We start from the raw sequence: 57,671 nt of genomic DNA on the forward strand, positions 1-57,671 counted from the left end.
GATCCCCAGAACATCAACCCGGGTATCGACACCGCGTAGAGCGAGGCCGGCTGTATTCTCTCCGGTCCGGGCATACTCCCAGATGAGTCTTTGCAACCGCTCAAACTTAGGTCCGGTAATAGCTTCTGCCGGTAGACCGTAGCCGGTACCGGAACGCGTCTTGACCTCGAGCGCCACGAGCTCGTGTGTGTTGAGGTCTAGCCCGACGATGTCCAGCTCACCGCGGGTCCCGCGCCAGTTCCGTTCAAGAACGAAGATCCCGTTGTTCTGACACCACCCCGCCGCGAATTCTTCGCCGCGTTGCCCCAGCTCTATTCGCCGCCGCACCTTCTCGGCTACGCGGTCTGTCCCGCTGTTCGTCGATGCCATGTTTCCTCCACTGGATGAGCTTGTGTACTCATCTCAGCGTGGAAAGCACTCCCGGTAGCCTCTGCGTAGAAAAATGTGGATAGAACCCGAGAATCAGAAGCTTGTGGAAAGGCGTTAAGGGCTCAGTTATGGACCCGGGACGTCATCGCCTTTGAAGAGGTCAGGCTTGGAAAGTTCTTCAATGTTGACGTCTTTGAACGTGATGACCTTCACGGATTTCACGAATCGTTGCGGCCTGTACACGTCCCACACCCACGCGTCACTCAGCGTGAGCGAGAAATAGATTTCCCCGTTGGACGTCAGGGTTTCCAATTCGACGTGGTTCGCTAGATAGAACCTACGTTCCGTCTCTACTACGTAGGAGAACAGCCCTACAACGTCACGGTATTCACGGTAGAGGTTCAGCTCCGCTTGGGTCTCGAAGCGTTCGATGTCCTCATCACTCATGGGCTTGGTCCCCCTTCCTTGTCACAGTAGCTTCCATGTGCGCCGGTGGGCCTCAGTTGCTCCGTGTTCGCGGATTGCGGCCCTGTGCTGTGCCGAGCCGTATCCTTTATTCGATTCCCACCCGTAGGCGGGGTGAGTTTGCGATAGTTCTACCATGACACTATCGCGGTGCGTCTTCGCCATGATGCTCGCGGCCGCGACGGATGCGCAGTCACGGTCGGCCTTGGGACGGGTTATCACACGCGGTAAGTCCACACTTGCTTCTGCTGGCGCGGCATCCGCTGCTTCCGCATCAAGCCCGAGGTCTGATCCGTCAGAATCTAATGCCCTGGACGCTAGAGCGCTGAACAGGTCTGGCTCCGGGGTGCTCAGCCAGTCATGCACCCCATCCAATAAGACCACGACGGGCGCCTTAGCCTCCGATGCTCGTTCGCTGAGTCTTTCGCTGGCTTCCCTATAGGCTCGCTGGCCGGCAAGCCTGAGTGCTGCCACGATCCCGAGCCGGTCGATCTCGCTAGGGCTTGCGCTGCCCACACCCCAGGATACGACCCAGTCCTGAATCAACGGCACAAGCGCTTGACGCAACGCGGGCGAGACGTCTTTGGAATCTCCGAGCCCTACCGGCTGGTCGCTACATTCGTGCGGGGCAACGAAACTCACCCCAACGGTAACGGGACCTGCAAGTGCCCCGCGGCCCACCTCGTCGACGGCTGCGATGATCTGGCCGGCACCCACCAAACCTTGTTCAACGGTGAGGTCCGGGACGTGTCCGCTCATTCGACCAGTCCTATCACTCGCCTTGAGGTTCGCGGTCCGGGACCGCATCGAACGCGCCTTCAGGGTTCGCTACACCACTCCAACGGTCTAGGGGCCACGCGATGAAGTCAGCGCGCCCCACCACGGACTCCATTGACACCATCCCGTTGTCCTTGTCCTGGTGGTAGCGGGAGTCCCCCGAATCGGAGCGGTGGTCCCCCATAACCCAGAGTTTGTCTTTCGGAACAGTGACTTTGAATTCCGTTGCCGAGGGGGCGTCACCCGGATACAGGTACGGCTCGCTGATCTCAACCCCGTTGACTGAGATCTTCCCGTTCGCTGTGCAGCATTCGACCGTGTCACCCGGGAGGCCGATGATGCGTTTAATCAGGTGCTGGGTGCTGTCATCTGGACGCAAACCCAAAAACGTCAGGGTTTTCTCGAAGCCGTTGGGCTGTGCGCTGTGGTCCAGTGGCGGCAACCAGTGCTCGTCATCCTTGAACACGATGACGTTGCCTCGTTCGAGTGTGAACAGCTTTGGGAACAGTTGATTCACGAACACACGGTCGTTGACCATCAGCGTGTTCTGCATCGAGGTTGAGGGGATGACGAACGCTCTGAACAGGAAGGTTTTGACCACAACAGAGACCGCTAGCGCGATCACAACGGTCAACAGGATCTCCTTGATGGAAGCCCAGGCGCCACGTTTCTTATGCTCAGCATGCTCGGACTTCTCGGTCTTCGCGTGGCTGTGCCCGTGGGCGTCGTCATTGTGTTTCTGCACAGGAATTTTCCTCAATACTGATGCGTATGACATGAAGCAGGCGCCACCCCCACAAAGCGTGCGGGGATAGCGCCTGCCGGGTGCTCCGAGAGGAGCACAGAAGTCAGTAAGCCGCGCTTACTTCGCGCCCTCGCGCTTCTCGCGGATGCGAGCAGCCTTACCGTGGCGGTCGCGCATGTAGTACAGCTTGGCGCGGCGGACGTCACCACGGGACACGACCTCGATCTTGTCGATGACCGGGGAGTGCACAGGGAAGGTACGCTCGACACCTACGCCGAAGGAAACCTTACGAACCTTGAAGGTTTCGCGAACGCCGCCACCCTGGCGTGCCAAGACGTAGCCCTGGAACACCTGAATACGGGAGTTCTTACCTTCAATAATGTTCACGTGAACCTTGACGGTGTCGCCCGGAGCGAAATCCGGGATGTCATCGCGAAGGCTCTTGGCGTCGACAGAATCAAGAAGATTCATTGTTTTCTCCACATGGAACCGGCCGCAGGTCCGTGAGCCATGATGCATATGGGCGTTACTCTCTGGTGGAGTTCGCCGATATTCCCGGTTCGCTCAACCGAACCGGACCCGACCGTGTTCACACATGACCCCTGCGGCAGTCATGCATGCGGTGGGTGACAACTTCCTTATTCTAACGTAGTTGCTACTCGATGTCAGGTTTCCTCAGCGTGAAGGATGCTCACCTTGGAGGTTCCACCCTAACGACGTGAGTGTCGCTACGTCATGCTTGCTGAGCCGTGCTGTGCGTAAGTTCTCGATGAGATCTGGCCGGCGTTGACTGGTGCGTTCCAGTTGCCAGTCGCGGCGGGCGCGAGCCACTTTGCCGTGGTCTCCCGAAAGCAGAACCGCAGGAGCTTCGCGGCCTTCCCATACGGCCGGTTTGGTGTAGACGGGATATTCAAGTAACGCATCGCCAGCGACTGAATGGCTTTCTTCCACGAGCGATTCCGGATTCCCCACCATGCCTGGGACCAAACGGACCACGGCTTCGATCACGGCCATCGTCGCCACTTCCCCGCCGTTGAGGACATAATCGCCGAGCGAGAACGGAACCACACGGAAACGCTCACGGGCCCATTCGATGACGCGCTCATCGATACCTTCGTAACGTCCGCACGCAAACACAATATGCTTCTCTTCGGCCCACTCATGAGCAACCGGCTGCCTGAATACAGTGCCCGCGGGCGAAGGCACCAACAGCAACGGCGCGCAGGTAGCGTCGGGTTCAGCGCCTGCTTCAACCTGGCTGAGGGCCGTGTCCTGTTCATGCACCGCATCGCTGTCTCTTAGTACTTCGCTGAGCGCTTCACCCCACGGCTCAGGTTTCATGACCATGCCCGCGCCCCCACCGTAGGGAGTATCGTCAACTGTCCTGTGGCGATCGTAAGTGTAGGTCCGCAAATCGTGGACGTGAACGTCGATCAGGCCGCGTTGTTTGGCTTTACCGATCAGGGAGATGTCAAGGGCATCAAAGAACTCGGGGAAAATCGTGATGATGTCGATGCGCATGAAAGCCTACGTCCTGTACGAATACGTCCTATTTGTTTGATGATCGCCGATGCCTCGGCGGCTTACTCGCGGTCCAAGTCGAGAAGCCCTGGCGGTGGTGTCGCGGTGACCACTCCGGCATCAAGGTCGATTTCGGGGACGATCTCCTCAACTAGCGGCAACAGCGTTTCGGAGCCATCGCTCAATTCAACCTCGAGAAGGTCCTGGGCGGGACCGGTATGGAGAGCCGAAACCTTGCCGATCACCTCACCGTCTACGTGAACTTCGAGCCCGAGAAGATCGTGTTCGAACCACGCATCATCTGTGGATTCTTCGGCCTCAACATAGAGCATGGTTCCGCGCAGCTCTTCAGCCCGGTTACGGTCGTTGACTTCATCAAAGCCGAGCAGAAGAATGTGCTTATTCCACCGCGCCGATTTCACGGTGAGCGGGCCGCGCGATGCGGGTTCGGTCAGCAAACGTGTTCCGCGCGCAAAACGCGTTTCCGGATCATCCGTTAGAACCTGAACCGTGACTTCGCCTCGGATCCCGTGGGGTTTACCGATGCGGGCTACTTTAACATCCATGTGAGGCCTCTCTAGGTGGAGAGAAGATTTTGAAGAGTTGAACAACGATTGAGGTTGACGCCCCGATATGCGAAAGCGACCCTAGCCTGCTTGGGGTTGGCTAGGGCCGCTTTCACAACGATGTGAGAGACGCCGATCTAACTGGGTTAGCGCTGACGGTCGGTGTCCACGACGTCCACACGGACGTCATCGCCACCAGGCAGAGCACCGATAACGGCACGCAACGCTTTAGCGGTGCGGCCTTGCCGGCCGATCACACGGCCGAGGTCCTCCGGGTTGACACGAACCTGCAACACGTCATGCCGGCGTCCGTTACGACGGCGAACATCAACATCGTCCGGGTTATCTACAATCCCGGAAACCAGATGATCCAGTGCGTCTTCAAGCATCAGGCTGGGCCTCAGGCTTCTTCAGTCTCTGCTGGCTCAGCAGCTTCCTCAGCGGCGCCTTCCGCTGGAGCTTCTTCTGCGTCAGCCTTCGACTTCTTAGGGGTAGTTGCCTCTGGCAGGATCACCGAACCCTTGTCTGGTGCAACGAACTCAGGCTTAGGCTCTGGGAGCTTAACCGAGCCTTCCTGACCCTCGATACCCTTGAACTTCTGCCAGTCACCGGTCAGCTTGAGGATCGAGAGAACACGATCCGAAGGCTGAGCGCCAACACCGAGCCAGTACTGTGCACGCTCGGACTCGACCTTGATGGTCGATGGGTTGGTCATCGGGTTATAGGTACCGATTTCCTCGATCGGACGGCCATCGCGCTTAGCGCGGCCATCGATGACGACGATACGGTAATGAGGCTGGCGGATTTTACCCATCCGCTTCAGGCGAATCTTAACGGCCACGTTAGTGGTCACTCCTGTTTCTGTTGAACGGGACGAATCCGCCAAGCTCTGGGGTAAAGCAGCAGTAAACGTCCCAAATGTCCGACGAACGCAGAGAGAGGGGGCCACGCACGCCGAGTACCCGGTCTATTATGCCATGCGTTGGCCTCCAACGCACGCCGTGTGCGCGTGTGCCGCCGCACACTCTGACGCCGCCGTTTGACGCTCAAGCACGGATCTATCCGCCGTGCATTCGCTTTTCGGCTACTTACATTTCTCGATTGCCGACTGGCTCTTCGCTTTACGGCTCACTTGCTTTTCGCTTTGCGACTCTTAGGCCACAAAGAGACGGACAGCAGTACGAGTGCCGCACCCACGAGGGCTGTGACTCCACCGATGATCGCAAGGGTTGACAGCGACTGGTACGGAACCGACGGAAAGCTCACGACTTCGATCCCCCTCAGAACCATCAGCCCGCCCGCTACCAAGACCACGACCCCAAGGACCAACCACACGATGTGGCCGATGCGTCGAGGCTGAGTTTTGAGCTGGGTCTCGGTTGCGACCGGGGTCGTTCCCGCCGGGGTCGGCTCCGGCAGACCGGAACGAGACGTTGCCCGGCGAGGCTCCTCCGCCGCGGCTGATGTCTCAGTTGCAGCCGGAGAGTCAGTTGTAGCCGGGGACTCAGTTGTGGCCGGGGCCTCCAAGATAGCGTTGAAGTCCTGTTCAGTTTCCTCCGGTTCGGAGTCCTTGACGTCCGATCCGGCCAACTGTGATTCGAAACCGCCCAGCGACTCGTCCTTGGACTCATCCTTAGAATCAGCCAACTCTGGCTGGGTTGGATCAGGCTCTGTTGCCCCAGCGTCCGTTACTTCAGGCTCCGTTAGTTCATGTTCCGTGGCGCGAGCCTCGCTTGGTTCAGGTTCCACAAGTTCAGAGTCCGTTACTTCAGGCTCCGCCGGTTCAGACCCATCCAGTTCATACCCCGCTAGTTCAAGCTGAGCAGGGTCTTCGTCCGGCTGATCGGACTCACGCTGTTCAGTCGCCTCGATCTCTCCGGCGGCCGTCTCCTCTGTGACTGTCTCTTCCGTGACTGCCTCTTCAGTGGCTGTCTCTTCAGCATCAGGCTCTGTTTCATCCCCGTCTTCCTCGGCAACGTGCGCCCAGGTAGATTCCGCATCTCGGCCGGAAACAGTTGCTCCCGCTGGTGAACCAACACTGCGTACAGAACCGCCATCCGGTGAGCCGCCGTCGAACAGCTCAACCCAATCCGGGTCTTCCCCTAATGCTTCAAGCATCGCGCGTGTCGCAGAATACGCTCCGTCTTCAACGGCGTGCTCGTCTTCCTCGCCAGGCATGAGCCCGTCTTCCAGAGGTGCCAACGCGCCACCTTCAGGGTCCACACCACGAACGGGCGCCTCGTTGATCGCGGTCACCAACGCATCGACACGCTTTGGCGGAAGCATCGATGCCAACGCCTTAATGTCGTCTTCGCTCAGCGGCGCAAAATCTTCCTCGAGCCTCAACAAGAGCGAAGCCGCCTCAGAGCCTGCCGGGCGATACATTTCTGGCAATACGATCGGGCGGCAACGAGCCCCCGCATACGTATTGATCAGCGGAGTGTTCCGGGCGGCACGGCGACGACGTGTCACGGGTTCGTTGCCTTCATCAGACGGGCCCCACAGCACGACATCAACGCGGCCAGCGTATTCCCTGATAGAGGAGGAAAGCTTGGAGGCCCCCGGCATGATCAACATCGTAGGGTCGGAAGGCGCGGAGTCCAACGCGACAACCGTGCGTTCCCCTTCCGACATCCAACCTGAAACGTCACTTCGGTCGAGTGCTTCTTCGACTGCATCCGGGCTGACGGTATCCACCAACAGAATCGAGGTGATCCGCTCTTCAAGCACGCCTGCGATCTGGCGGTCGCTGAACTCTTTCGGAGACGCCAAAACAGCGAAATCCCCCGATGCGGGGTCACCGTTGACGATAACGGCGCCGGTGCTCTCGTGAAGCTTCGCAGCGAACTCTTCGCCTCCAAGGCTGGGCTCAATAGCTCCGTCAGCTTGGGCGGTCAACACCCGTGTTTCGCGCATCGGCAAAACCAGTTCAACAGCCAAGCCGCGGCGTGTTGGGCGGCCAGGACCCATGAGGCCAATAATCTTGCGTTGCGTCAAGATCTGCGTGAGACCGTCAACGCGTTCTTGCTGGCCCACCGGGTCAGTCACCGGCCACGCAACAGTCACACGCCATACAGTCTGGCGCTCCGACTCCAAAGATGTGTTCGAGGCGATCACTGCTGATGATCCTTCCTTAGAGTTCCATCCTGCCCTTGATTACCCTGCGAGCCCCGTTGAGCCCTTTGTCTCTTAACTTTGATGCCAGACACGGCCGCAATCAAGCCTGCCACGGCATCCAGACCCAAAACGAAAGCAACAATGAAATTGGCTGCGCCAATTGAAAAAGGCCTCAGCACCAAACAGGCCACAGCCAGCACGACCCACAGGATCGAGAGCATGATGGCGGCAACCGGGTAGCGGCTGCGCCACGTCCCTGCACCGGGTGCCGTAACCGGCCGGTTGCGCCCCGTTGTGGCAACACTTGCGCGCGCCTGGCTGAGCGCTTCCCTGCTTGCGCGTTCGTGCTCGCTTTCATCTAGCGCCTCAACAACGCGCACACCGTCCACCTGAGTGAGTCCCAGAGCAATCGAAGCCCACTTAGGATCCTGTCCCAATAAAGTCAAGGCTTCTTCGAGCGGTTCACGCACCACGGTCGCTGCGCGCGCACTCGGCGTATCGATCGAAGCAGCAGCGAGTTCAGCCACTTCAGCCAGGTACTGAGCGGCTTGCGTCTGCGCTTGCTCACTCACCACACCGACAGACCCGAAGCGGTCTTTCACTCCGGCGTTGGAGCCGCTGTCCCATGCCAGATCTGGGGCCGATCCGGCGCGCGAATCAGCGCTCCACATCCGTAGAGAAACCACGATGCCCGTTTCAGCTCCGGGCTCCGTTGCCTCACCCAGGCCTGCGTCAGTGGCTGGTTCAGTTACAGAACGGGCACCGGCAGGATAAGCCGAAAGCAACATCATTGCGCGAGAGCCCGCCAACAGGCTACGAGACTGCACGGAGGGAGCATCAAGCAATACGGCATCTTCAACCCAACGAGTACCTGCCCCGCCGTTCTCTGGTGTGTCCACACCGGTCAACACGGCAGGCCCTAATAAAGACACGCCATACTGTGCAGCACCCGCCGCCTGGTGTGCGGAACGATCTGCGGAACCGTCAGCAGAATCCGAGAAGTGACGCTCACTCATCGCTTCACCGCAAGAACTTTTCAAAGCCCTTAGGAAGCTGCAAATCCTCAGGCTTGAGATCCTGTTTCTTAGCGAAGGACGAGCCCGCCTGCTTATGGCCTTGAACCTTCTCGCCCCGAGCCGCCGCTGCAGCGCGTGCCGGGTTGCCGTACTTCTTACCGCGCTTCTTATTCGCCCCGCCCTTACGGCGAGCAGCACGACCACCCGGAATACCAGGCATCGCACCCTGAGCGGCCATTCGTTTCATCATCTTCTGAGCCTGGGTGAAACGCTCAAGCAACTGGTTCACCTCAGACACCGAAACACCCGAACCACGAGCGATACGGGCACGGCGCGAACCGTTGATGATCTTAGGGGCGGCGCGCTCATGCGGAGTCATTGAACGCACAATCGCCTCAACACGGTCCGCCTGCGAATCATCAAACTGCTCAAGCTGACGCTTGTCGATACCCATGTTCGGCATCAATGCAAGCATCTTCTTCATGGAGCCCATCTTCTTGATCTGCTGCATCTGAGCCAAGAAGTCATCAAGGGTGAAGTCCTCCTGATCGGCGAACTTCTTAGCCATGCGCTCGGCCTCAGCCTTATCCCACGTGCGCTCAGCCTGCTCGATCAGGGTCATGACATCGCCCATATCCAGGATGCGCGAAGCCATACGGTCAGGGTGGAAAACCTCAAAATCGCCGACGTTCTCGCCCGTGGAGGCGAACATGATCGGCTTACCCGTCACCGAAGCGACAGACAACGCGGCGCCACCACGCGCGTCACCATCAAGCTTCGACAAGACAACACCCGTGAAATCAACACCCTCATTGAACGCCTGTGCCGTGGCGACCGCGTCCTGACCGATCATCGCGTCGATCACGAACAAGACCTCATTCGGGGAGATCGCGTCACGAATGTTGCGAGCCTGCTGCATCAACTCGGCGTCAACACCAAGACGACCAGCGGTGTCAACAATCACCACATCGTGCTGCTTCTGGCGAGCCTCAGAAACACCGTTACGCGCAACCACAACCGGGTCACCCGTAACTTCCTCGAACTCAGATTGCACACCAGGATGAGGCGCATAGACAGGGACACCTGCCCGCTGCCCAACAACCTGCAACTGAGTCACAGCGTTCGGGCGCTGCAAGTCAGCGGCAACCAGCAAAGGAGTGTGCCCCTCAGAAGAGAGCCACTTAGCCAACTTACCGGCCAACGTCGTCTTACCGGCACCCTGCAGACCAGCCAGCATGATGATGGTCGGGCCAGACTTCGCGAACTCAAGGCGGCGAGTCTGGCCACCCAGAACCTCAACGAGCTGCTCGTTGACGATCTTCACAACCTGCTGGGCAGGGTTCAGCGCTTCAGAGACCTCCGCCGAAAGAGCGCGCTCCTTGACGTTGGCCGCGAACTCGCGGGCAACAGAAACAGCAACGTCCGCATCCAGCAGCGCACGCCGGATCTCACGGACGGTACCGTCAACATCGGCTTCCGAAAGACGGCCCTTGCCGCGCAGATTCCGGAACGTCGAGGTGAGGCGCTCTGTTAAAGAATTGAACACGTTGTCCTGCTCACTTATCTGATTGAACTGATGTAGGTGAGGGCCTACATGTTTACGTATCGACGAATCATTTTAGCCCGTCCGCTACATTGCTTCCTGCTGGTGTAACGGACCGCGCACTCGAATCAGTCGAGAATAGCGTCCACGAACGCTTCCGGTTCGAAAGGAGCCAAATCATCTGGGCCTTCGCCTAAGCCGACCAACTTCACTGGAACGCCCAGCTGGCGTTGGATCGCAACCACGATGCCGCCCTTGGCCGTACCGTCAAGCTTCGTCAAAACGATGCCGGTGACATCCACGACTTCAGAGAACACCTTGGCCTGGCTCAAACCGTTTTGTCCCGTCGTTGCATCCAGAACCAACAGAACCTCGCGCACCTCGGCCCGTTTGTTGATCACGCGTTTGATCTTGCCGAGCTCATCCATGAGGTTAGAGCGGTTCTGTAGGCGCCCCGCGGTATCCACCAAGACCGTATCGACCTCAGCCTCAATACCCTTATCGACCGCATCGAAAGCAACCGATGCCGGATCAGCGCCTTCCCTATCCGAACGCACCGTAGGCACACCTACGCGCGAGCCCCAGGTCTGCAACTGATCAGCTGCAGCGGCACGGAACGTATCCGCAGCACCTAAGAGAACATCCTTATCTTCGGCGACCAATACGCGGGCGATCTTACCGATCGTGGTGGTCTTGCCAACACCGTTGACACCAACAACCAGGATGACGGACGGTTTGCCGTCCTTCCGCTCGGTATCCAGCGCGCGGTCCAGGCTCGGATCAACAACCTTGAGCAACTCTTCATGCAAGATCTCACGCACCCGCTCCGGGGTCCGGGATCCCTCGATCTTGACGCGTTCACGCAGATTAGAGATCAACTCGTCGGTGGCCTCAGTACCGAGGTCAGCGGCGAGCAACGTCATCTCAACTTCGTCCCACACGTCCTCATCGATCTTGTCGGAGGACAACAGAGCCAAAAGGCCCTTGCCGAAAACGTTGTTCGAACGGACCAGACGGGCACGCAAGCGCGCCAGACGGCCCTGCGCAGGAGCCGGAGTGTCGAAAGCCGGTGCGGCAGTTGCTTCACCAGTGCCAGCCTCATCGACCGCTACCCCACCAGCTGGCGCGCCGTTGGCAGGTGGTGAATGAGCTCTCGGTTCATCCACATCAGCTGAGCCCGCTGGCCCTGTTCTCGGGGCATGCGCGGTGGTCTGCGAGGTTCGAGGTGCATGAGGCACCCGCGGCCGGCGCGCACGCACGACCACAACAATCACGATCGCTGCGATGAGCACCACGGCGGCGAGGCCAATGAGGATCCACATAGTCTGTTCGTTCACATCATTAGCTTCTCACAGACCGCGAGCGCTACAGTCCAAGCTAGAACGAATTCAGCGCCTTTGTGACCTCTTCAACCCACATCCTCGCCGCCTCAGGGCCAGGGTGAATACCATCGGAGGCGATATCGCTTGCATTGACCGCAACCTGATCCCAGTGAGCCACACGAACCCTATCTGGGTTCTCTTGAGCGAACGCAGCGATGTTCTTACGCGCATCCGGAATCCATTCGCGGTCCCCATACGGCATCACGAGCACGAACTTGGTGCCCGGCCCGGCATCTGCCAGAAGTGAGCCGAGCTGTTCCTTGGTGAAGGTCGCGTTGGTTCCCAAACCTAGAACGACGTATTCACGCAACTTCCCGCGTGCTTTGAGCTGCTTGACCACATCCGGGGCATCCCAAATCTGCATACCCACGCTCGCCTGCACCGGAGAGGCCGGATATACCTGCCGAATCGCCGGCACCGAGGCTACCGTGACTGAATCGCCAATGAACGTGATGTTCTTCGACGGGATCGTTGGAGTGGTCTTATCCGAGCCCTTCCCGGACTTATCTTTTGCCTTGTCTTTAGATTTCTCCGGCTTAGGTTTCTTGTCTTTAGCTCCCTCATCCTGGGAGCCCTTACCCTCAGCAGGCTTGTCCTTACCCGAGTTATCCTTGCCCGGTTTAGCCTCAGTTTCTTCGCCGTCTCCGGCCGCCTCGTCAACACCCGAGCCGTCACCGTCCATATCAATAGCTTGCGCCTGCGCGGCCAAAGCCTCCAAACGCTCTTGCTGTTGGGTCTTAGCTGGCGCCGTCCCCACCGCAATCAAAGCAAGTGCTACCACGACGGTGACGGCCGCGCTCCACAGCATCGCCGCCCTATCGGACAGACGCGCCCAGATCTCGGCCGCATAAACGCGGTAGCCCTTCGTCAGGATCGGTTGCTCAATCCAACGGAAAGATGCCGCCGAAAGCGCAAACGTCACAACAACAACCAACGATGCTCGCGCCAGCAGAAGCTCAAGCTCAACCTCACCGCCGTTGGGGTCAGGCATCCACGCGGCAGCCAACACCACCATCGGCCAATGCCACAAATACATCGCATACGAGCGTTCAGCGACCCACCGCAGCCCGGCCGCGAGCAACCCGCGCGGTTGCCAGTGAGCTTGCCGGCCCGTCGTCGCCATGAGCACTGCGGCGGCCGCGGCAACAGAGAACACGAACATGCCGCCCAGCTGCGTGATCGCGGTCTGCTCCTTCAAAACCACAACGCCAACAGCCAGGACAGCCCACGCCACAACGGTCACAAGCGCACGCACCCCAGAGCCTAAGTCCAACTCCCGCGGCATGCAGGCAACCGCAGCACCCAAAAGCAAACCGAAGCAGTGGGTCAACGTGTTCAGGTACGCCTGATCAAAGTCACGAGTCAACGAATACGTGACAGCCATCAAAATGCCAGAAAGCACCGCGACGATCAACGCAACCGTACCTACCGTGCGATGAAGCGAAGACATCTTTTTCGAGGAAGAATGTACGCCCACATACGACAAGCCGATGATGATGATCGGCCAGAACAGATAGAACTGCTCCTCAATCGCCAGCGACCACATGTGGTTCAGAAGATGCGCCTGGTCCTGATCGAAATACGAGACTCCGGCAGCCAGCTGAACCCAGTTCGCCGTTGCCGTGAGCGCACCAGCAACCTGTCTGCCCAAGTGAACCCGCACATCGGGGTTTGCCAGCAACGTTAACGGCAGGATCACGATCAGCATCAGGATCGCTGCGGGCACCAAGCGCCGCAAACGACCCAGATAGAACTTCCCGAAAAACGCCTTCAGCCGGGCCCTCTTAGTGCCCGACTCCACATAGAGGTGCGCGGTGCGGCGCAACAAGCTTGAGGTAATCAGATAACCCGATAGAACGAAGAAGAGATCCACGCCCAGATAGCCGGCCGGAACCGCATCAGGTGCCACGTGATAACCGATAACCAGGAGCACAGCGAGCGCGCGCATCGCATCGAGCACAAAGTTGCGCTGTCGGCCGCTGGACGTTCGGCCTGGGGCCCCGAAACCTGGGGATGGTCTGCGGGGTTCAACGCGGCTGACCTGGCTCACCTCATTTACCTCTTTCTTCGCCTAACACAAGCGAATCTACGATACAAACGAAATCTAGGTGGAATGTCCAAAATTCGGGACTGATACCGCATTGATACGCAACTCTCAGCTAATTGTTATGTTTCTCTTGGCGTAGTCATGATCTACGATCAGATGCATCATGCCTCACCCCGTTTCCTCATCGCCTTCGGCGCGTCCGACCCCGGTTCCTCGTGAGATTAAAGTCCTCATCGCTGGGGCTCTGCTGATCGCTATTGGGTTTGGGCTGATCGCCCCGATTCTGCCGCAGTACGCCTCAAGTTTTGGGGTGAGCCACATGATGGCGGCGGCGATCGTTTCCGTGTTTGCCTTCACACGTTTGGGGTTTGCGCCTTTTGCCGGTGGGGTCTCTGAAAAGTTGGGTGAGCCGGGGGCGTATGTGCTCGGCGTGTTCATCGTTGCGATCTCAACGATTGCGTGTGGATTGGCCCCGAATTATTGGGTTCTGATTCTTGTTAGAGGCCTCGGTGGTATCGGCTCTGTCACGTTTACGGTTGCGGCTTCGAGTTTCATTGCCCGGACCTCTCCCCCAGATATCCGTGGCCGGGTCGCAAGCCTGTATGGTGGAGCGTTTTTGATCGGTAACGTGGCGGGCCCTTTGGTGGGTGGCTTGTTAGCTCCGTTGGGCTATCGTGTTCCGTTCTTCATCTACGGTGGCTCGTTGATCGCGGCTTCACTGGTTGTGTTTTATTTCCTGGTGAGCTCTCGCGGGCGGCGAGGCCAGCCGAGGGCTCGGCATCATCTGCCGCCGTATAGCCTCGCTGATGCTTTAGCTAACCCGAAGTATCGTGCCGCGTTAGTCTCTAATTTCGGTAACGGGTGGTGCTCTTTCGGTGTGCGGGTAGCTATTGTGCCTCTGTTCGCGGCTCAAGCGTTGGGTCTTGGGGCGTTATCTGTGGGTCTTGTTATGACCGGCTTCGCGGCCGGTAACGCTACAGCGTTGACGTTCAGCGGCCGCTGGTCTGACAGGGTCGGGCGGCGGCGTCCCATCATAATCGGGTTGAGCCTGGCTGGGCTGTGCACGGTGGCTACTGGCTTGTCCCCCAACGTCGCGGTGCTCGTGACTTTGTCAGCGTTGGCGGGTTTCGGGACTGGTATGTTCAATCCGGCCCAGCAGGCGAGCATCGCCGATATCGTGGGGCCGAAGCATCATGCGGGGCGCGTGATGTCTATATTCCAGATGGCGGCTGATCTTCCGGCTGTGATGGCGCCGTTGATCGCTGGCTGGATCGCAGACCAGTTCGGGTTCAGTTGGGCTTTCGTGCTCTCAGGTCTGATCATGGGTGCCGGTGTGATCGCGTGGGCTTTGGTCTCGCCTCGGCAGAACATCGAACACACCGAAGTGAGCCCGAGCAAACCCCGCTAGGCGGGTTCGTGATCCCCGGTCTCTGTGTCTTGCGCGATGCGCTGGGACACAACGTGGCTCACGCCGTCGCCTCTCATCGAGACCCCGTAGAGGGCATCGGCGATGTCCATCGTGTGTTTCTGGTGAGTGATGATGATCAGCTGGGAGGCCTGTTGCAGGTCTTTGAAGACCTCAAGCAGGCGCAGCAGGTTCCGCTCGTCGAGGGCGGCTTCGACCTCGTCCATGACATAGAACGGCGAGGGCCGTGCTTTGAAGATAGCGATCAGCATCGCGAGTGCCGTGAGTGAACGCTCCCCACCCGAGAGCAGCGACAACCGCTTGACTTTCTTACCTGCGGGGCGCGCTTCAACCTCGATACCGGTGCTCAGCATGTCGCTCGGGTCCGTGAGTGTCAGCTTGCCTTCACCCCCCGGGAACAGCCGACTGAAGATCGCTGTGAACTCTCTCGCTGTGTCAGCGAACGCGTCAGCGAACACCGTCTTGACGTGTTGGTCTACTTCTTCAATGAGGTTCAGAAGCTCAGCACGGGTGTTGGTGAGGTCTTGGACCTGACCGACCAGATAGGAATGCCGTTCTTCAAGGGCCGCGAACTCTTCCAACGCCAACGGGTTGACTTTGCCTAAGGCCTGAAGGTCGCGTTCGGCCTGTTTGAGGCGTTTGAGCTGAGCTTCGCGGTCAAACGGCTCGCCGTCGATCGGGTTACCGTCTTGATCGACCTCTTGACGCAATTCCGCCCACGGATCAGAAGCGTCACTGAAATCCGATGGCACCGGAAGATGCGGCCCGAAGTGTTCAACCAGGTGGTCCGGAGTCATCGAAACCTCCGACAACGCCTTCTCTTCGAGTGCTTCGAAGCGGGCCTGCCGCTCTGCCTGATCGATCTCTGTCTTGTGCGCCTCGTCCCGCAGCTCGGAGAGGCGCGCTTGCGCCTTCGCTAGAGCTGCGCGCGCGGTCTCGAGTTGAGCGTTGCAGCGCCGCACCGCTTCCTCGGACTCTTCGACACGCACGTGAGCCGCCTCAACCGAGCGAGCCAGAAGCCGTTGCGCCGTACGAACACGCTCCGCGACTGTCTCCGCCTTCTTCGCTTGTGCGGCACGCCGGGCTGCACGCCGCTGCGCCTCCTCACGTGCGGCACGCTCAGCACGGGCCGCGCGACGCTGAGAATGCGCCCGGTCTCGAAGCTTACGGGCCTGTTCCTGGGCCTCCCGCAAGGCCAACCGCGCCTGAATCTCAGCTTCACGAGCCTGCGATGCGGCCTGAGCTAGACGGTCACGCTCAGCTGTCGAGGGTTCAGCTTCTTCCGGAACATCCTGGGCCACAGCCAAACGCTCGTTGAGCTCTTCAAGCCCCACACGCGCCTTCTCAACAGCGGCATCGGCAGCGACATACGCGTCCGCATGCCGCTGAGCATCCGCATCGGCTTGAGCCGCAAGCGAAGACAACCGCTCAACACGCGACGCCGCGTTCCGGGACGCATCACTGGCCTGCCGCGCCGCTTCCTCGGCTGCTTTCAGCTCTGCTTGCGCGTTGTTCACGGCGGGTTGCGCGCGCTCAACCTCCGCCTCAGCCGCCTCACACGCCGCAACGGCTTCCGTGAGCTCTTCCCGAGCCGTCTCCAGCGAACGCACCCGCGCCAAAGCTCCCGCACCATCGCCAGCACCGATCACCACACCAGCACGCGTCCACCGATGCCCCTCAACAGTCACCGCCGTGCACCCGGACTCAGCCACCACAGCGCGGGCTTCAGCATCCGAATCCACCAGAGCAGTCCTACCCAGCAGAGCCTCAACAAGCTGCTCATCCCCTGGCTTAGGGCTCACCACATCGGCGACACTACGCGCACCGGAAGGCAACACATCACCACGATGCTGCCCCACGGTATGTAGCAACGTCACCGACCCCTCGGCACCGGCAGCCGCAGCCTCCGCCACCTGCTCGAGCGTCACCTGCGCTGCAGCGACCCAGCCGTCCTCAGCGCCACCCAAAGCCGCTTTGACGGCGGCCTCAAAGCCCCGCTCGACCGTCAAGCGGTCACTCAACACATCCAACAGGGCGTCCTCGTACCCCTCAAGCAACGTGCCCGCCCCAGCATCCGGCTGGGTAGTCTCAGCCAAAACAGCTACCCGCGCTTCAAGCCCCGCCCGGCGTTGACGCGCCGTATTCAACGCATCACGCGCCGACTGCAACGCAGCTTTCGCCTCATCCAGCGCTCCTTGCGTTTCAGGCACACGCGCCAAAGGCGCCACCGTGGCCTCCCGCGCTTCATCAGCTTCCACCTGCGCCTCATCCATATGGCTCTTAGCCTCGGCACTTCGAACGCGTGCCGCATCGCGAGCCTCAACGGTACGCTGGCGCTCACCCACCGCAGATTCAAGCCTCTGCCGGGCAGTACCCACTTGCCCAGCAAGCCGCGCCAAACCCTCACGGCGATCCGCAACTGCCCGCAATAGAGCAGTCAACCGCTCATCTTCTGCACGCTGCTTCGACTCAGCCTCAGCGCGCTCACCACCGGCGGCCTCAAGCGCATCTTGTGCCTTCTCAACAGCCTCGTCCGCTTCATCGGCCTCGGCGTCGCTCGCCGCAGCGCGGCGCTCCAGAACATCCGGATCTTCACCTACCGACGAACGCTCAAGCGGCTGCCCCAAAAGCCGCTGCCGCTCCTCCGCGACCCGCAGCAAGCCCGTGTAGCGCTCGCTCAACTGGGACAACTCGTACCACGTCTCACGTGCCGAAGCCGCAGCCGGGGATGCCTTCGCAGCCTCAACTTCAGCCGCGGAAACCGTGCGAGTTGCGGCATCTACAGCGTCACTGGCCTGCCTCTGAGCTTCTTCCAGATCTACCCTCTTCACGGAAGCTGACTCGGCTTCATCCAGCAGCTGCACCACATCGTGGGCCAGCAGGCGCGACTTAGCATCACGTAGCCGCGCCTGAACACCACGAGCCCGCCGCGCCGTATCCGCCTGCCTGCCCAGCGGCTTCAACTGCCGCCCGATCTCCTTGACAAGATCATCTAATCGGCTCAGATTCGCCTGTGTTGAATCCAGCTTGCGCAGCGTTTTTTCTTTGCGACGCCGATGCTTCAGAATCCCCGCGGCTTCCTCGATGAAACCGCGGCGCTCCTCAGCGCTGGCCTGCAGGATCTTATCGAGCTGCCCCTGCCCCACGATCACGTGCATCTCACGACCCAAACCGGAATCGGAGAGCAACTCCTGAATATCGAGCAAACGCACCGGGGAACCGTTGATCGCATACTCGGAACCACCTGAACGGAACAAGGTTCTAGAGATCGTGACTTCCGTGTATTCGATCGGTAACGCGCCATCCGAGTTATCGATCGTCAACGTCACGTGTGCCCGGCCCAACGCTTGGCGGGAACTCGTGCCGGCGAAGATCACGTCATCCATGCTCCCGCCACGCAACGTCTTAGCGCCCTGCTCACCCATGACCCACGCGAGCGCATCGACAACATTCGACTTACCTGACCCGTTGGGGCCCACCACGGCCGTGATGCCGGGTTCGAAGTCGAAGCTGGTCGCGGAAGCAAATGACTTAAATCCGCGAACCGTCAGGGATTTCAAATACATGGTGATTTCTATTATGTAACGCACATGCTAAGAAACCGGGGATTTTCCCCTTTCCCGCGTTCACGTGGTCAGAGTCCGCGTGGGCGGCGTTGGCACCAGCTACACCGGAACGATGAGCGCCCACCCCACGGCTCACGCACAATCATGCCTGGCTTGCCGTTGTTGGCACACCGCGGGCAGGGTTGGCCGGCTCGCCCGTAGGCGTTGAGGGAACGGTCGAAATAGCCGCTAGCGCCGTTGACGTTGACATAGAGAGAATCGAAGCTCGTCCCACCGGCTTCCAACGCACTGAGCATCACGGCGCGCAACGCCTCCAGCAAAGCCTCGATCTCCGCTAGAGGCAGACGCGATACCGGAGTCTCATAGTGCCTCTTGACCCGCCACAACGCCTCATCCGCATAAATGTTGCCCACCCCGGAGATCACGGACTGATCCATGAGTGCGTTCTTGATCCCGGTGCGTTTGTTGCGCCACTGCTTCCGCAAGGCACTCGCATTGGTCAGGGGGTCTAGGACATCGCGCCCGATGTGGTGTGCGGCGTGCGGGATCAGGTGGGCTTGGTCTCCTACCCCACCAGGGCCGGCATCCGGTGTCGGTATAAGCTCGGAGATCCACATGCCACCGAATATCCGTTGATCTATGAAGCGCAGCTCGGTAGGTGCGCCGTCGCGTTCCGAAAGAGAGAAACGCACCTTGAGGTGCTTCTCCCACGGCTGTTCGGCGTCCTCGACGAGCACCTGCCCAGACATACCCAAATGAGCCATGAGAGCGAAGGCAGGTTCCGCGCCAAATTCGTGCCCCGCATCGGACCCTAGCTCAGGGGCGAGCGTGAGCCACAGGAACTTACCGCGACGCACCGCCGCCGTAATGGTCATTGATGTTGCCGCGGAAATAAAGGCGTCAGGACCACCGACCTGACGGCGAACTGAACGCGGGTCGTGGACCTCTACGTGTTCGATCCGCCGCCCAACAACCCAATCCGTCAAACCGCGGCGGACAACCTCAACTTCAGGCAGTTCAGGCATCAGGCGGAGGTTTTGTGCCCAGGTGAGAGCGGATCTGAATCGATCACGCCCATCGCGATCAAGTCCCCCACGAGCATCTTCCAGGATGCTCCAGCAGCGATCTTCTCGGCGTCCTTCTTGGAGGTCGCGGTGCCGTTCGCATAGCGTTTATCGCCAATCAAGAGCCGCGCAGTATAGGTGTGGGCGTGGTCCGGCCCTTCGCTGGTGATGTCATAGACAACCTCACCTAGATCGTGTTGGCTCGCGATCTGCCGGATCAACGTCTTCCAGTCTGTGCTGCGGCGAATCGTTTCCTCATCGTCAATCAGCGGAAGCACGTTCTCGGCGATGATCCGTTTCACAGCGTCCAATCCGTGTTTCAAAAACACGGCTCCCAGGAGCGCTTCCATCGTGTCAGCCAAGATCGAATCTTTATCTTGACCGTTAGACTGCTGCTCGCCTTTACCGAGCCGGATGTGCGGCCCAACGCCAAGCGCACGAGCGACCTGGGCGAGCGTCTGGGTAGAGACCAAACGTGCACGTAACGCCGTCAGTTGACTCTCTGAAACCGTCGGGTACTGCTCAAAAATGAACGTGGTAACACAAAACCCGAGCACCGAATCCCCTAAGAACTCGAGGCGCTCGTTATGTTCACCATCGTGCTCATAGGCCCACGAGCGGTGCGTCAACGCTAAACGAAGCGTCTCGGGGTCTAAAGAGACCCCGAGACGCTTCGAAAGCTCAGTTGCTTTAGCCACAGACAACTTAGGCGTCAGCTACCTTACGTCCCTTGTACTCAAGGAACAGCTCGGTGCCTGCCGAGTCGGTGACCATCTTCGCCTGGTGAGGCAGGCTGTACGTCACGCGACCGTTTTCAACGGTCTTCACCAGAGTTGGCGCAGTGGCCTTCCACTGAGCGCGGCGGTTGCGTGTATTCGCACGGGACATCTTCCGCTTTGGAACAGCCACGGCTTGTCTCTCTTCCTTGTTGCTGGTCAGTTTTGGACGGTGAGCGTCCAGAGTCAAAATCTATGTCGGCTTCACCTGCCCGGGTATCCGGGACTAGGATCTCAGCCTTATGTGTGCTCCTGGGGCGCTTCCTCACCCAAGGTGCTCAACCCACGCAGTGCCTCCCAACGGGGATCCACTATCTCGTGGTGATGTTCCGGCTCGTCTTCGAGTCGAACCCCACACTGATCGCACAAACCCATGCAGTCTTCATCGCACAGTGGTTGGAACGGTAGTTCACCAACCACGGCGGTGCGAAGCAGTGGCTCCAGGTCTACTTTGTCCTCGACGATCACGTGTGTTTCCGTCTCGTCATCCGAATCAAGCTGCTGTTCCGGGTGGAAAAACAGTTCCTGGAAGTGCGCATCATATGTGTAGGAAATGGGGTCCAGACAACGGCCACACTCGCCCTTAATCGGCAAGGTTGCTTGCCCGGTCACCAATACACCTTCGTGTACGCCTTCGAACCGTAGTTCCACTGGAACGCGCGAGCCGGGCTCTACGCCAATCAGCGGAACTTTCAGGTCTTCAGGCGCCGGAAGCGTCTTCTGCTCCTCATGCATCGAACCGACCTTCCGGGCGATCTCATGCACGTCGAAGACCCAGGCTGATGCTGAAGGCGTGTTCAACGCCTCAGTGCTCATCTACCTAACTCCTTCTGTGAGCAGAACACATGCGACATTCCATCTTAGCTGATTCACCGTCGCGTCTCCAATCAACTCCAGTTGGCGTGGCGCAACCCACATGCGAACATCCGTGAGCACAGGCCTGTTGCGCTCAGTAGAGTTCATCGACGACGCGCTCGGCTGCATGCCCGTCGTCTTGCGGTGCGAAGCGTTCGATGAAGCGGCTGCGTTGCTCTTGGTCGATCCCCTTCTCGAGGTGCTCATTCACCGTGGCCCACAGCTCCGCTTCATCCTGGACAATCGGACCTGGTAGGTCTTTCATGTAGTCGAGGTAGAAGCCACGCAGGTTCTGCTGGTAGTCCTCGAGGTCGTAAGCGAAGAACACGATCGGATACCGCAACACTGCGGCGTCGAAGAACACTGAAGAATAGTCAGTAATCAGGGCATCGGAAGCGAGGAAAAGCTCCTGGATATCCGAATATGAGGAAACGTCCTTGACCCGGTCACGCAAATGCTCAGGGATCTGGATGCGACTAGCGATGAGGCTGTGCATGCGCAGCAGAAGAACCGTGTCATCCGGCATCTGCTGCGCGAAGGTCTCCAGATCGAACGGAAGCTGGAAGGCGAGCTTGCCGCGCGCGTTCTTCTGGTTGTCGCGGAAGGTCGGCGCATACAGGATTGCGCGTTGCTCCCCCAACCCCAATTGGGCCCGGGTATGTTCGCGGATGGCTGGGGCCTCGTCTGAGACGAGGATATCGTTACGGGGATAACCAAGCTCAACGATGGGCCCGTTGAAACCAAACGCGGACCGGAACGCGGAACTCGCATACGGGCTCGGCGAAAGTAAGTGAGTCCACTGCCGCACACCCGCCTGGGCGCGCTCAAGGTATCCCTCGCTCTGCTCCTGCTTTCCAGCGGCATCGAGCTGCATGTGTTTGAGCGGTGTCCCGTGCCAAGTCTGTACGAAACGCACCTTCGCCGGACGCTTCAGATACGAAGGCGCTGACTGGTTCATGGTCCATATCTGGGCACGGGCCAAGGCGGCGTAGTATTCAGGGCTCAACCGTTGAACCACTTCCGTGTTCGGGTCGGTGAAAACGTGCGGGCCGCTATAGATCCAGACTTTAGGGCGGGTGTCTCCGCGCCGGAGGAGCTCTTCATAGATGTATCGCGGCGAGTCCGCATACTGTTTACCCAGCCCAGATTCGAAGACGAGGGTTTCGCGTTTGCCAGGCATAACGGAGGCCGCTTTATAGAAAGCCCGCATGGATTTCCAGTACCAGCGGCTACGGCGGAAACGGCGTACCACCAACGGCATCGCGTCTATCCATGGCGAGCCTGAGCCTACGATGGTGTGCTCCGGCCCGGTGATGACCGCCTGGAAAACCCGTTCACAGTTACGTGTATCACGGTGCGTCATGAAGCTGCGGCTACGCGCACGCAACTCTTCGGTCTGTTCGAACCCGGACGCAGCACAGCTACGAAGCCGCTCTACAGCATCGTTGGCGGTGAACTCGATGTAGCCTGGGAGTTCCGCGTCCAAATCAAGGTGGGAGCCGTTTCGGCCAAGGAAACGCCCCCGGTCGAATTGGAAATAGATCACAGGCCTGCCAAGGAAGCTGAAGTCGAATGCAACCGAGGAATAGTCGGTGATCAAGAGCTGAGATTCTTGCATGAGGCGCTGAACGTCTTCTTCACCGGGGAAGATCACCGTGACAGGCAGGTCTTCGAAGTGGTGGGCGAAACGCTGCATATTCGTGTGCAGATATAGCTTGACGTCGAGCCCGTTTTCACGAACGACGCGGGCGAAGCCATCGCTGGAGAGCACCTGGTGCCACTGTTGGAAATATTCGGAGGCGAGGAAGCCTTCCTCGTCACGGATCCAGTCCCGCCACGTCGGCATCACCACAACCTGGCCGCGCCGCGGCTCAACGCTCTCCCCTAACAGGGAATCGAAACGTGGAAGGCCAGTGACAACAACCTGGTCGGCCTTGTATCCCAGGTCATTCATCACGATCTCGCGTTCTTTCTCTGAGGAGACAAAGAACTGGTCCACGTTGAACTGGGGGGCGTTCTTGCCGTACGTGGAAGTCATGCGCTTCACTCCGAGCACGCCGTGCTGCAGGAATACCCGGGTTCCACGCAGCCGCGCTTTGAACGAAGGCGCGTAGGTTGGCATCAGGAAATCGGGGTGGTGCGTTCCAATGAATTTGCTCGCTTGGAGCGCTTTCTCAAAGTGGGAATAGGTCCCGCTCAACACCACGTTGGGCTCGCCGGCGAATTTCTCGATATCCGGCGAATCCTTGTCGATCACGTAGTACGCGTTGATCTGCGGATGCTTGCGCCTGAGCCACGTGAAGAAACGGTAGCCGTTGTCTCCTGCTCGCCACGGCTGTTCACCGATGAGCCACACATCGGCTTGCGGATCGACCTTCCGGGTGCCTGTCAGCAACGGTTTGACTGATAGCTCGAAGCATTCGATATGGAAAGACAAAGCCTTAGCTTTGAACGTGAAGTATGGGCTCACGCAAGCGATGCGACCCCTACTTTCTAGGATTCCGCCGCGTGCTGCCACGCGAGACTCGATCGGCACACGCGAGACACGGCGAGTATGCACAACGCCTTCGGTGTCATAGAACTCGATTACCGCATCGAACGGTTCCGAGTTGCTGAAGCTGTCCCACATGAGGGGGTTGATCGGAACACGCACGTCATACCGGTAGCGTCGACGTCCGAAATCGGTTTGAGTCCAGCCACGGTCAAGTTCCAAGCGCATACGGGATTCAAAACGCGTACCAGTCTCACGTCCCACCACAACGAATCGCGGCTGCGTCACGTTGCCTTGTGCTGAAGCAACACGGCCTTTGACATGAATGCCGTTGCTTTGGACGCAAACATCGTCAGCGTAGATCAATGCGTGCAGAGCCGGTGGCGTGTTGACGTCGATGCGCACGTTGCCACGCGTTGTGATCAGCGGCGTCACGGTGTGACCGTTGACGTGGCGGCGCGGAAACGCTGAAGCCTCCGTTTTGCTCGCGCGGCCAGCCCATTGAATCCACTGCATACCGGCGGTGTACTCTAGTTCAGTCTCGTGAACTACGTGCTCCCCTAAGACAACGCTGCTGCTGGCGCCGACCGGGCGTTCTTCGCTGGGCTCCAGCAACCAGCCAAGCTGCAGCTTCCATCCCTCGTCCTCGCCATCCTCAGGTGTGCTCTCATCACCGTCGATGTCCTCAGTCGCGATCGTGAGGTTGGCTAGAGCGTTGGTGATCACGCGGTAGTCTGCCGTAGCTGTATAGGCATCAGTCCGAGACTCAACCGTTGCCTGCTCAACGTCGAATCGCGCCACGACGTGCTCCGCTGCTACAGCAACCAGGGCAACCGGCTTGTGCTTGAACCCATAAGCGGTCAGAATCAAGCCGTGGGCATCCGGACTCACAGCTAGGTATTCACTACCTGCACGCGGTTTGACGGCACGACGGCGCCGCAGAGCACCGCGGGTGAGGTTCACTGAGCGCATCGCGGAGCGAACCACGTTGCTTTTAGCTTTATTCAGAATGCCCTTGGGGTCCACTTGCTGAGAGTTCCTTTACCATTGCTATGCACAAGCTCCACCGCTATATTAGCGACGGTTTTCACATAGGAGCGCTCGGCTCGACACGTCGCTTGTGTTTTGAGGGGTTGCGCTGCGGTTACGTGCCAGGGTTTCTAGTACCCAAACGCAAGCCGGTTCACATTCAGGTGGTTTCCCACGGGCAGGCCCACGGCCACATGGCCTCAAGCGTTTTCCGTAACGCCTTGCTGTTGCCAGCGCTCATGGTTTTAACCTGGTTGAAGCAGTTGACCAAACGTCCGTAGCCCTGCTCCGCCGAACCATTCTGTGCAGCAGTTCTTTCTCGCAGTAGCCCGCCTAAGCGGCGCACCGCATCGTTCTGCCCCACATCGATGTAGGAATACGACAACGCTGATGGAACCGCGCGCCCCGTAGCGACCGCATAGCTGAGCAACAGCGAGGAAGCGAAAGAGACATCCGCAGGGTTTCTAAACCGATGCGAACGCGTTTGTGAAATATGTTCCTCGATGGCCTCTTCTAGCTCATAGGCAACGCTTCTGAGCTGAGCGTGGGGTACGTGTTTATAGCGGCGATCCATGATCGTACCTGTCAGTTGCATCAACAATTCGCGGTTCTTACGTGCTGAATCCATGACCGGTAGGTCACCGTGAATGCCCTGTCCGCTCAGTGAAACACGCATCTGGCCAGCAGGGGTGAAGAAGTCCTCCGGGGTGCTCGGCGCACCCAAGATCACATCGTCGTTGAAGTACAAGTAATGCTCCGATAGTCCTGGGATGCGGTGCAGGGCTGACTCGATGACGTGCGAGTTGAACGTCGGTAGCACGTTGTGGGGCAGAATCTCACGGTGGTCTACGATGCTGACGCCGGTTCCGCCCGCTTGTCCGGCAGACTGATCGAGCCAGGCCGGGACCTGTTGATCGGTCACAATAAAGATGTGCCTGATCCACGGCGCATACGCCGCGATGCCACGCAGGCATGCCCGCAGCTCGTTGTTATCACTGAAGCGGGCCTCGACGTTCGAACTTTCACGTGCCGATTGCCCCGGCTGAAATGCGCTCTTACGTTGCACCCATTCAGGATCAGAACCATCGACCCACGTGATGACCGCATCCACAGGCTCGTTGAAGAACATCGTGCCTGTGACGCCCTGACCAGGCTCGCCCGCGCATATCAACGGTTGCGCCGCCGGATGAATCGCGCGCCCGTTGCTGGCGATCACCCGCCAAGCGGCTTGAGCTTCCGGCGGGACAAACCGGCGCGGAGCCCGGAGAAGCTTGAGCCCTGCCGGCGGATTCGCAACTGAGAGTTCGTTGCCGCCAACGTCTGGCTCCTCTATCCACAGAACCGCCCTGCCTCGGAAAGTGGAGCGCTCAGTAACCGGTAAACGGGTAGCTACCTCATCGGAGATACCCCCGGCATAGGAGGCCCACACCCTACCGGGCGTGAGGCCCATCGATGCGTGGCACTGCTGCAACCGACGCAACGCATAGGCGAAACGGATGGAGAAAAAGGCGTCTTTGACCGGCAACCTACTCACGATCTCTAACGTCTGCCTTAAGTGGAGAGTACTGAAGCGAGCCCGAGCGTATCCACGAGCGCTCGGTCCCGAGTGATGAGGATATCCCAGCAAGCATCAACGAAACGCCTCCGCTGAGCCCCGGGAGTGACATCACCAAAATAATAGGCCGCGCATCGGCGCCGTTGAGCGACAGACTCCTCGCGCTCGGCAACTTTCAGAAGCTCACAGATCCCGCCATCGCGCGCACCCGCTTGCCCAGAAGCTTTGGCTTGACGCGGATCCAAGACAACTAACGACTCCAGGATGCCGCCGCTGACTCGTTCAGCCTGCTCGTGTTCAGGCGCGATCACCACGGTCGGCTTGTCAGCCGCCAGCGCATCAAAGGCCATCGCGGAAACATCGAGCACCGCATAGTCAGCTACATCCCATTGCCAGCCAAGGCCCGGCTGGTCATCGACCACATGCTCAGCACCAGCCCGATGCAAGGTCTGCCGGATCGCGCGATCCGCCGCAGCATGCAGCGATGAGTTCTTCCCCGTCTGCGGGTGCGGCCGGTAAATGAGTCGATACCCGGCATCCACAAGATCCTCGACCACGGCGGAACCGCATGAAACCAGGGAGGAATACGACATCTCAGCCCGGTCGCCCTCCCATGTGGGGGCATAGAAAACCGTCTTCTTCGCAGTTTCCGGCACACTCGCTGGAGGCGGGTCCGGGAAGTCCATCTGCGGACGCCCCACCTCATATAGGGCAACGCGATCCAGCCCCACAAGCCGGGCGGCAAGGCGGTCACGTGCTCCTTGACCCGCGATGAGGGCAGCATCGTAGGCCCTCAACTGGTTCGAGACCATCGACGCTTTATCTGATTCGCCATGCCCTACATGCACGTGCGCGGGGATTTGAGCGGCCATCGCCTGAAAATTCAACGTGTTGTTGTTGGCATACAGCGCAACACGCACACTCGGCTTGTTGAGGGCCTCGATGACCTCGGCCATCCCCCACGCCAAAACAACGGGCACTTTCGCGATATCGGCGCACTGTTGCATCACGCGTGGATCACGAACGATGATCGCAGCACCAGGCACGCCCTGCTCACGCAGATGCTCATCAAGAGCATTGAGGGGCCGCACCCACTGCCGCATCTGATACGTAGTGAGCGGGCCACCCGCATGAACCAACGCCACTGAATATTCGGCGTCAGTTGAGGAAGCGAATCGCCGCGCCGCTGCCCGCTTAGCAAGCTGGTCGTTGAGGGCTTTCAGCCCAGCACTGCCCAGCGAAAAGCTCCTACCTGCAATACGCCGCACTTTCAGCACCGCATCGAGCGGCGAAACGCCTCGTGGCATTAGCCAAGCTCCTCAACAATGCGCGAGAGCGTGTCGAGGGATTCCTTGAGTTCGTTGACCTTGCGGGCATCGAAACTCGAAAGGATGCGCTTGAGTTCGGTCGTTGAGATGCCGTCCGTACGAGGAAGATAGATCACCTCAACGATGTCCTCGAGGTCATCGAACTTACCTTTCCAGTCCTCACCGATCGCGAACGCGTCAACGTTGTGCTTCTCGATGTCGCTACGCTTCTGGTCCCAGTTCTCTTCCGGGATCGCTTCATCCACGTAACGGATCGAACGGACGATCTCGATCCGCTGTTCGAAAGGAACAATCGGCTTCTTACCCTTGATCTGATTGAACTCATCCGTTGAAACACCCACGATGAGGCGGTCGCACTGCTCTTTCAGGCGGCGCAGAATGTTCAGATGCCCGATGTGGAAAAGATCAAACGTCCCATACGTGATGATGGTGCGTGCCACAGGTCCTCCTGGTGAAGACATAGAAGAATATGAGAAACGTCCAAACAGAAGATGGACGCAGGGTTAACTCGCCCCATCATCTCACACCGAACCTACTGGCTGGCTCATATCAGCGGCGGGCGCCCGTAGCGAGCCATCCGCAGATGCGTTGACCACTTCAAAGGAGGCCGCGGATGGTGATACCACGGCGAGCCTTCCCAACCGGACTGGAAACCTTCCCAGTATTGCCGTAAACCTCGAGGGTCCTTCCGCATTCTCACGGTTTGCCCCAACGCCCACACCATCGGGTAGATCCACTTGAACGGCGGACGCAAGTTTCTGCGGGCCAGCCACACACGGTTACGTGCATTCAGGCGATAGAACTCTTTATGCCGGCGGGCATCAACCACGGGGTGGCCGACACGCATGTCACCTGCATACCAGACTCGGTGGCCTGTGTCCCATATACGCCACGCAAGTTCGATGCCTTCGTGCGCGTACCAGAAACCACCAGCCCACCCGCCGGTTTCGTCGAAGAGGTGCCGAGGCATCACCAAGCAGGTCTCCCCTACGTGGAACACGTTGCTGGAAACATCTGGAGTGCGTTTCCAGATACGCGGCGTCCAGCGGCGGGGCGACTCACCTGGTTTAGCAGGGTCCACGATCTGCGGTTGTAGCAGGCCCATGGACGGGTGTTGGCGGAAACGCTCAACCGCCTCCGCTATGAAGTCGTTATCCAAAAGCCAGGAGTCATCATCCAAGAACATGAGGTACTCCCCATGCACGTACTCAACCCCAGCATTCCGGCCAGCCGGGATACCAAGGTTCTCTTCGAGCTTGACGCCCTTGACCCCATCAGGCAGCCCCACTGGCTGCCAGCCGTTGCCGACCACCGCGATGTTGACGTTGACGTCCTTCTGACGCCGCAACGAACGCAACGCACGAGCCAGCTCGGCAGGCCGCTGCCCCATCGTGAGCACTACAACACCGACTGTGGGTGTGCCTTCAACCATGAGGTGCGGTTGACGGCGGCCAGCTGAGCGTAGCTTCCCGATCCGACGCTTGAAGGATGAGAACATCAGTTCTCACCGCTTGTACGCACAGACGCGTCCGTAGCACCCGTGAGTTCTACAGGTTGCGCTTGAACGTCCTCGGGGCGCTTATACTCCCAGCCGGTCGATAGCGGCGCTAGGCGCGCAGAGAACACCTGGGCACAGAAATGTCCCACATTCACACCCACTGTGGCAACGAGCAAGACCCATATGACCCACGATTCGGCAACAACCGGCTGGCCAATCACCGCAGAGACAATCGAGGCCGCAAAGAAGATGAGGCTCAACTCAACCGCGTGAAGCATGCGGTGAAACGGAACAAACCGCGCCATGCTGCGCAAGCGTCCAATCAGCGAAGCTGGCGGCATCGCTCGGGCCTCTGAGGTGTCCGGGAGCTTCTCAACACCGGCGAAAGCGCGCGAGGCATGCATCATGATCGATTGCGAGCGATTCATCAACAGCAAGACACCCAACGTTGCCCCGGCCCAGGCCGCAGCCCATCCGTCCGCGGTGAACGCACCCGGGGAGACCCCCATCGCAACCCGCACGCCCACACCCACAGCAACGGCCGCTTCAGTTGAGTGGTGCGCGACCATATCGATGAAGATGCCTTTAGGTCCACGGACGCCGCGCCAGCGCGCCACTTCCCCGTCACAGCAGTCGAGGTAGAGCTGAACCTGCGAGAGCACCACTGCGATCAACGGGCCCCAGATACCCGGGATCAGCATTGCCGCCCCCATGAACCAGCCCGTGATCATCATGAGCGTGGTGACCTGGTTCGCGGTGATCCTGGTCTTGACGAGCACACGCGTGAAATAGATCGAGATGTGGCGGAGATACAGCTCAGCGGTCCAGTGTTCTGCGTTCTTGCGCGCCCGCACATGCGGAGGCTGGCACACGGCACGCAGTTGGGCGAGCGTGGGGTTCGCCGGCCGGATCAACCCGTCCGGACCAACCGGGACGGTGCCGTCAGCAGAAACCTGCAGATTCGATGGAAAATTGTGGGTCATTTGACTCTCGAAGTGTCCTTGACGTCGCCGGCGCCCATGATGCGGCCACGGATGAAGCCGGCCGCCCAGGTTCCGTGCATTGTCGGCAATACCCGCGCGAGCAATCTTTTCTCCTTCAACGGCAGCTCACGGCCGGCATGCCAAGCGGCCCCTAGGATGCCGAGGCCGTAGCCGATCGGGGCTATCGCGGCCGCGGTACTCGCTTTGCGCAGGGCCGAGCCCTTCGAGGTGAATGGACGGATCATAAGTCCGATGATGCCCGCGCCGAAGCCGATCAGTGCAGCGGGAGGCGCATAGTGTTTCAGGCGCGCGCCTCCTGGGCCTCGTCGCCCTAGTTCCCCACGCCACACGCCTGATGCGAAGGTCTGGCGGGCAAGAGCCCCGAAGTTATCGCGGGGGTAATAGCGGACTCGCAGCCGAGGGTCGAACCACACCGTATGGCCGGCCTCGCGGATGCGTTTGCACAGCTCCCAGTCCTGGGCGCGGATCATGGTCTCGTCATAGAGGCCCACGATCTCGAAGATCTCGCGGCGGAAAACACCAAGATAAGCGGAATCAGCGGGGCCGGCCTGCGCGCCGGTGTGGTACGGGGCGTTCCCCAAACCGAACGGCGACCTATAGGCCGCAGCGACTGCACGCTGGATCGGGTTGGTGCCTTGGGCGTCCATGATCCCGCCAACATCGGCGGCCCCGGTCTCTCTCAACGCCTCAACCGCGATCCGCGTATAGCCCGGGCTCAAAACAGAATGGCCATCCACGCGGATGATGACATCCGCGTCGACCGCTTCAATCGCCCGGTTCAAACCTGACGGCGTGTTACCGGCCGGATTCTCCACAAACAGCACACGCGAATCTTCTGCCGCGATCCGCTGCACGATCCGTTCAGTACCGTCATTGCTGGGGCCCACCGCTACAGCGACCTTCTGGGATCCTTCATATTCCTGATCCAAAACTGAGGCGATAGCCTCCGCAATATAGGCGGCCCCGTTCAGCACAGGGATCACATACGCAACCGTTGGATTCGCCTTCAGCTGCGGCAACGCATTCTTCGTCATTAGCCTCGTGACCTCTGATACGCCTTGACGACCTCTGGGGTGTCCCCGTCCATCATCAAGACACCCTTTTCAATCCAAATAGTTCGGCTACAGGTATCCTGAATCGATTTCATCGAGTGGGACACCAAGAAGACGGTGCCGGCGCCGTCACGGATCTCACGGATCCGCTTCTCCGAACGCTTACGGAAAGCCGCGTCTCCCACGGACAAGGCTTCATCGACAATCAGGATGTCGTGGAACTTCGAAGCCGCGATCGAGAACTTCAAACGCGCCTGCATACCTGACGAATACGTGCGCATCGGAAGGTCGATGAAATCTTCAAGGCCCGCGAATTCAACAATCTTGGGGCGCAGCTCTTCGATTTCATGCATCGAAAAACCCAACGCCAAACAACCCAATGTGATGTTCTCATCGCCTGAGACGCTCGGGATCAAAGCCGCACCAACGCCAAGGAGGTTCGGGCGGCTTGAGGCGTAGGTTGCGCCCTCAGCTGGTGGGGTGAGGCCCGTGATGGCTCTCAGTAGCGTCGATTTTCCGGAACCGTTCGAACCGATAATGCCGATGGATTCGTTCTTGTACGCAACGAAACTGACACCTTTGAGCGCGTGCACTTCACGAACGCCGCGCATCCGCTTCTTGAAGATGCCTCCGCGACTGTTCGCCCCGGCCGAGCGGCCTGAAGAGAACGCCTTGTATTTCACGTGGAGGTCATCCACGATCACAACCGGTTGACGTTCAGGGTCGATGCGCAGCTGCTCGTCACGGCTCGGCGGAACGGGCTCGGCCACGCCTTCTTGCTCTTTCTTAGGTTGTTCCTTTTTAGGAGACTCGGCCATAGAGTTCCTCCGCTCGCCAGAAGAATACGGTGCCAATCACGAACAGGCCCACAGCCCAACCCGCTACGACTGCCCACGCCATCGGATCAAACGTGTGGCTACCACCCAAAACAAGTCCGCGTGCGATGGTGAGGACCTGATAGATCGGGTGGAAGTCATACACGGTGATCACGGCTGGCCACTGAGCCAGGATGTTCTCGACCGAGAACAAGACACCGGATGTGAAGAAGAAGAAACGGTTCACGACCGGCAGCAGCTGCGTCAGGTCGTGTGTGTGCACAGTCAAACGTGCAAACAGGAATGCAACCCCTGTGTTGAAGATCGCATAGAGCGCGAATAGCGGGATGATCAAAAGCCACTGCCACCGTGGCCAGTAGCCCAGTGCCATGACGTATATGAACATGACGCCCAGCATCGGAATCTGAGTGAGGATCTGCTGGATCACGATCGAGAACGGAAGGGTCGCGCGCGGGAAGGCTAGCGACTGCACGAGCGCACGGTTACCCGTGATAGAGCGGGCGCCGTCGCTCATCGATTTGGAGAAAAACTCGATGAGGAACACGCCGATCACCACGAACGCCGCGAATCCAGGCGGGCGCCGGTCTCCTTGCAGGACACCGAAAATGAACCCGTACATCAACGCGTTGAAGGTAGGCTTCAGAATCTCCCAGAACACACCCAAACGGTTCTGAGAATTGCGTGCACGGATCTTGGACTGTGCAAAGACAATGGCGAATCGCCTGCGCCGCCAGGTCTCTCGATAATAGGCGAAGAGGCCAGGGCGCGCGCCCACACGGCTCAGGCCGTGGGACTGTGCCAACGCTGGGATGTCCATAGACGAGCTACTGCTTCCTCTAATGATGCTGGCCGTACATGCAAAACGGCCAGCTTGGTGTGAAAGATTCTATCTGTTCGTGTGTTGCTCACCTTAGCGCGCATCGACGGCTCAGATGCAATCGGTGTGCTGCCGCTTACTTTTTCTTATCTTCGGGTAGCGCCGCATAGTAATCCGCGACCGTGTCGTTGCGCAGGGCTTCCGCGAGCGCATCGATCGCGGCTTGGTCAGGCAAAACGATCGACTGTCCGTCCAGGCTTGTACCTGTACCTGCGGTTGGCAGCGTGAAGCTCACGATGTCGGAGGCACGTACGTTCTTCATCTGCAGTCCCAGCCCGGTGAGCAGGGATGGGTCAGAGAATTCTTCGTCCATGGAGATGTATGGGGCTATGGAATCCACGACCTTGAAGAGCTTGGCCGGGTTAGACAGGGTCTCCGCGCTCAGGACTTTCCCAAAGACAGCTTTGAGGAACTTCTGTTGGTTTCGTACGCGCTGATAGTCGCCGTCGGGGAAGCTCTTACGTTCGCGCACAAAGCGTAGGGCCTTGTCGCCGTCGATGTGAATCTTGCCCTTCGGGTAGTGGTAGTCGGTGTCGTGGGCGATGAAGTCGTATTCGTTGTCGACTGTGACGCCGCCGATTGCTGTGGTGAGGTCGCGGAATCCTTGGAAGTCGATGATCGCTACGTGGTCGATGCGGGTGTCGAGCCGTTCTTCGAGGGTCTGGATGAGTAGCGGGACGCCGCCGTTAGCCATTGCGGCGTTGAGTTTTGCCTCGCCAAGGCCTGGGATCGAAATCCAGGTGTCTCGCATAAGCGAGATGACGTAGACCTTATCGCGGCTTTCCGGGATGTGAACGAGCATCATGGAGTCGGAACGCCGGTCAGTTGCGGTCGCGTTCGGGTCGATAGCCGCCCGCTTGCCTTTACCGGGGCCGCCGTCCGCGCCAAGTAGCAGGATGTTCATGGAAGTGTCGCCTGGGTCTTTGACCGGGCGGTCTTCCTCGTCCGGGAAAGCGCTTGCGATTGTGCTGGTTTTCTCGAAGGCACGCCCGAATTTTGAGGCCAGGCCAAGGCCTGCTCCTGCGACGGTGACCATGATGATGAGCAGGCATCCCAGTACGATACGGCCGACGTGCACACGACGGTGCTTCACGCGGCGGGGCACATAGGTACCCTGCGTGGTTCCGTACATCAATGCTCCTCACGTAGTCGATCACGGCTATGGGCGCCCTGATGATCCAACGAAGCGACCGCTCACAGAAGTGATAGTCCCAAGTTCTAAGAATAGAGTCGTTTTGGGTTTACTAGGCAAATTTCGCAGCGACACTCTTGGGGACGAATTCGGTTATGTCTCCCCCGAGTGATGCAACTTCCTTGATCAGCGATGAAGAAACGTACTGATACTCCGGGTCTCCGAGAATGAATACGGTTTCAACGCCGGTGAGGTGGCGGTTCATGGAGGCCATCGGGGTTTCGAATTCGAAGTCCTGGCTGTTGCGTAGCCCTTTGAGGATGGCGCGCGCCCCTTTGCGAGCGCAGTATTCGGCTAGTAGCCCGTCCCCCATGGGTTCCACTGTGATGCCGCTGATCGCTGAGACCTGGTCGCGGATCATTTGGACGCGTTCTTCTTCGCTGAAACGGTATTTCTTTGCCGGATTCGTGGAGACGGCAACGATGACCTCATCGAAGAGTGAGGCCGCACGCATGAAGACCTCTAGATGGCCCTTATGGACAGGGTCGAAGGACCCTGGGCATACAACACGAGTCATGTGAACACTGTTTCATATTTTTCTGGGAACGTCGTCGAATTCGTACGGTTTGGGATGCATTCACAGGTTGTGGCGCGCAGCTATGCGCAGCGGCGTCCGTGTATGGGCTCGGTACTGTATAAGCATGGCCAGCATCAATGAGACCAGCACGAATACTTCAAACCCGGGCCAGCAGCCCCGCTTCTCTTCGATTCCTGCCTCACCCTCGATTGCGCCGTGGTTCCAGGGGGCGCGGCGAGCGCGTCTGGCGGGGGCTCATGGGCTGAAGAAAACTATCTTCGAGGAGGTTTCGGATCTTGCTGGGCTGCATGAGGCGGTGAATTTAGGTCAGGGTATTCCGGATAACGATGCGCCTGATGAGATCGTGGATATCGCTCAGCAGATGCTTGCGCGTGGTCATCATCAGTACGCTCCGGCAGCCGGTGTCCAGGATTTGAGGGTTGCGATCGCTGAGCATCAGCAGTCCTGGTATCGGGTGACGGTGGATCCGGATGCGCAGGTTGTTGTGACCTCAGGTGCTACGGAAGCTATCGCCGCGGCTGTGCTCGCGTTTACTCGTCCGGGCGATAACGTCGTGACTTTCGAGCCGTTTTATGACGCCTATGCGGCGTTGACTGGTTTTGCCCGGGTTGAATTGCGGACTGTCCCGATGGTTTTTGACGCTCAGACGGGCTCTTTTCAGCCGGATTGTGAGGCTTTGGCTCAGGCGGTGGATCAGAACACCCGCATGATCATCGTGAATGATCCGCATAACCCGACCGGATCGGTGTTTAGTCCGGACTCCCGCAAGTCGATCGTTAAGGCTGCTATTGAGGCTTCTGCTTTGATCCTCTCTGACGAGGTCTATGAGCACCTGGTCTATAACCAAAAAGGCGATGAGCGTCTGGGGCTTGCCAATGGTTTTGTGCCATTTGCTCACACGCCTGGGGCGTGGGAGCGAACCATCTCGGTTTCTTCTGCCGGGAAGACGTTCTCTTTGACGGGGTGGAAGGTCGGGTGGGCTACTGGCCCGGCTCAGTTGATCGATGCGTTGCGTACCGTCAAGCAGTATCTGACGTTCTCTACCGGCCCGATGTTCCAGCCGGCGATCGCTCATGGTTTGCGTTTGCCGCGCGAGTTCTTCACCCGCCGTGCTGTGCAGCTGGGTGAGAAAGTCAATGTATTGGTCGATGCGCTTGAAGACGCTGGCGCGAAGGTTGTGCGGCCACGTGGTGGATATTTCGTGCTGGCCGATATGGCGCCGTTGGGTATTGAGGATGCGACCGAGCTCGCTCAGGTGTTGCCTGAGAAGGCCGGTGTAGCTGCGGTTCCGGTCAGCGCCTTCACGACGCCTGAGTTTGAGGGCCGTTTCGCTTCATACTTGCGTTTTGCCGCTTGCAAGGACCAAGCGAGCGTTGAGGAGGGCGCGAAACGGTTGCGTACCTCGCTTGCTGATGCTGCGCGGGCGGTAGCGGGTGAAAGCGCTGGCCGGTGATCATGAGCGGAGTACACAACGCCGATGAGGCGTCAAACGTGAATGAACACCCCGATACTTCACGTCCGAGTGGGTCTCAGTTCCTTGGTAGCGAGGTTCTCAGTTCAGGGGCGGTAGCTGCTTGGTGGCGTTCCCCGTGGATCCCGGGCGGGTTGACCTTAGACATCGATGGGGCCGAACAGTCCACGGTTTTCCCGGATGATCAGTCGCGGCTTCTCTACGACTACCTTCAGTGGATGCAGGCCGCCCTCCAGCTGTGGACCCCACGCGGCGCCGGAACAGCACGCGGCACCGGAGAATCGGACCGCGCTGGAACATCGCAAGGCACTGCTTTCCGCGCTGGAACCTATATTCACTTAGGCGGCGGAGGTTTGTCTTTGCCGCGGACCCTTGCCGTCGCGGAACCAGCGAGCACCCACATCGTGGTGGATTTAGATCCTGACTTGATCGATACGGTCTTGGCGAAGGTTCCGTTCCCGGGCACCAACGCTCCGCACGTGATCGCCGGCGATGTGCGGGATGCCCTGCCTCGCGCGGTAGAGGTCGCCGGAGTTGCCGATGCTCTCGTGCTTGATATCTCGATCGAGCCTGATTCGCCAGCTCGCCTGTTCGATCCGGGGTTTATGACCGAAATGTTCGATGCGGTAGTCCCCGGCGGGCTTGTTCTCATCAACATCGGCGACGAGCCGGGTCTTGAGGCGACCCGCCGGATGGCTGACTCACTCAAGGCCGCCGGAGCTAGCTATTTCGTTGCCGCTGATTCCTCGATGTTCTCTCTCACGATGCCCGGCAACGTCGTGCTTGGTGCGCGGCGTTCACCCGCCCCGTTCACCGCCGAGGAGTTAGCCGCCCTCCACGCGGCAGGCCCGCGGCCAGGTACCGTGCTGAGCCCCGGTGAACTCGCCGCGGTGTTCGCAGGCCAGGCCCAATGATCCCCGCCACACGGACACGAACACATGAAACCGAACAGATGAAAACAACCGGGCAGCAACCTCAGGAGGATAAGTGAGCCGCATCATCGCAGGGGTCGCCGGCGGCCGAAGACTCACAAGCGTGCCCGGCCACGACACCCGCCCGACCACCGACCGCGTCAAAGAGGCCCTGTTCTCCCGCCTGGACTCTTGGGACGTCATCGCTGGCGCCCGCGTACTTGACCTCTTCGCCGGATCCGGAGCGCTCGGACTCGAGAGCTTATCGCGCGGAGCCCACAACGCGATCCTCGTGGATCACGCCCGCCCCGCCATCCAAGCCCTACGCGCCAACGCCACACTCATCAACAAGGAACTCAGCAACACAGCTCCCGTCAGCAACACAGCGCCCATCAGCAACACAGCGCCCATAAACAGCCCAGCGCCTGTCAATAGCACAGCGCCTGGGAAGGGCTGCGCGTACGGAGCCAGGGTTGAGCAGGCGAAGGCGGCAACGTTCCTCGCCAACTACTCGGGCGTCTCGTTTACGCTCGTCTTCCTCGACCCTCCCTACCCCATGAGCAGTGAGGAGGTGGATGAGCTTCTAGCCGCACTTGTGCCCCACCTGGCTCCCGATGCGGTCGTGTGCCTCGAGAGAGCCTCCGCCTCGCCTGCCCCACAGTGGCCGGACGGCCTTTCACCGCTCAAGCCACGCCGCTATGGGGAAACCACCCTGTATTTCGCCGAAACACCAGTAGCCGAAACCCCATAACCGCTCCAGAAGGCTTAGGAGCGTTGCAGATAGGCCGCGCTTTCGGAGTCTTCGAGTTCAGCCACGAGCCGCGCGAGTTCGGGGTGAGCCGCGCGCCAACCCGGCGCGACGATGCCGTGGGCGTCTTCGCGGGCCGCTTGGATCACATCGGCGTCCCTCATGACGCGTAGGAGGTTGAGCGTCGATTTCCCGCCCGACTGGCTTTGCCCCAGAATGTCGCCTTCACGGCGCAGTTTGACATCCTCCTCGGCGAGCGCAAAGCCGTCTGTGGTGGATGCGACTGTCTCGAGCCGTTCGACTGAGGGGTGTTGGTGTTCGAGGTTGGTTACCAAGAGGCAGGTTCCGGGCAGGTTTCCGCGCCCGATGCGTCCTCGTAGCTGGTGGAGTTGGGAGATGCCGAAGGCGTCGGCGTCGATGATCGCCATGACGGTGGCGTTGGGGACGTCCACTCCTACCTCGATGACTGTGGTCGCGAGCAGGACATCGCTGCGGTGGTTTTCAAAGTCGTCCATGGCTTGTGCTTTGTCGGCTGGGTCCATTCCGCCGTGGAGCACTCCGATGCGCACGTCCTTGAGGGCTGGGTGTCCCGCGAGTACTTCGTACATGGTTTCTAGCGGGGTCCGTTGCGTGTGGTTCTCTTGGGCTTGGACCTCTAGCGGAAGCATCCCTTCTTCGGGAGCAACTGTTGCTGCAGCGGAGCTAGGTTGTCCAGCGGAGCCAGGTTGCCCAGGAGAGCCGGCTGGTTCGTTGTGGTGTTGGTCTTCGCTGGCTGTGATGCGTGGAACCACTACGTAGGCTTGGTGGCCTTGAGCTACTTCGTCGCGGATCAGGGTGAAGATGCGTTCCTTCCAGGCCGGCAAGGCCAGCGGCACCACGAATGTTTTGACTTCGGCGCGTCCGGCTGGCAAGCCCTTCAGTGTCGAAACATCGACGTCCCCGAACACTGTCATCGCGACCGTTCGCGGGATCGGGGTTGCGGTCATGACCAGCATGTGCGGTGTCGCCCCTGCACCGTCGCGTAGTTTATCGCGTTGTTCAACACCGAAGCGGTGCTGTTCATCGACCACCACGAGCCCGAGCTCAGCGAACTGCACGTGCTCAGAGATCAAGGCGTGTGTGCCCACTACGATGCCTGCTTGCCCTGAAGCGGCAGCTAGCAGGGTTTCACGTTTCTGGGCGGTCTTGAGCGAGCCTGTCAGCAATTCAACCCGGGTTGCGGTCTCTGGGGCACCCAGCTCACCGGCCCGTGCCAGCTCCCCTAGCATCGAACGCAGTGTTGCGGCATGTTGTTGGGCCAGAACTTCAGTGGGCGCCATGAACGCGGCCTGCCCGCCCGCATCGACCACTTGGAGCATCGCACGCAGAGCAACCAGTGTTTTACCCGAGCCGACGTCCCCTTGGACCAGCCGGTTCATCGGATGCGAGCGTGCGAGGTCTGATGCGATCTGCTCCCCTACCTCGACCTGTCCCGGGGTCAGCGTGAAGGGTAGCGCTGCGTCGAAAGCCTCCAACAGGCCGCCTGTATGCTTGGGCCGCGGGACGGCGGTCTGCCCGGCGAGCTCCGCTTTGCGGTCGGCGAGGAATGTTTGCAGCACGAGGGCTTCTTGGAATACGAAGCGTTGCCGTGCCCGGTAGGCGGCTTGTAGGTTTTCGGGTTGGTGGATGGCTCGTAGCGCGGACACACGGTCTGGTAGCCGGTGGTGGGTGCGTAGTGGTGTGGGGATAGGGTCGGTGAAGGTTTCGGGGTCGATGCGCTCGAGTAGTTTCGCTTGGAGTGCGCGCATGCGGATCTGCCCGATTTTGCCTTTGAGCGGGTAGATCGGGAAGGGCTTGGCTTCAGCTTCTTGGTCTTCTCCGAGCAGTGTGTATTCGGGGTGTGAAAGTTGCAGTGCTCCTTTATATGCGGTGACTTTGCCGCTGAAGACTGCGCGGGTGCCTGGTGTGAGTTGTTGGGCGGCGAGGTAGCCGTTGAAGAAGGTCATGGGCATGAGTCCGCCGTCTTGTTCGGATTCGACTTCGATCTCGAGGAGGAATCCTTTGCGGCGGTGCATGCGGCGTTGGTGTGCGTGGATGACTCGGGCGGCTACGGTCACGTCTTCGCCGAGCGGGAGGTCGCGGACGGCCGTGAGCTCTCCTACGTCGAGGTAGCGGCGGGGGATGTGGGCGAGCATGTCTGCCACGGTGTCGAAACCGAAGGCTTTCTGGATCGCTTGGGCATCGCGCTTGCCCAGCGCCTCGATCAGTGCTGTGTCTGGGGTCAAGGTTGCTGAGGTGGCCGAGGTTGCTGCGCTTGCTGCGGTTGCTGTAGTGGCTGAGGGCTCGGCTGAGGCTGTTGCATCTGGCTGAGGGTTTGTTTCGGCGGTCATAGGTGGTTTGTCCCAGCGTGGTTGCAGCCTTGAGAGCTCTGCCCTGCAGTGTGCGGGCGTGTTGATTTGTGTTTGGCTAGGTGTTGTAGCGGCGTGACTGCGATGTCGGTGGGTTCCCCGGCTTTGCTGATGATCTCTAGCGCGGTTGTTTCGGTGGGGACGTGCACGTGCACCCTCCAGGAAAGTGTGTGCTCGCTGGTTGCAGCCTTCTGGCTCGGGTTGGCGTGGTTGTAGCCGCGGTACTCCGGATCGTGCTCTGAGACCGGTTCCATGGCGGACATGACAACGGAGTCCCCTACCGCATCGAGCGCGGCACGCATCAGGGCAGCATCGAGTGCCGATGCGGTCACGGTGCATACAACTTCCACACCATCGGCCGCTTCAACCTGTTCAATGCGGATCTCGCCTTGGTCATGATAGCCGGGCAAGTCACGATAAGGCTCTGGGTCAACGGCGGTGTGTGTGACTGCGGCGAGCAAACAGTTCAGGATGATCGCGAAACCGACCGCGCCGGCATCCACGACCGCAACATCAGTGAGGTCTTTCAACCGGACCTGTGTGTCCTCGGCTTCCCTCAACGCGGCCCGCCACGCCTCCTCGAGGGTTCCTATCAGCGCGGCAGGTTCGGTCTCGGGCCCGGTGAGCTGGCGCTTGCACTGTGGGACGGTGCGCTGTGGCACGGTGCCCTGTGGGACGGACTGTTTCTGGTGGCCGCGTTGTTTCTGTTGGCTGGCTCGTGCTCTGGCGGCATCACTTGCGGCTTCCATGACTGACAAGATGGTTCCGCCCACAGGCTCAGACAACGCGGCCCACGCCCGTAACCGTCCAGCTTCGAGACTCTCGGCGAGCGCCGGCGCGGTGAGGGTCGTGATTCCTGCGAGGGATTCACCCATCCCGAGTAGAAACACTGAGACGAGGGATCCTGAGTTTCCTTGGGCTGAGCCGAGCGCTTGCCGGGCAGCAGTTGCGAGGTGGTGCCCGAGGTCCCCGGTAGGTTCAGCCTCGGTGATGGCCTGGTGCACGGTGCGCATCGTCGCTACAAGGTTCGTTCCGGTGTCACCGTCTGGGACTGGGAAGACGTTGATCGCGTTGAGGGATTCCTGTTGCTTGGTTAGCTCGGTGACGCTGAGGCTCAGCCAGTCTTGGAGCCCTGAAAAGTCCGCGCGGATTGCCTGCGTCACCGTGCCCTCCCTCTCACTCATCCACCATTGGTTCAGAATACTTATTTAGCTAATCCGTGGCGAGTCATGAAATCCTCCATGCCGCCTTCTCGCATCGCTTTAGAGAATTCGTTGATCACGTCCATGTCCGGGACCACGATGGATTGGCCGTCAGCGCTGGTGCCCACGCCTTTATTCGGCAGGGTCATGAAGTGGAAGTCGTTGGCTCTCACACCCGGCATGGTGATCCCAAGCTGCATGAGTTTCCATCCGGTGAGGGTCTCGTCGCGGGTCATATAGGGCGCCATTGCGCCTACCGTGTTGGTTGTCTTGACCGGGTTGATCAAGGTTTGCGGGCTCAGCATTTTAGTGAAGATGACTTTCACAAGCTGCTGCTGGTTCTTCACACGCTGATAGTCGCCGTCCTTGAAGGCGTAACGCTCGCGGACAAACCACAATGCTTGCTTGCCGTTGACGTCCATGCGGCCTTCATAGTGGGTGCCTGCTTTATCGAAGGGCTGTGGAACATCGATCGTGACCCCGCCCAGCGCATCGACCATCCCTTCGAATCCGGAGAAGTCGATGGTCATGACGTGATCGATAGGAACGTTGAACAGGTTCTCTAGGGTTGCCACGGTCAAGGGCATCTTGCCCATCGCGTAGGCGGCGTTGATCTTCGCCTCACCGTGATTCGGGATGTTCACCCACGTATCACGCATGATCGAGGTGACATAGACCCCGTGCCTATCGGATGGGATGTGCATCAGCATCATCGTGTCCGTACGGCCGGAATCGTTCTGACCGCCGCGGGAATCGTTACCGAGCAGAAGAATGTTGACGGACCTATCCCCTGGCCCGTGTTGCGGCCGCTGCCCTTGCGGGAACGCCTCCGCCACCGGAATCGCGTGGGACTCGTTGAACTTCGCGGCAAGCACCGCCGCATAGACACCCAGCAAACCCAGAACAACAAGGACGATCGTGAGCAGCGAAATCAGGAACTTCTTGCCCCCGCTCTTCTTCTTTCGCGGCTTGCGCTGCGGCGGATACGGCTGCTGCCCCGGCTGTTGATACGGCTGACCAAGCTGCTGATACTGCTGGTTGGCCGGGTACGGCTGCCCCTGTTGGTATGGCTGGGCAGGCTGATACGGCTGGGCAGGTTGGGAATAGCCATATCCTTGTTCCCCTCCGTACCCTGAACCGGATCCGTAGCTTGAGCGCCCCGAGGAGGTCGCGCTGAACTCATCGCCCCATTGACCATTGTCGTACCGGTCGTCGTCATACCGGTCAGGGTCGACGTTGAATCTCCGGTCGCTCATCGGCGGTCTCCTACCTCGTTCAATGCGCATCTGATGTGCACAGTACAACTGTCTTACAGGAAAGCTTAGAGCCGCACCCTGCAGATAAACTGAAGATATGCGTGCTTTTCCCGTGTTCTCTCAGCCTTCTAGGCCTGTTCAGCCTCGCATCACACTCCGTTGTCGTGGACGCAAGGCCGCTATCGCCACTGTACTGAGTATTGGCGCAACCCTCACCTTGAGCGGTTGTAGCGAACCGGTCGAGGTCGCTCCCGCAGAGAACGCAGCAGATGCCCGATGCTCACAGGTCATGATCACCTTGCCACAAGAGATCTCAGGGCAGCCTAAACGGAAAACCACGAGCCAGTCGACTGCCGCGTGGGGTTCACCGGCTTCAGCGATCCTCAAATGCGGTGAGATTGCGCCCGCCGTCACCTCAGACAGGTGTTCCACTTTGGATGAGGTGGATTGGACCGCGCGTGAGAACAATGACGGTACATGGACGATCGCAACCTACGGCCGTGAACCGTACATCACCATCACGATCGACACGGCACGCATCTCTTCCTCCGATGTCGCAGTTGCGGTCTCTGATGCCGTGAAGAACAACAAAGCAACCAAACGCTGCACCTCAGCCCGCGACCTCAACCTCGAAGCGCCTGAGGACGCGGACGCGGACGTGGTCAGCGAAGGCAAGAAGAACGGCTAACGCAGTAACCCCGGCTGCCGCTCAAAGGCAAGGGTGATCAGCTCGGTGATCAGATCTTCGTACGGCAAACCACTTGCCGCCCACAGTTGCGGATACATGCTAATCGGGGTGAAGCCTGGCATCGTGTTGATCTCGTTGATGATCCATTCGCCGGCTTCATCCAAGAAGAAGTCCACGCGTGAGGGGCCTTCGCAACCGAGTGCGTCATAAGCGATGATCGCGTGTTCCTTGAGGGATGTAGCCTGCTCCTCGCTCAGCTGTGCAGGGGCTTCGGTGCGTGCGTTGTCATCGGCCAGGTATTTCGATTCATAGTCATACAGGTCAGCTGCGGCCTCATCGACCACAACCTCACCGCCCACCGAGGCACGTGTCGGCTCGCCTCGGCGCCCTTCTAAGGCAGCGCACTCAATCTCACGCCCTGTGATGCCCTGCTCGATCAATACCTTCGGGTCATGCATCCGGGCTTCCTCGATCGCAAGGCTCAAATCCTCACGATCATCCACACGCACAACACCTTGCGAAGAGCCTGCCCGCGCAGGCTTCACAAACAACGGAAGCTCAAGGGAGTCACACCGGTCTAAGCAACTTTGAGGGTCCGCATCCCATTCACGGTTGGTGACCACCTGATAAGGCCCCACACGCAAGCCAGCTGCGTTGAAAGCCATCTTCATCAGATGCTTATCCATACCCACAGCAGAAGCCGCAACACCCGAGCCCACATATGGGACCCCGATCAGCTCCAGCAGGCCCTGAACCGTGCCATCCTCGCCATATGGACCATGTAACAGCGGGAACACAACGTCGATACCGGTGAGCATCTTGACCATCTCACCTGGTTGGGCATCCGTGACCAGACGCGCCGCCGCATCGGGGCTGTCCGAGCGCATGAGCCGCACCGGCTGGCCTTGAGGCTCAACCATCGGTTCAACACCGCCGTCGAAGGAATACGTCAGAACCTGCTGCGGCGCAACCAGCGTCCATACGCCGTCCTGGGTGACACCCACTGGAATCACGGTGAAACGATCCGTATCGATCGCACGCAAAACTCCGGCCGCGGTCACACACGAAACCGAATGTTCGCTCGACTGGCCACCGAAAAGGAGCAAAACCTTCCGTTGAGGCGTTGACACTGGTTACGCTCCTTCCGATTTCAGATCCCGGTCCAACAGCAGCTTAGGCATCTTCACCACCGGCTCGGATCCATCCAGAACCATCGAAGCCGCCGCAGCGATCGGCATATCAACACCGTTTTCGTGAGCAAGTTCCAAAACAGCCGAGCAGCTCTTGACGCCTTCTGCCACCTGGGTCATCTTCGAGATCACCTGCTCCATGCTCAGCCCCTGACCAAACAGACGCCCAGCAGTGTAGTTTCGGGACAACGACGAGGCGCACGTAGCCACGAGATCCCCCATACCGGCAAGCCCCGACATCGTCTCCGCTTTACCGCCAAGAGCCACAGCCAAACGAGTGGTTTCTGCAAGCCCGCGGGTAATCACGGTGGCCTTCGTGTTATCCCCCATACCCATGCCATCGCACATACCCACCGCGAGCGCGATAATGTTCTTCACGATCCCGCCGATCTCAGCGCCAATCACGTCCCGGTTGGTGTAGGGACGGAAGTATGGGGCGGTGCAGGCCTTCGCGACGGCGTCAGCGGTCTCAGTGACAGCGCACGCAACCACCGAGGCGGTGGGTTCTTCACGCGCGATCTCGCGTGCAAGGTTAGGGCCGGAGAGGACCACAAGCTTGTCTTGCCTGGTTCCCAGAACTTCCTGAACCACCTGAGTCATGCGCAGACCCGTGCCTCGTTCCAGGCCCTTCATCAACGAAACGATGATCGCCTCAGACGGGATGTGCTCCACCCATTGGGTGAGCTGCTCCCGCAAGGTTTGAGCCGGTACAGCGAGAACCACCATGTCCGCACCAGCAAGTGCCGCTCCCGGATCCGAGGTTGCGGTGACATTGAGCGGCAACATCAATTCACCGAGGTAGCCGCTGTTCGTGTGTTTGGTCGCGATCTCTTGGGCCACCTCGTCACGACGGGCCCATAACGTTACGGTCGCTTCCGGGTTGGCGTCAGCCAAAACTTTGGCGAACGTGGTCCCCCACGAGCCTGAACCCATCACGGTGAGATTCTTCACGCGTATGCCTCCAACGCTGTGTTCTCTTCTGAAGCGTCTACTGCGCGGTATCTACTGCGCGGTTTCACCGCTTTTCTACCAGTCTTCTTGCTCACGGCGGCGGCGCTTTTCTTCTTCGCGCTGCTTGAGCTGTTCATCGTTATCGGCCGTAGGATTCCACGGCGCTTCCGGGGGTTCTTCACCGCGCAAGTCAGAGACCAGGTACGTCATGTGTTTCATGATGCGGGTGGTTGCCTCGTCCAGCACCGAGCGGGTCATTGGTCCGCTACGCAGGTCATCGAGGTCAATCTCCGTGCCTGCCATGACCACGGTCGCTTTCCGCGGGAACAGCTTGAGCCTGCGTGGTTTGCCGCCCAAAAGTTCCTGATCCCCCCAGTGGACAACAGGGACCACTGGTGCGTTGGTTTTCAGTGCGAGCCGAGCCGCACCCGTGCGGGCCTGCATAGGCCACTTATCCGGGTCTTGGGTCAAGGTCCCTTCCGGATAGATGATGATCACACCGCCGCGCCCAATCACTTCAGCTGCCGCTTCGAGCGAGAGCTTGGCACCCGGCCCTCCGCGTTCAACCGGGATCTGGCCGGTCGCTTTCAGAACGCGACCAACCAACGGGATCTTGAACAGCGGTGACTTCGCGAGGAAACGCGGAAGCAATCCCTGCACATAAACCGATTCGGCGATGATGAGCGGGTCAAGTTCACTGATGTGGTTCGCAACGATGATCGAGCCCGGCTTGATCGACCCCATACCAACCCAGGTGCGGCGCAACAACAGCGCCAGGGCTGGGCGTACGAAAGCTGCGGCGGTCCCGAAAGTGATGCGTGCGGCGAGGGTTTCGTTAGATCCCTTCCGCGCCATCACGCTTGTTCCTTCAGCTCGATATCGGCGCCTAGGCCACGCAACTTATCGGTGAAGTGTTCATAGCCGCGGTTGATGAGGTCGATGCCGGTGGCATTCGACACGCCTTCGGCTGCCAGCGCTGCAATCACGTGGGAGAATCCACCCCGCAGATCCGGGATCACAAAGTCAGCGCCCTTGAGATTGGACTTACCGGTGATCACCGCGGAATGCAGGAAGTCACGGTTGCCGAAGCGGCACGGCAGAGATCCGAGGCACTGGCGGTGCAGCTGAATCGTTGCACCCATGCGCTTGAGCGCGTCAGTGAAGCCGAAACGGTTCTCATACACCGTCTCGTGCACAATCGAAACGCCCGTGGCCTGGGTCAAAGCCACCACGAGCGGCTGCTGCCAGTCCGTCATGAAACCAGGGTGCACATCGGTCTCTACGACGAGGGGGTTGAGGTCACCGCTTGGGTGGAAGAACCGGATCCCTTCGCTCTGGACTTCGAATTCGCCACCGAGGCGGCGGTAGCAGTTCAGGAACGCGGACAAGTCTTTCTGGTCCGCGCCCTTCACGAGGATGTCTCCCCCGGTCGCTAGGGCAGCGGAAGCCCACGATGCGCCCTCATTGCGGTCTGGCAGGGCGGTGTGGTCGTAGGCGCGCAACGATTCGACGCCTTCGATCACGAGGGTGCGTTCGCCGCGCAGGTCGATGATCGCGCCCATCTTCTGCAGAACAGAGATGAGGTCTTGAATCTCAGGTTCAACCGCCGCGTTCTTCAACTCGGTGATGCCCTGGGCTCGCACCGCGGTCAACAGAACCTGCTCGGTCGCACCTACGGAAGGATAAGGCAACTCGACCTTGGCGCCGTAGAGGCCGTTGCGCGCGGAAATGCTGATCCCGTTCGGGGCCTTCTCAACGACGGCGCCGAATTCGCGCAGAACCTGCAAGTGGTAGTCGATCGGGCGATCGCCGATGCGGCAGCCACCCAGGTCCGGGATGAAGGCTTCCCCGATCGTATGCATGAGCGGGCCGCAGAACAGGATCGGGATGCGCGAGTCCCCTGCGAACGCATCGATTTCGGCGCTCGAGGCAGTCTTGGCGCCCGAGGGGTCCATCACGAGCTCGCCCTTGTCGTGATCGATATCGACCGTCACGCCGTGCAGGCGCAACAGGCCAGCTACCACGTCGACGTCCCTGATCTGAGGGACGTTGCGCAGAATCGATTTCCCACTACCCAGCAAGGACGCGACCATCGCCTTTGGCACCAGATTCTTGGCACCACGTACCGTCACCTCACCAGTGAGTGGGCGGCCACCATTAATGGACAGGACCTTGGTCGTCACGCTTTAGCTTTCCTTGTCATCAGCGGGCAGTGGTTAAGCACGGGATGACCCCGTTAGTTCCTCACCATCATATAGGTCAGGGCGTGTGGCATGGAAAAGCTAATCCCCAGCCACATGCATTGAGTGATTCATAATCTCACATCTGCAAGTGACTGGGGATTCAGACTGGCAATGCTATGAAAACGAACAGGAGATTCAATCCTGCAGCACAGCCTGGAGTCCGTTTTAAGAGCGGGCTGGGAGTGTGGTTGGTTTGAACGATGGACGGCGTGCTTCGTATTCAGCGATCGCCTCTTCTTGGCGCAGCGAAAGGTCGATATCGTCGAGGCCTTCAGCGAGACGCCACGCGGTATCGGAGTCGACGTAGAAGCCCACGGTCAACGAGCCCGCGGTGATGGTGCGGTTCGGAAGGTCGACCGTGATGTCCATCCCAGGGTTTTGCTCAACTTGCTTCCACAGCAGTTCAACGTCAGATTGCTCAACTTGTGCCGTGAGTAGTCCCTGCTTGCCGGAGTTTCCGCGGAAGATATCGGCGAAACGCGATGAGATCACTACCCGGAAGCCGTAGTCTTTGAGCGCCCACACGGCGTGCTCGCGTGAGGATCCGGTGCCGAAGTCCGCGCCTGCGATCAGAACGCTGCCATTCTTATACGGCTCTTGGTTCAGGATGAACTCTGGGTCTTGCCGCCAGCGGGCAAACAGCGCGTCATCGAAGCCGGTTTTGGTGATGCGTTTGAGGTAGACCGCCGGGATGATCTGGTCGGTGTCGACGTTGGATGCTCGCAGTGGCACGGCAACGCCGGTGTGTGTGCTGAATTTCTCCATGATGAATGTCCTTCTCTACCAGCGTGCGGTTATGCGGAGGCCGTTGCGGCGTGGTTTTCGATGATGTCCGTTGGCGAGGACAGTGTGCCTCGCACCGCAGTTGCCGCTGCTACGAGCGGGGACACGAGGTGGGTTCGCCCACCTTTACCCTGGCGGCCTTCAAAGTTGCGGTTGGAGGTCGATGCGCAGCGCTCGCCTTCGGAGAGCTGGTCTGGGTTCATGCCCAGGCACATTGAGCAACCGGCAAAGCGCCATTCGGCACCGAAGTCCTTGAAAACCTGATCCAGGCCTTCGGCTTCTGCTTCAAGCCGCACGCGTGCGGACCCGGGAACCACGATCATGCGTACGTTCGGGTCTTTTTCTTGCCCGCGGATCACATCCGCCGCGGCCCTGAGGTCTTCCATGCGGGAGTTGGTGCAAGAGCCTAAGAATACTGTGTCTACGCGGATGTCTTTCATGCGGGTTCCGGCTTCCAGCCCCATGTATTCGAGTGCGCGTTGGGCTGCAGCTTTCTCGTTTTCGTCACCATATTCTTCTGGGTGCGGAACCACGTCGTTGAGCGAAACGCCCTGGCCCGGGTTGGTGCCCCAGGTTACGAAGGGTTCGAGCTCGTCGGCGTCGAGGAACACTTCTGCATCGAATGTCGCGTCATCGTCGGTGCGCAGGGTCTTCCAGTATTCGACCGCGGCGTCCCACTCTTCGCCTTGTGGGGCGTGTGGGCGGCCCTTGATGTAGTCGAAGGTTGTCTGGTCTGGGGCGATCATGCCTGCACGCGCGCCGGCTTCGATCGACATGTTGCACATCGTCATGCGGGCTTCCATCGAAAGCTGCTCGATCGCAGAGCCGCGGTATTCCAGCACGTAGCCCTGCCCGCCACCGGTACCGATCTTGGCGATCACCGCGAGGATGATGTCTTTCGAGGTCACGCCTGGGCGCAGGGTTCCTTCAACGTTGATCGCCATGGTCTTGAACGGCTTGAGCGGCAGCGTCTGGGTTGCCATGACGTGTTCGACTTCCGAGGTTCCGATGCCGAAGGCCAGCGCACCGAACGCGCCGTGGGTTGATGTGTGGGAGTCACCGCACACGATCGTCATACCGGGCTGAGTGAGGCCCAGCTGTGGGCCAACGACGTGCACAATGCCTTGTTCTTTATCGCCCAGTGAGTGCAAGCGGACACCGAATTCCTTGCAGTTAGCGCGCAAAGTTTCGATCTGCTTTGCGGAGATCGGGTCTTGGATGGGCCGGTCGATCTCCAGGGTTGGGGTGTTGTGGTCCTCGGTCGCGATGGTCAGGTCAGGCCGGCGTAGCTTTCGGCCCGCTAGGCGCAGGCCTTCGAAAGCCTGCGGCGAGGTGACCTCGTGCACGAGGTGTAGGTCGATGTAGAGCAAATCAGGGCGGCGGTCGAGGCCTTCACCCTCGCCTCGAGCTACGACGTGGTCTTCCCACACCTTCTCTGCCAAGGTGCGCGCGGCTCCTGTGCTCGACATGTTGTTCTTCCCTTCTGAGTGCTGTGCGTTCCCAGTCACGATGTTCTCAGCTGTGATGGTCTCAGTCACGATGCTCACAGCTGCGATGCTTGCTGTGATCGCGGCGTGTGTTCACGACCACGCTAACATCAGACTATTCCACATTCTGATCTTGTGTCTCAAAGATTGAGACGTTATGGTTTCTAGCATGTCACAAAACAGTGGTGTGGGCGTCATCGATAAAGCGACGATGATCCTTGATGCCCTCGAGTCTGGACCTGCAAGCCTCGCGGACCTCGTGGAAGCGACCCACCTCGCCCGGCCAACAGCCCACCGGCTCGCCCAAGCCCTGGTTCATCACGGCCTTGTGACCAAAGACCTTCACGGCAGGTTCGTCCTCGGCCCACGTCTATCTGAGCTAGCGGCCGCCGCAGGTCAAGACCGGCTTGTCTCCGCATCGCGCCCAGCTCTACAGCGCTTGCGGGAACTCACTAACGAAAGCACCCAGGTTTTCAAACGCCAAGGCGATCTGCGTGTATGCATTGCCTCCGCAGAGCGCCCCACTGGCCTACGCGACACTATCCCGGTGGGTACGCAACTGTCCATGGCCGCAGGTTCGGCTGCCCAGATCTTGCTCGCGTGGGAGGATCAGGCCCGCATCGTGCAGGGTCTTGAAGAGGCGCGGTTCACTGCGCATGACCTCGCGCGCGTCAAGAAGCGCGGCTGGGCACAGTCCGTGGGAGAACGCGAACGCGGTGTGGCCTCCGTGTCCGCGCCGATCTTCAGCCCGACCGGGAAGGTTGTGGCCGCGCTTTCGATGTCCGGGCCTGTTCAACGCATCAGCAATGACCCGGGGAAACGCTACGGAAGCATCGTCGCGCAAGTCGCTCATGATCTCAGCGCCTCAATCGCGGTCTAGGTTTGCAATCTAGGTTCTCAGTCTAAGTTCGCACCGCTGGCACCTTGAGGGCTCGTACTGCTTAGGGCTTATCTGTCGAATAGTGATCGAAACCTAGGTTTTCATCCAGGCGCTGCCCCTCCAGATAAATCCCAGACTGCCGGCCTGCCTGGTTCAGCTGTGTAACCTCGCCGATTCGTACGATGCTGACGCCCGGTAGCTGAGGCAACTCCGTTCCGGCGGGCACGGTGAATAAGAGGTTGAACTCCTCTCCTCCGTAGAGAACGTTGTGGCGCGCTTCTGCGCTCTGCAGGGCCCACGCTTGCCCCAACTGTGCCGCCATCCGTTCAATAGCTGCCTCATCCAGGACCATGTCTACCCCGCTGGCTTCGGCGATGCGCGTGGCGTCCCGCACTAGACCGTCGGAAACGTCGATGCCGGCGATGCGGTGGCCAGCTGCAGCTAGTGCTGGTCCGAGCTCCAGCGGCGGGGTGGGCATGAAGTGCGCCTCGAGAGCGCGAGCCAATTCGTCTTCGTCAGGCTGAGCGTGCTGCCTCGGCATGTGCTCTAGGGAAGGCTCTTGTTGCGTTCTGGAGTCCAGGAGCCGGTTCAGGGCAGTGCCGGATGTGCCTGGCAGCCTGCCTGCGATATAGAGCTGATCCCCTGGCCGGGCCGCGTTGCGGACGATGGGCCGGGCCTTACTATCGAGTTCCCCGACCGCAGTGATCGTGATCGAGATCGCTTCAGCAGCAGATACGTCCCCACCGAGTAGTTCCACACCTTCTGCCCCGAGTACCTCGCAGGCGTCCCGCATGCCTGCGGCGAATTCGCTGGGCCAACTCGCCGCAACATTCTTCGAGAGTGACAGGGACATCAGAAGAAAACGGGCCCGCCCACCCATCGCGTTAATATCGGAAAGGTTCTGCGCCGCGCACTTGAAACCAAGTAGCCGCGGGGATGTTTCGACACCGCTGGGCCACGCCTGCATAAAGTCTTGGCCTTCAACCGAGGTATCCATCGTCAAGACCAGGCGCGCGTTTGCGGCGAGTACGGCGGCGTCATCGCCGTTACCAACAAGCACTGCTCCGCGACCCCGAGCCTCATCAGGGCCTTGGACCGCTGAGTTCACGGAGCCCGCTGAGCTAGCGTTGGGCGCGAAGGCGCGGTTGATGGAGGCGATGATGGCTGCCTCGCCTAATCCACTGACGGTCCCCACCGGTTTCCCTTTCTGCGCACGATTCTGCACCCGTTTCTGCGCACATTTCTGCGCACGTGAATGAGTCACTAGCCAGATTAGGGTATAAAAAATCCCGGTGATGCGATCACCGGGATTTTTCTTGCGTGACCCCAGCGGGATTCGAACCCGCGTTACCGCCGTGAGAGGGCGGCGTACTAGGCCGCTATACGATGGGGCCGCTTTCGCGACACGCTACGCAGATCCTCAATGAATCTGCATCACATATTGAATTAGTGAACCGTGTGTTGCGACGTGACCCCAGCGGGATTCGAACCCGCGTTACCGCCGTGAGAGGGCGGCGTACTAGGCCGCTATACGATGGGGCCAAATGCTACTCCCCATCTCTTTAACCCACTGCTTGCCAGAACAAGTACGTGTGGGGTTTAAGGGGAATCGCTGATCTCTTCTGCCGTGAGGGCTACCCGCTTCCATAACAGCGGTGAGATCTTCGCTGGGATACCAGGACTCGAACCTAGAATAACTGAACCAGAATCAGTCGTGTTGCCAATTACACCATATCCCAATGTGCACTACAGCGTAGCACGATCAATATGAATTCTCATATTCAATTATGCTTACCCGGTTTTGCGAATCAGTATTCTCAAACTGCTCGCATTCACCGAGTGTTTTTCGTTGCGATCAAATGTTTTCTCGCGACGGCATGCGATTGTCTAGCCTACCCGAGACGAGGGAGGAAACCAAATCGGCTTCCTCCCTCGTGTCGAACGCCACATTAACGCCGGGTTTACTCCGCGTGGTTCTCGCGGAATGCACGCAGCCGCGCCAGGGTTGATTCTTTACCCAGAATTTCGAGGGATTCGAACAGTGGCGGGGACACCCGATGCCCGGAAACAGCGGTGCGGACCGGGCCGAACGCTAGGCGTGGCTTGAGCCCAAGGCCATCAATGAGGCTTTCCCGCAGGGCTTGCTCGATGTTGTCTACCGTGAACTCGGAGACCTTCTCGAGCGCGTCCGCTGCAACGTCGATGACCTCGCCCAGGTTCTCTGGCATGCGCTTGAGGGCGTCGTCATCCATCGTGATCTCAGCGTCTGGCTTGAACAGGAAGTCCAGCATCTTAGGCGCCTCGCCCAACAGTTGCATGCGTTCCTGGACCAGAGGCGCCGCCGCTTCAAGGATGCGCTGTTCGTCTTGTGTCAGCGGGTCCGAGACAAGCTCAGCGTCTCGCAGGTACGGGATCAAACGTTCAATGAAAACTTCAGGCGAAAGCCTACGGATGTGCGTTCCGTTGATGGCTTCGGCTTTCTTGACGTCAAAGCGGGCAGGGTTGGGCTGTACATCCTTGATGTCAAAGGCCTTGACCATCTCCTCCGTCGTGAAGATGTCCTCATCCCCGGAGATCGCCCACCCCAGCAACGCGAGATAGTTGACGAGGCCTTCCTTGATGAAGCCGGCGTCGCGCAGGTTGAACAGCGATGATTCCGGGTCACGCTTGGACAGCTTCTTATTGCCCTGCCCCATGACGTATGGCATGTGGCCGAAACGCGGCAGGTATTCAGCGATCCCCAGCTCAATCAGCGCGCGGTAGAGCGCGATCTGACGTGGGGTCGAGGACAAGATATCTTCGCCGCGCAGAACGTGCGTGACACCCATGAGCGCGTCATCAACCGGGTTGACCAGCGTATACAGAGGCGCGCCGTTGGCGCGGGCCACCACGAAGTCAGGAACCGAACCGGCTGGGAACGTGATCTCACCGCGGATGAGGTCCTCGAACGTAATGTCCTCGTCCGGCATCCGCAGACGGAACACGGGCTTGCGGCCCTCGTCACGGAAGGCTTGCTTCTGTTCCTCGGTGAGGTCGCGATCGTAGTTGTCATAGCCTAACTGGACGTCCTGCCCAGCTGCCTGGCGGCGTGCCTTGACTTCCTCCGGGGTCGAGAAGTCCTCATACACGTATCCGCCGTCGATCAGCTTGCGCAGAATATCAGCGTAAATATCCATGCGCTGGGACTGGCGGTACGGCTCTTGCGGCCCGCCCACGCAGATGCCTTCGTCCCAGTCGATCCCGAGCCACTCCATCGCGTCGATGACCTGGTTGAAAGACTCTTCAGAGTCGCGCGCGGCATCCGTGTCCTCGATGCGGAAAATCAGGGTTCCGCCCGTGTGGCGCGCATAAGCCCAGTTGAACAGGGCGGTGCGGACCATACCGACGTGCGGGGTGCCGGTGGGTGAAGGGCAGAAACGAACGCGAACAGGAGTTGAATCGGAAACCGTAGGAAGCGACGCAGTAAAGCTCATGATCCTTTATCTTAGTAGGTCGTTATCAACGATGAGGGCAACCAACAATGACGGCAAGCAACGATGCGGGGCCGCCAACCGAGCGGTTGCCGGCTACATCACGCGATTCGATAGCGTGCCGATGCCTTCGATGGTGACTTCAACAGTCTGTCCTTCCTGCAGCAGCCCAACGCCTGCCGGGGTTCCGGTGAGCAGCACATCGCCTGGAAGCAGCGTGAACGCTTCGGAGGCTTGCGCGATCAGGCCCGCGACCTGGGTCAGCATGTCACGGGTATTGCCGTCTTGGACCGTCTCGCCATCAACTGCGGTGGTGATCGCCAACGCATCAGGGTCCAATTCGGTCTCGATCCACGGACCCAATGGAACCGACCCGTCGAAGCCTTTAGCGCGGGACCATTGACCATCGTTGCGTTGGGCGTCCCTCGCGGTGAGGTCATTGGCGATCGTGTACCCGAACACGACCTCGTGGGCGTTCTCCGGCGGGACGTCTTTACAGATACGGCCGATCACAACAGCGAGCTCCCCCTCATAGGAGATCTCGTCGGAGAAGTCCGGGAACCGGATGGGCTCCCCCGGCCCCAAAACCGCGGTGTTCGGGATCAGGAACATGACTGGCCGGGCGGGCGCTTCCCCACCCATCTCGCGTGCGTGCTCGGCATAGTTTTTGCCGAAACCCACGACCTTGGAACGCGGGATGATCGGTGCGACTAAACGCACATCATCTAATGCGTGCACGGTCTGGGTTGGTTGGACGCCGTGGAAGAACGGGTCACCAGCTAACTCGATAACCTGCTCGTCTTCTACGAGTCCATAGAACGGATCATCATCAATGACACAACGGGCAATACGCATGAAACCAGCCTACTGGGTCTACTGGAGCTCAGTTGGGTGCGGGGATGTCAAGGGGCTGCGCGGTCAGGCGAGCTGGTGCAGCCATCCGCGTGTGTCATCGACCGCACCGGTCTGTACACCGAGGAGGTCGTGGCGGATTGTTGCCCACACGCCATCGTGCTTCACTTCCGGCATCGTGAGGGTCATGTCACGGCCGCGTAGCTGCGAGATCGGTGTGATGACTGCGGCGGTTCCGCACGCGAAGACTTCATCGAGGTTGCCTTCATCGAGGCGTTGTTTCCACTCACCGAGTGTGAAGGTGCGTTCCTCGACAGCCAGGCCCTTCTCTTGTGCGAGCTCAAGCACTGAGGAGCGCGTGACGCCGTGTAGGATTGTGCCGTCCAACGCTGGGGTGACTAGAGTCTTGCCGTTATCGATCACGAAGAACACGTTCATGCCGCCGAGTTCCTGGACCGCGTGATCGTTTGTTGGGTCGGTGAAGATGACCTGTTGGCAGTCGTTGGCTTCAGCTTCGAGTTGGGCGATGAGCGAGGCCGCATAGTTGCCGCCGCACTTGGCTTCGCCGGTGCCTCCGTGGCCTGCGCGGGCATAGGTTTCAGAGAGCCAAATCTGAACCGGTTTAAGCTCGCCGCCAAAGTAGTTACCGGCAGGTGAGGCGATCACGCGGAACTCATAACGATGCGATGGCCGCACCCCCAGGAACGCTTCGGTTGCGATCATGAACGGTCGCAAGTACAGCGATTCGCCGTCACCGTCTGGGATCCACGCCTCATCAGCGCTCACAAGTTCCTTGATCGCCTGCAGGAAGACGTCTACCGGCAGTTCGGGCATTCCCAAACGGACCGCTGAGCGGTTCAGACGGCGTGCGTTGGATTCGGGACGGAAGCTGTACGCTCCGCCATCCTTGTGGCGGTAGGCTTTGAGCCCTTCGAAGATTTCTTGGCCGTAGTGCAGAACAGCGGCGGCCGGGTTAAGTGTGACCGGGCCATATGGAACTACCCGCGCGCTGTGCCAGCCCTTGTCAATATCCCAGTCGATAATGACTTGGTGGTCCGTGTAGTGGGTTCCGAAACCTGGGTCTTGCAGGATCTTTGCGCGTTCCTCGTCCGAGGTCGGGTTGGTCGTGAGCGTGCGGGTGAATTCCACTGTTATGCTCCAGTTCCGATACGTTTCGCCGCTCATGGTGGCGGCTCGTGATGTGTTTGTGCGGCGACACAGACGCTGAGTCTGCATGCACCTGTAGGTAACCCCTTTAGGTAACCCTAGTCCCGCGCCTACCCTATGCGGTAGAGCAAGACCGATGATGGGAGTTTGAGGCCGCGCTATGCGCTCAGCTGCGCGATGATCGCATCGCCGATTTCGGTTGTGGCTCGCTGCGGCGCGGCGGGCGCATCAACGAGTGCCGCGAGGTCGCGTTCGACTGCCGCTTCGATCGCGTCGGCTTGCTCGCATAGCCCTACGTGGCGCAACAGGAGTGCACCGGAGAGGATCGCGGCGGTCGGGTCCGCGATGTTCTTTCCTGCGATGTCTGGCGCGGATCCGTGGACTGGCTCGAACATCGACGGCGCGGTTCCATCCACGTTGATGTTGCCGGAGGAGGCGAGCCCGATGCCGCCGGTGACGGCTCCTGCGAGGTCGGTGAGGATGTCGCCAAAGAGGTTATCGGTCACGATCACATCAAAGCGGGCTGGGTCTGTGACCATGAAGATGGTTGCCGCGTCGACGTGCAGGTAGTCCACGGTGACGTCTGGATAGTTCGTGGCTTCTTCGTTGACGATGCGGTTCCAGAGCTTGCCGGCGTTGACCAAAACATTGTGTTTGTGGACCAGCGTGAGTTTCTTGCGGCGTGCGTTGGCGCGTTGGAAGGCGTCGCGGACTACGCGGCGGACGCCGTGGGCCGTGTTGATGGATACTTCGGTTGCGATCTCGTGTTCGGTTCCCGTTTTGAATTGGCCGCCGTTACCTGCATAGAGGCCTTCGGTTCCTTCGCGGACCACAACAAAGTCGATCTGGCCGGGTTCGCTCAGTGGGCTCACGGAGCCTGGGAAGAGCCTGGATGGGCGCAGGTTCACGGCATGATCGAAGGCGAATCGAAGCTTGAGCAGGATCTCGCGCTCGAGGATGCCTGATGGGATCCGTTCGTCATTGGGGGCGGCACCTACCGCGCCGAAGAGGATCGCTTGGTGCTCACGGAGTTGCTCGAGGGTTTCCGTGGTGAGGGTTTCTCCGGTTTCGAGCCAGTGTTCGGCGCCGAGGTTGTATTCGGTGGTCGCTACGTCAACATCGGTGTTCTCCAGCGATGCCATGATGACTCTGAGGGCTTGGCTAATAACTTCGGGGCCGATGCCGTCGCCGGGGATCACTGCCAAATCAAGTGTGCGCGTCATGGTTTCCACCATACGCCCTCGTCCACAATATGAGCCAACATCCCACTATGTGGGACGTGTTTATGACGGCCTCGGCACGGCACGGCTATGCGCCCAAGCACCGTCGCTCCGTGGCGCCGCCGCGCGT

At 59.6% G+C, this 57,671-nt stretch carries 50 protein-coding genes and 3 tRNA genes (1 of these 53 cut by a window edge); 6 read left to right on the forward strand and 47 right to left on the reverse strand.

The genetic code is table 11. The features are described from left to right. The 14 genes from J2S67_RS04560 to J2S67_RS04625 all read right to left on the reverse strand — a co-directional run. Positions 1 to 369, reverse strand: partial view of a YraN family protein gene (locus J2S67_RS04560; protein WP_052048179.1) — the 5' portion only. Its footprint begins 66 nt before the window's first position; the window shows 369 of its 435 coding nt (coding positions 1-369); it begins with the start codon at positions 367 to 369; its stop codon lies off the left edge, out of view. Between the two features lie 126 nt (positions 370 to 495). Beyond that, complete coding sequence (locus J2S67_RS04565; protein WP_035754210.1) at positions 496 to 816, reverse strand: DUF2469 domain-containing protein; 321 nt, start codon at positions 814 to 816, stop codon at positions 496 to 498. A gap of 21 nt (positions 817 to 837) precedes the next feature. Beyond that, positions 838 to 1,593: a ribonuclease HII gene (locus J2S67_RS04570; RefSeq protein WP_035754278.1), complete on the reverse strand. Its 756-nt coding sequence runs from the start codon at positions 1,591 to 1,593 to the stop codon at positions 838 to 840. Between the two features lie 13 nt (positions 1,594 to 1,606). Beyond that, positions 1,607 to 2,356, reverse strand: a complete 750-nt coding sequence (gene lepB / locus J2S67_RS04575; protein ID WP_256173843.1) for a signal peptidase I — start codon at positions 2,354 to 2,356, stop codon at positions 1,607 to 1,609. A gap of 117 nt (positions 2,357 to 2,473) precedes the next feature. After that, the gene (gene rplS / locus J2S67_RS04580) at positions 2,474 to 2,827 is read right to left on the reverse strand and encodes a 50S ribosomal protein L19 (protein WP_035754209.1); all 354 of its coding nucleotides are present in this window, start codon (positions 2,825 to 2,827) and stop codon (positions 2,474 to 2,476) included. 204 nt (positions 2,828 to 3,031) lie between these two features. Next, on the reverse strand, positions 3,032 to 3,877 hold the full coding sequence (gene trmD, locus J2S67_RS04585) for a tRNA (guanosine(37)-N1)-methyltransferase TrmD (protein ID WP_070490349.1): 846 nt from the start codon (positions 3,875 to 3,877) through the stop codon (positions 3,032 to 3,034). A gap of 62 nt (positions 3,878 to 3,939) precedes the next feature. Then, positions 3,940 to 4,443, reverse strand: a complete 504-nt coding sequence (rimM, locus tag J2S67_RS04590) for a ribosome maturation factor RimM (protein WP_070490351.1) — start codon at positions 4,441 to 4,443, stop codon at positions 3,940 to 3,942. A gap of 146 nt (positions 4,444 to 4,589) precedes the next feature. Next, positions 4,590 to 4,832 (reverse strand): RNA-binding protein, encoded by a 243-nt coding sequence (locus tag J2S67_RS04595; RefSeq protein ID WP_035757153.1) that lies wholly within the window; start codon positions 4,830 to 4,832, stop codon positions 4,590 to 4,592. 11 nt (positions 4,833 to 4,843) lie between these two features. Further along, positions 4,844 to 5,284, reverse strand: coding sequence for a 30S ribosomal protein S16 (gene rpsP / locus J2S67_RS04600; protein ID WP_035757211.1), 441 nt, complete (start codon positions 5,282 to 5,284; stop codon positions 4,844 to 4,846). 287 nt (positions 5,285 to 5,571) lie between these two features. Beyond that, a complete protein-coding gene (locus J2S67_RS04605; protein ID WP_310246723.1) occupies positions 5,572 to 7,560 on the reverse strand; it encodes a prolipoprotein diacylglyceryl transferase in 1,989 nt (662 codons plus the stop codon). After that, on the reverse strand, positions 7,557 to 8,576 hold the full coding sequence (locus J2S67_RS04610) for a hypothetical protein (protein ID WP_035757159.1): 1,020 nt from the start codon (positions 8,574 to 8,576) through the stop codon (positions 7,557 to 7,559). The genes J2S67_RS04605 and J2S67_RS04610 overlap by 4 nt, the downstream gene beginning before the upstream one ends. Before the next feature lie 4 nt (positions 8,577 to 8,580). Next, positions 8,581 to 10,122 (reverse strand): signal recognition particle protein, encoded by a 1,542-nt coding sequence (ffh, locus tag J2S67_RS04615; RefSeq protein WP_035757162.1) that lies wholly within the window; start codon positions 10,120 to 10,122, stop codon positions 8,581 to 8,583. Between the two features lie 125 nt (positions 10,123 to 10,247). Next, positions 10,248 to 11,456: a signal recognition particle-docking protein FtsY gene (ftsY, locus tag J2S67_RS04620; RefSeq protein WP_070490354.1), complete on the reverse strand. Its 1,209-nt coding sequence runs from the start codon at positions 11,454 to 11,456 to the stop codon at positions 10,248 to 10,250. 40 nt (positions 11,457 to 11,496) lie between these two features. Then, complete coding sequence (locus tag J2S67_RS04625; RefSeq protein WP_035757168.1) at positions 11,497 to 13,551, reverse strand: acyltransferase family protein; 2,055 nt, start codon at positions 13,549 to 13,551, stop codon at positions 11,497 to 11,499. 160 nt (positions 13,552 to 13,711) lie between these two features. On the opposite strand from J2S67_RS04625, the gene J2S67_RS04630 reads away from it, so the two are divergent. Then, positions 13,712 to 14,956 (forward strand): MFS transporter, encoded by a 1,245-nt coding sequence (locus J2S67_RS04630; protein WP_035757171.1) that lies wholly within the window; start codon positions 13,712 to 13,714, stop codon positions 14,954 to 14,956. Here J2S67_RS04630 and smc read toward each other — a convergent pair. From smc to coaD, 16 genes are all read right to left on the reverse strand, one after another. Then, entirely contained in the window at positions 14,953 to 18,540 is a 3,588-nt protein-coding gene (gene smc, locus J2S67_RS04635; RefSeq protein ID WP_310246727.1) for a chromosome segregation protein SMC, read from the reverse strand. The two genes, J2S67_RS04630 and smc, sit on opposite strands and share 4 nt — an antisense overlap. Positions 18,541 to 18,608: 68 nt before the next feature. After that, positions 18,609 to 19,565: a bifunctional DNA-formamidopyrimidine glycosylase/DNA-(apurinic or apyrimidinic site) lyase gene (mutM, locus tag J2S67_RS04640; RefSeq protein WP_310246729.1), complete on the reverse strand. Its 957-nt coding sequence runs from the start codon at positions 19,563 to 19,565 to the stop codon at positions 18,609 to 18,611. Then, positions 19,565 to 20,302, reverse strand: coding sequence for a ribonuclease III (gene rnc / locus J2S67_RS04645; RefSeq protein ID WP_310246730.1), 738 nt, complete (start codon positions 20,300 to 20,302; stop codon positions 19,565 to 19,567). The genes mutM and rnc overlap by 1 nt, the downstream gene beginning before the upstream one ends. Positions 20,303 to 20,309: 7 nt before the next feature. After that, the gene (rpmF, locus tag J2S67_RS04650) at positions 20,310 to 20,513 is read right to left on the reverse strand and encodes a 50S ribosomal protein L32 (protein ID WP_035757176.1); all 204 of its coding nucleotides are present in this window, start codon (positions 20,511 to 20,513) and stop codon (positions 20,310 to 20,312) included. 107 nt (positions 20,514 to 20,620) lie between these two features. After that, positions 20,621 to 21,196 carry a YceD family protein gene (locus tag J2S67_RS04655; RefSeq protein WP_070506980.1) on the reverse strand — a complete coding sequence of 192 codons (576 nt, stop codon included), beginning with the start codon at positions 21,194 to 21,196 and terminating at the stop codon, positions 20,621 to 20,623. A 133-nt stretch (positions 21,197 to 21,329) separates the two neighbouring features. Continuing rightward, entirely contained in the window at positions 21,330 to 24,752 is a 3,423-nt protein-coding gene (locus J2S67_RS04660) for a CDP-glycerol glycerophosphotransferase family protein (RefSeq protein WP_310246736.1), read from the reverse strand. Positions 24,753 to 24,915: 163 nt separating this feature from the next. After that, complete coding sequence (locus J2S67_RS04665) at positions 24,916 to 26,289, reverse strand: stealth conserved region 3 domain-containing protein (protein ID WP_141739800.1); 1,374 nt, start codon at positions 26,287 to 26,289, stop codon at positions 24,916 to 24,918. A 17-nt stretch (positions 26,290 to 26,306) separates the two neighbouring features. Continuing rightward, complete coding sequence (locus J2S67_RS04670; protein ID WP_310246739.1) at positions 26,307 to 27,617, reverse strand: CDP-glycerol glycerophosphotransferase family protein; 1,311 nt, start codon at positions 27,615 to 27,617, stop codon at positions 26,307 to 26,309. Beyond that, a complete protein-coding gene (locus tag J2S67_RS04675; RefSeq protein ID WP_070506989.1) occupies positions 27,617 to 28,078 on the reverse strand; it encodes an adenylyltransferase/cytidyltransferase family protein in 462 nt (153 codons plus the stop codon). The genes J2S67_RS04670 and J2S67_RS04675 overlap by 1 nt, the downstream gene beginning before the upstream one ends. Before the next feature lie 104 nt (positions 28,079 to 28,182). After that, on the reverse strand, positions 28,183 to 29,136 hold the full coding sequence (locus J2S67_RS04680; protein WP_310246744.1) for a glycosyltransferase family 2 protein: 954 nt from the start codon (positions 29,134 to 29,136) through the stop codon (positions 28,183 to 28,185). After that, on the reverse strand, positions 29,136 to 30,119 hold the full coding sequence (locus tag J2S67_RS04685; protein ID WP_310246746.1) for a CDP-alcohol phosphatidyltransferase family protein: 984 nt from the start codon (positions 30,117 to 30,119) through the stop codon (positions 29,136 to 29,138). The genes J2S67_RS04680 and J2S67_RS04685 overlap by 1 nt, the downstream gene beginning before the upstream one ends. Continuing rightward, on the reverse strand, positions 30,116 to 31,174 hold the full coding sequence (locus J2S67_RS04690; protein ID WP_310246748.1) for a glycosyltransferase family 2 protein: 1,059 nt from the start codon (positions 31,172 to 31,174) through the stop codon (positions 30,116 to 30,118). The genes J2S67_RS04685 and J2S67_RS04690 overlap by 4 nt, the downstream gene beginning before the upstream one ends. Continuing rightward, positions 31,174 to 32,010, reverse strand: a complete 837-nt coding sequence (locus J2S67_RS04695; RefSeq protein WP_310246751.1) for an ABC transporter ATP-binding protein — start codon at positions 32,008 to 32,010, stop codon at positions 31,174 to 31,176. The genes J2S67_RS04690 and J2S67_RS04695 overlap by 1 nt, the downstream gene beginning before the upstream one ends. Continuing rightward, on the reverse strand, positions 31,994 to 32,845 hold the full coding sequence (locus tag J2S67_RS04700) for an ABC transporter permease (RefSeq protein ID WP_035757182.1): 852 nt from the start codon (positions 32,843 to 32,845) through the stop codon (positions 31,994 to 31,996). Before J2S67_RS04700 ends, J2S67_RS04695 begins: the two co-directional genes overlap by 17 nt. Before the next feature lie 136 nt (positions 32,846 to 32,981). Beyond that, positions 32,982 to 34,037, reverse strand: coding sequence for an LCP family protein (locus J2S67_RS04705; RefSeq protein WP_310246754.1), 1,056 nt, complete (start codon positions 34,035 to 34,037; stop codon positions 32,982 to 32,984). A gap of 112 nt (positions 34,038 to 34,149) precedes the next feature. Next, positions 34,150 to 34,614 carry a pantetheine-phosphate adenylyltransferase gene (coaD, locus tag J2S67_RS04710; protein ID WP_239446510.1) on the reverse strand — a complete coding sequence of 155 codons (465 nt, stop codon included), beginning with the start codon at positions 34,612 to 34,614 and terminating at the stop codon, positions 34,150 to 34,152. 124 nt (positions 34,615 to 34,738) lie between these two features. Between coaD and J2S67_RS04715 the strand changes: the two genes are divergently transcribed. The 3 genes from J2S67_RS04715 (at position 34,739) to J2S67_RS04725 (ending at position 37,768) form a co-directional block, all read left to right on the forward strand. Beyond that, positions 34,739 to 36,088: an aminotransferase class I/II-fold pyridoxal phosphate-dependent enzyme gene (locus tag J2S67_RS04715; protein ID WP_310246757.1), complete on the forward strand. Its 1,350-nt coding sequence runs from the start codon at positions 34,739 to 34,741 to the stop codon at positions 36,086 to 36,088. Positions 36,089 to 36,090: 2 nt separating this feature from the next. Continuing rightward, entirely contained in the window at positions 36,091 to 37,020 is a 930-nt protein-coding gene (locus J2S67_RS04720) for a spermidine synthase (protein ID WP_310246759.1), read from the forward strand. A 73-nt stretch (positions 37,021 to 37,093) separates the two neighbouring features. Next, entirely contained in the window at positions 37,094 to 37,768 is a 675-nt protein-coding gene (locus tag J2S67_RS04725) for an RsmD family RNA methyltransferase (protein ID WP_310246762.1), read from the forward strand. A 14-nt stretch (positions 37,769 to 37,782) separates the two neighbouring features. Here J2S67_RS04725 and J2S67_RS04730 read toward each other — a convergent pair whose 3' ends face one another. Genes J2S67_RS04730 through J2S67_RS04740 form a run of 3 tightly spaced genes read right to left on the reverse strand, consistent with a single transcriptional unit; the run spans position 37,783 to position 42,610 of the window. After that, positions 37,783 to 40,134, reverse strand: a complete 2,352-nt coding sequence (locus J2S67_RS04730; RefSeq protein WP_084590485.1) for an ATP-dependent DNA helicase RecG — start codon at positions 40,132 to 40,134, stop codon at positions 37,783 to 37,785. Next, on the reverse strand, positions 40,131 to 41,315 hold the full coding sequence (locus J2S67_RS04735) for a DAK2 domain-containing protein (RefSeq protein WP_310246766.1): 1,185 nt from the start codon (positions 41,313 to 41,315) through the stop codon (positions 40,131 to 40,133). Before J2S67_RS04735 ends, J2S67_RS04730 begins: the two co-directional genes overlap by 4 nt. Before the next feature lie 41 nt (positions 41,316 to 41,356). Beyond that, positions 41,357 to 42,610, reverse strand: a complete 1,254-nt coding sequence (locus J2S67_RS04740) for an LCP family protein (RefSeq protein ID WP_310246768.1) — start codon at positions 42,608 to 42,610, stop codon at positions 41,357 to 41,359. Positions 42,611 to 42,707: 97 nt separating this feature from the next. Here J2S67_RS04740 and J2S67_RS04745 point away from each other — a divergent pair, with 97 nt between their 5' ends. Beyond that, the gene (locus tag J2S67_RS04745) at positions 42,708 to 43,298 is read left to right on the forward strand and encodes a DUF3515 family protein (RefSeq protein ID WP_310246770.1); all 591 of its coding nucleotides are present in this window, start codon (positions 42,708 to 42,710) and stop codon (positions 43,296 to 43,298) included. Here J2S67_RS04745 and J2S67_RS04750 read toward each other — a convergent pair. The 6 genes from J2S67_RS04750 to leuC form a co-directional block, all read right to left on the reverse strand. Then, on the reverse strand, positions 43,295 to 44,428 hold the full coding sequence (locus J2S67_RS04750; RefSeq protein WP_310246772.1) for a D-alanine--D-alanine ligase family protein: 1,134 nt from the start codon (positions 44,426 to 44,428) through the stop codon (positions 43,295 to 43,297). The genes J2S67_RS04745 and J2S67_RS04750 overlap by 4 nt on opposite strands. Before the next feature lie 3 nt (positions 44,429 to 44,431). Beyond that, positions 44,432 to 45,439, reverse strand: a complete 1,008-nt coding sequence (locus J2S67_RS04755) for an NAD(P)H-dependent glycerol-3-phosphate dehydrogenase (RefSeq protein WP_269634099.1) — start codon at positions 45,437 to 45,439, stop codon at positions 44,432 to 44,434. Between the two features lie 75 nt (positions 45,440 to 45,514). Further along, positions 45,515 to 46,294 (reverse strand): lysophospholipid acyltransferase family protein, encoded by a 780-nt coding sequence (locus tag J2S67_RS04760; RefSeq protein ID WP_310246779.1) that lies wholly within the window; start codon positions 46,292 to 46,294, stop codon positions 45,515 to 45,517. After that, on the reverse strand, positions 46,294 to 47,622 hold the full coding sequence (gene murA / locus J2S67_RS04765) for a UDP-N-acetylglucosamine 1-carboxyvinyltransferase (RefSeq protein WP_035757195.1): 1,329 nt from the start codon (positions 47,620 to 47,622) through the stop codon (positions 46,294 to 46,296). The genes J2S67_RS04760 and murA overlap by 1 nt, the downstream gene beginning before the upstream one ends. A 225-nt stretch (positions 47,623 to 47,847) precedes the next feature. Next, positions 47,848 to 48,447 carry a 3-isopropylmalate dehydratase small subunit gene (gene leuD, locus J2S67_RS04770; RefSeq protein ID WP_035757197.1) on the reverse strand — a complete coding sequence of 200 codons (600 nt, stop codon included), beginning with the start codon at positions 48,445 to 48,447 and terminating at the stop codon, positions 47,848 to 47,850. Between the two features lie 29 nt (positions 48,448 to 48,476). Further along, the gene (gene leuC, locus J2S67_RS04775; protein ID WP_070507181.1) at positions 48,477 to 49,934 is read right to left on the reverse strand and encodes a 3-isopropylmalate dehydratase large subunit; all 1,458 of its coding nucleotides are present in this window, start codon (positions 49,932 to 49,934) and stop codon (positions 48,477 to 48,479) included. Positions 49,935 to 50,121: 187 nt separating this feature from the next. Here leuC and J2S67_RS04780 point away from each other — a divergent pair, with 187 nt between their 5' ends. Next, on the forward strand, positions 50,122 to 50,832 hold the full coding sequence (locus J2S67_RS04780) for an IclR family transcriptional regulator (RefSeq protein ID WP_070490571.1): 711 nt from the start codon (positions 50,122 to 50,124) through the stop codon (positions 50,830 to 50,832). 61 nt (positions 50,833 to 50,893) lie between these two features. Here J2S67_RS04780 and thiL read toward each other — a convergent pair whose 3' ends face one another. The 8 genes from thiL to J2S67_RS04820 form a co-directional block, all read right to left on the reverse strand. Further along, a complete protein-coding gene (thiL, locus tag J2S67_RS04785) occupies positions 50,894 to 52,027 on the reverse strand; it encodes a thiamine-phosphate kinase (protein ID WP_070490372.1) in 1,134 nt (377 codons plus the stop codon). A gap of 126 nt (positions 52,028 to 52,153) precedes the next feature. After that, a tRNA-Glu gene (locus J2S67_RS04790) sits at positions 52,154 to 52,226 on the reverse strand. Positions 52,227 to 52,301: 75 nt separating this feature from the next. Next, a tRNA-Glu gene (locus tag J2S67_RS04795) sits at positions 52,302 to 52,374 on the reverse strand. A 125-nt stretch (positions 52,375 to 52,499) separates the two neighbouring features. Next, positions 52,500 to 52,571 (reverse strand) — tRNA-Gln (locus J2S67_RS04800). A gap of 222 nt (positions 52,572 to 52,793) precedes the next feature. Beyond that, positions 52,794 to 54,305, reverse strand: a complete 1,512-nt coding sequence (gene gltX, locus J2S67_RS04805; protein WP_310246787.1) for a glutamate--tRNA ligase — start codon at positions 54,303 to 54,305, stop codon at positions 52,794 to 52,796. 93 nt (positions 54,306 to 54,398) lie between these two features. Then, positions 54,399 to 55,157 (reverse strand): fumarylacetoacetate hydrolase family protein, encoded by a 759-nt coding sequence (locus tag J2S67_RS04810; protein WP_035757201.1) that lies wholly within the window; start codon positions 55,155 to 55,157, stop codon positions 54,399 to 54,401. Between the two features lie 63 nt (positions 55,158 to 55,220). Then, positions 55,221 to 56,339, reverse strand: coding sequence for a branched-chain amino acid aminotransferase (locus tag J2S67_RS04815; protein WP_310246790.1), 1,119 nt, complete (start codon positions 56,337 to 56,339; stop codon positions 55,221 to 55,223). Between the two features lie 140 nt (positions 56,340 to 56,479). Continuing rightward, positions 56,480 to 57,544 carry a 3-isopropylmalate dehydrogenase gene (locus tag J2S67_RS04820; protein ID WP_035757262.1) on the reverse strand — a complete coding sequence of 355 codons (1,065 nt, stop codon included), beginning with the start codon at positions 57,542 to 57,544 and terminating at the stop codon, positions 56,480 to 56,482. Positions 57,545 to 57,671: the final 127 nt, after the last annotated feature.

Origin of the sequence: Pseudoglutamicibacter albus (assembly GCF_031458175.1) — a bacterium.
GTDB classification, from domain to species: domain Bacteria; phylum Actinomycetota; class Actinomycetes; order Actinomycetales; family Micrococcaceae; genus Pseudoglutamicibacter; species Pseudoglutamicibacter albus.

Bases quoted from the DNA above. Each gene is read 5' to 3' on its own strand.
- J2S67_RS04565 (WP_035754210.1), bottom strand. From the start codon at position 816: ATGAGTGATGAGGACATCGAACGCTTCGAGACCCAAGCGGAGCTGAAC.
- J2S67_RS04570 (WP_035754278.1), bottom strand. From the start codon at position 1,593: ATGAGCGGACACGTCCCGGACCTCACCGTTGAACAAGGTTTGGTGGGT.
- rplS (WP_035754209.1), bottom strand. From the start codon at position 2,827: ATGAATCTTCTTGATTCTGTCGACGCCAAGAGCCTTCGCGATGACATC.
- trmD (WP_070490349.1), bottom strand. From the start codon at position 3,877: ATGCGCATCGACATCATCACGATTTTCCCCGAGTTCTTTGATGCCCTT.
- rimM (WP_070490351.1), bottom strand. From the start codon at position 4,443: ATGGATGTTAAAGTAGCCCGCATCGGTAAACCCCACGGGATCCGAGGC.
- J2S67_RS04595 (WP_035757153.1), bottom strand. From the start codon at position 4,832: ATGCTTGAAGACGCACTGGATCATCTGGTTTCCGGGATTGTAGATAAC.
- J2S67_RS04610 (WP_035757159.1), bottom strand. From the start codon at position 8,576: ATGAGTGAGCGTCACTTCTCGGATTCTGCTGACGGTTCCGCAGATCGT.
- J2S67_RS04630 (WP_035757171.1), top strand. From the start codon at position 13,712: ATGCCTCACCCCGTTTCCTCATCGCCTTCGGCGCGTCCGACCCCGGTT.
- smc (WP_310246727.1), bottom strand. From the start codon at position 18,540: ATGTATTTGAAATCCCTGACGGTTCGCGGATTTAAGTCATTTGCTTCC.
- mutM (WP_310246729.1), bottom strand. From the start codon at position 19,565: ATGCCTGAACTGCCTGAAGTTGAGGTTGTCCGCCGCGGTTTGACGGAT.
- J2S67_RS04655 (WP_070506980.1), bottom strand. From the start codon at position 21,196: ATGAGCACTGAGGCGTTGAACACGCCTTCAGCATCAGCCTGGGTCTTC.
- J2S67_RS04670 (WP_310246739.1), bottom strand. From the start codon at position 27,617: ATGCCACGAGGCGTTTCGCCGCTCGATGCGGTGCTGAAAGTGCGGCGT.
- J2S67_RS04680 (WP_310246744.1), bottom strand. From the start codon at position 29,136: ATGTTCTCATCCTTCAAGCGTCGGATCGGGAAGCTACGCTCAGCTGGC.
- J2S67_RS04685 (WP_310246746.1), bottom strand. From the start codon at position 30,119: ATGACCCACAATTTTCCATCGAATCTGCAGGTTTCTGCTGACGGCACC.
- J2S67_RS04690 (WP_310246748.1), bottom strand. From the start codon at position 31,174: ATGACGAAGAATGCGTTGCCGCAGCTGAAGGCGAATCCAACGGTTGCG.
- J2S67_RS04695 (WP_310246751.1), bottom strand. From the start codon at position 32,010: ATGGCCGAGTCTCCTAAAAAGGAACAACCTAAGAAAGAGCAAGAAGGC.
- J2S67_RS04700 (WP_035757182.1), bottom strand. From the start codon at position 32,845: ATGGACATCCCAGCGTTGGCACAGTCCCACGGCCTGAGCCGTGTGGGC.
- J2S67_RS04705 (WP_310246754.1), bottom strand. From the start codon at position 34,037: ATGTACGGAACCACGCAGGGTACCTATGTGCCCCGCCGCGTGAAGCAC.
- coaD (WP_239446510.1), bottom strand. From the start codon at position 34,614: ATGACTCGTGTTGTATGCCCAGGGTCCTTCGACCCTGTCCATAAGGGC.
- J2S67_RS04715 (WP_310246757.1), top strand. From the start codon at position 34,739: ATGGCCAGCATCAATGAGACCAGCACGAATACTTCAAACCCGGGCCAG.
- J2S67_RS04720 (WP_310246759.1), top strand. From the start codon at position 36,091: ATGAGCGGAGTACACAACGCCGATGAGGCGTCAAACGTGAATGAACAC.
- J2S67_RS04730 (WP_084590485.1), bottom strand. From the start codon at position 40,134: ATGACCGCCGAAACAAACCCTCAGCCAGATGCAACAGCCTCAGCCGAG.
- J2S67_RS04740 (WP_310246768.1), bottom strand. From the start codon at position 42,610: ATGAGCGACCGGAGATTCAACGTCGACCCTGACCGGTATGACGACGAC.
- J2S67_RS04745 (WP_310246770.1), top strand. From the start codon at position 42,708: ATGCGTGCTTTTCCCGTGTTCTCTCAGCCTTCTAGGCCTGTTCAGCCT.
- J2S67_RS04760 (WP_310246779.1), bottom strand. From the start codon at position 46,294: ATGGCGCGGAAGGGATCTAACGAAACCCTCGCCGCACGCATCACTTTC.
- leuD (WP_035757197.1), bottom strand. From the start codon at position 48,447: ATGGAGAAATTCAGCACACACACCGGCGTTGCCGTGCCACTGCGAGCA.
- leuC (WP_070507181.1), bottom strand. From the start codon at position 49,934: ATGTCGAGCACAGGAGCCGCGCGCACCTTGGCAGAGAAGGTGTGGGAA.
- J2S67_RS04780 (WP_070490571.1), top strand. From the start codon at position 50,122: ATGTCACAAAACAGTGGTGTGGGCGTCATCGATAAAGCGACGATGATC.
- gltX (WP_310246787.1), bottom strand. From the start codon at position 54,305: ATGAGCTTTACTGCGTCGCTTCCTACGGTTTCCGATTCAACTCCTGTT.
- J2S67_RS04810 (WP_035757201.1), bottom strand. From the start codon at position 55,157: ATGCGTATTGCCCGTTGTGTCATTGATGATGATCCGTTCTATGGACTC.
- J2S67_RS04815 (WP_310246790.1), bottom strand. From the start codon at position 56,339: ATGAGCGGCGAAACGTATCGGAACTGGAGCATAACAGTGGAATTCACC.
- J2S67_RS04820 (WP_035757262.1), bottom strand. From the start codon at position 57,544: ATGACGCGCACACTTGATTTGGCAGTGATCCCCGGCGACGGCATCGGC.